This window comes from Curtobacterium sp. MCBD17_028 (assembly GCF_003234875.1).
Taxonomy (GTDB): Bacteria; Actinomycetota; Actinomycetes; order Actinomycetales; family Microbacteriaceae; genus Curtobacterium.
On sequence record NZ_QKTQ01000004.1, the window covers coordinates 283,405 to 326,398 of the forward strand.

Annotated in this window: 36 protein-coding genes; 20 read left to right on the top strand and 16 right to left on the bottom strand. The window is 71.8% G+C overall.

Translation table 11 applies throughout. The features are described 5' to 3' along the window. Positions 1–152 precede the first annotated feature (152 nt). A complete protein-coding gene (locus DEI86_RS07580) occupies positions 153–1,304 on the top strand; it encodes an acyltransferase (RefSeq protein ID WP_181439727.1) in 1,152 nt (383 codons plus the stop codon). Here DEI86_RS07580 and DEI86_RS07585 read toward each other — a convergent pair. Beyond that, complete coding sequence (locus DEI86_RS07585; protein ID WP_111012961.1) at positions 1,280–1,966, bottom strand: response regulator; 687 nt, start codon at positions 1,964–1,966, stop codon at positions 1,280–1,282. The two genes, DEI86_RS07580 and DEI86_RS07585, sit on opposite strands and share 25 nt — an antisense overlap. Beyond that, on the bottom strand, positions 1,963–3,435 hold the full coding sequence (locus DEI86_RS07590; protein ID WP_111049185.1) for an ATP-binding protein: 1,473 nt from the start codon (positions 3,433–3,435) through the stop codon (positions 1,963–1,965). Before DEI86_RS07590 ends, DEI86_RS07585 begins: the two co-directional genes overlap by 4 nt. A 325-nt stretch (positions 3,436–3,760) precedes the next feature. Between DEI86_RS07590 and DEI86_RS07595 the strand changes: the two genes are divergently transcribed. The 7 genes from DEI86_RS07595 (at position 3,761) to DEI86_RS07625 (ending at position 12,656) form a co-directional block, all read left to right on the top strand. Further along, entirely contained in the window at positions 3,761–4,327 is a 567-nt protein-coding gene (locus tag DEI86_RS07595) for a hypothetical protein (protein WP_220038499.1), read from the top strand. A gap of 254 nt (positions 4,328–4,581) precedes the next feature. Then, complete coding sequence (locus DEI86_RS07600) at positions 4,582–4,671, top strand: potassium-transporting ATPase subunit F (RefSeq protein WP_111010581.1); 90 nt, start codon at positions 4,582–4,584, stop codon at positions 4,669–4,671. Next, on the top strand, positions 4,671–6,356 hold the full coding sequence (gene kdpA / locus DEI86_RS07605; protein ID WP_111049187.1) for a potassium-transporting ATPase subunit KdpA: 1,686 nt from the start codon (positions 4,671–4,673) through the stop codon (positions 6,354–6,356). The genes DEI86_RS07600 and kdpA overlap by 1 nt, the downstream gene beginning before the upstream one ends. Further along, positions 6,353–8,494 carry a potassium-transporting ATPase subunit KdpB gene (gene kdpB, locus DEI86_RS07610; RefSeq protein ID WP_111049188.1) on the top strand — a complete coding sequence of 714 codons (2,142 nt, stop codon included), beginning with the start codon at positions 6,353–6,355 and terminating at the stop codon, positions 8,492–8,494. Before kdpA ends, kdpB begins: the two co-directional genes overlap by 4 nt. Positions 8,495–8,519: 25 nt before the next feature. Next, on the top strand, positions 8,520–9,128 hold the full coding sequence (kdpC, locus tag DEI86_RS07615; RefSeq protein WP_111025876.1) for a K(+)-transporting ATPase subunit C: 609 nt from the start codon (positions 8,520–8,522) through the stop codon (positions 9,126–9,128). 11 nt (positions 9,129–9,139) lie between these two features. Beyond that, positions 9,140–11,662, top strand: a complete 2,523-nt coding sequence (locus tag DEI86_RS07620) for an ATP-binding protein (RefSeq protein WP_111049189.1) — start codon at positions 9,140–9,142, stop codon at positions 11,660–11,662. 64 nt (positions 11,663–11,726) lie between these two features. Beyond that, positions 11,727–12,656, top strand: a complete 930-nt coding sequence (locus DEI86_RS07625; protein ID WP_181435135.1) for an aldo/keto reductase family oxidoreductase — start codon at positions 11,727–11,729, stop codon at positions 12,654–12,656. Positions 12,657–12,749: 93 nt separating this feature from the next. Here the strand turns inward: DEI86_RS07625 and DEI86_RS07630 are convergent, their stop codons facing one another. Then, a complete protein-coding gene (locus DEI86_RS07630) occupies positions 12,750–13,613 on the bottom strand; it encodes an oxidoreductase (RefSeq protein WP_111036294.1) in 864 nt (287 codons plus the stop codon). Between the two features lie 113 nt (positions 13,614–13,726). Here DEI86_RS07630 and DEI86_RS07635 point away from each other — a divergent pair, with 113 nt between their 5' ends. Continuing rightward, entirely contained in the window at positions 13,727–13,906 is a 180-nt protein-coding gene (locus tag DEI86_RS07635; protein WP_146244879.1) for a hypothetical protein, read from the top strand. Positions 13,907–13,965: 59 nt separating this feature from the next. Here the strand turns inward: DEI86_RS07635 and DEI86_RS07640 are convergent, their stop codons facing one another. Then, a complete protein-coding gene (locus DEI86_RS07640; RefSeq protein WP_111036297.1) occupies positions 13,966–15,150 on the bottom strand; it encodes a methionine synthase in 1,185 nt (394 codons plus the stop codon). A gap of 147 nt (positions 15,151–15,297) precedes the next feature. Here DEI86_RS07640 and DEI86_RS07645 point away from each other — a divergent pair, with 147 nt between their 5' ends. The 3 genes from DEI86_RS07645 (at position 15,298) to DEI86_RS07655 (ending at position 19,033) form a co-directional block, all read left to right on the top strand. Beyond that, positions 15,298–16,545: a glycoside hydrolase family 76 protein gene (locus tag DEI86_RS07645; RefSeq protein WP_181439729.1), complete on the top strand. Its 1,248-nt coding sequence runs from the start codon at positions 15,298–15,300 to the stop codon at positions 16,543–16,545. A 107-nt stretch (positions 16,546–16,652) separates the two neighbouring features. Next, the gene (locus DEI86_RS07650; RefSeq protein ID WP_181439730.1) at positions 16,653–18,152 is read left to right on the top strand and encodes a glycosyltransferase family 39 protein; all 1,500 of its coding nucleotides are present in this window, start codon (positions 16,653–16,655) and stop codon (positions 18,150–18,152) included. A 113-nt stretch (positions 18,153–18,265) separates the two neighbouring features. Beyond that, positions 18,266–19,033: an SDR family NAD(P)-dependent oxidoreductase gene (locus DEI86_RS07655; RefSeq protein ID WP_111049193.1), complete on the top strand. Its 768-nt coding sequence runs from the start codon at positions 18,266–18,268 to the stop codon at positions 19,031–19,033. Positions 19,034–19,064: 31 nt separating this feature from the next. On the opposite strand, the gene DEI86_RS07660 is transcribed toward DEI86_RS07655, so the two are convergent. Both DEI86_RS07660 and DEI86_RS07665 read right to left on the bottom strand, forming a co-directional pair. Beyond that, positions 19,065–19,553: a universal stress protein gene (locus tag DEI86_RS07660; protein WP_111010571.1), complete on the bottom strand. Its 489-nt coding sequence runs from the start codon at positions 19,551–19,553 to the stop codon at positions 19,065–19,067. 119 nt (positions 19,554–19,672) lie between these two features. Then, complete coding sequence (locus DEI86_RS07665; protein WP_181436072.1) at positions 19,673–19,969, bottom strand: MarR family winged helix-turn-helix transcriptional regulator; 297 nt, start codon at positions 19,967–19,969, stop codon at positions 19,673–19,675. A 323-nt stretch (positions 19,970–20,292) separates the two neighbouring features. Here DEI86_RS07665 and DEI86_RS07675 point away from each other — a divergent pair, with 323 nt between their 5' ends. Next, positions 20,293–21,885 carry a hypothetical protein gene (locus DEI86_RS07675; RefSeq protein ID WP_111049196.1) on the top strand — a complete coding sequence of 531 codons (1,593 nt, stop codon included), beginning with the start codon at positions 20,293–20,295 and terminating at the stop codon, positions 21,883–21,885. Between the two features lie 69 nt (positions 21,886–21,954). On the opposite strand, the gene DEI86_RS07680 is transcribed toward DEI86_RS07675, so the two are convergent. From DEI86_RS07680 to DEI86_RS07710, 7 genes are all read right to left on the bottom strand, one after another. Then, positions 21,955–23,619, bottom strand: coding sequence for a serine/threonine-protein kinase (locus tag DEI86_RS07680; protein ID WP_111049197.1), 1,665 nt, complete (start codon positions 23,617–23,619; stop codon positions 21,955–21,957). An 11-nt stretch (positions 23,620–23,630) separates the two neighbouring features. Then, a complete protein-coding gene (locus DEI86_RS07685; protein WP_111049232.1) occupies positions 23,631–24,395 on the bottom strand; it encodes a hypothetical protein in 765 nt (254 codons plus the stop codon). 107 nt (positions 24,396–24,502) lie between these two features. Continuing rightward, positions 24,503–25,483, bottom strand: coding sequence for an invasin domain 3-containing protein (locus DEI86_RS07690; protein WP_146244880.1), 981 nt, complete (start codon positions 25,481–25,483; stop codon positions 24,503–24,505). A 204-nt stretch (positions 25,484–25,687) separates the two neighbouring features. Next, positions 25,688–27,391 (bottom strand): bifunctional 3'-5' exonuclease/DNA polymerase, encoded by a 1,704-nt coding sequence (locus DEI86_RS07695; protein ID WP_111049199.1) that lies wholly within the window; start codon positions 27,389–27,391, stop codon positions 25,688–25,690. A 50-nt stretch (positions 27,392–27,441) separates the two neighbouring features. After that, a complete protein-coding gene (locus DEI86_RS07700) occupies positions 27,442–28,308 on the bottom strand; it encodes a carbohydrate ABC transporter permease (protein ID WP_220037468.1) in 867 nt (288 codons plus the stop codon). Continuing rightward, a complete protein-coding gene (locus DEI86_RS07705) occupies positions 28,305–29,243 on the bottom strand; it encodes a carbohydrate ABC transporter permease (RefSeq protein ID WP_220037467.1) in 939 nt (312 codons plus the stop codon). The genes DEI86_RS07700 and DEI86_RS07705 overlap by 4 nt, the downstream gene beginning before the upstream one ends. Then, on the bottom strand, positions 29,240–30,505 hold the full coding sequence (locus tag DEI86_RS07710; RefSeq protein ID WP_111012942.1) for an ABC transporter substrate-binding protein: 1,266 nt from the start codon (positions 30,503–30,505) through the stop codon (positions 29,240–29,242). Before DEI86_RS07710 ends, DEI86_RS07705 begins: the two co-directional genes overlap by 4 nt. A gap of 190 nt (positions 30,506–30,695) precedes the next feature. Between DEI86_RS07710 and DEI86_RS07715 the strand changes: the two genes are divergently transcribed. From DEI86_RS07715 to DEI86_RS07740, 6 genes are all read left to right on the top strand, one after another. Further along, the gene (locus tag DEI86_RS07715; RefSeq protein ID WP_111012941.1) at positions 30,696–32,006 is read left to right on the top strand and encodes a Gfo/Idh/MocA family protein; all 1,311 of its coding nucleotides are present in this window, start codon (positions 30,696–30,698) and stop codon (positions 32,004–32,006) included. Positions 32,007–32,028: 22 nt separating this feature from the next. After that, on the top strand, positions 32,029–33,057 hold the full coding sequence (locus DEI86_RS07720; protein ID WP_111012940.1) for a LacI family DNA-binding transcriptional regulator: 1,029 nt from the start codon (positions 32,029–32,031) through the stop codon (positions 33,055–33,057). 97 nt (positions 33,058–33,154) lie between these two features. Next, positions 33,155–34,819, top strand: coding sequence for an ABC transporter substrate-binding protein (locus DEI86_RS07725; RefSeq protein WP_111049200.1), 1,665 nt, complete (start codon positions 33,155–33,157; stop codon positions 34,817–34,819). Continuing rightward, positions 34,816–36,552 carry an ABC transporter ATP-binding protein gene (locus tag DEI86_RS07730; protein ID WP_111049201.1) on the top strand — a complete coding sequence of 579 codons (1,737 nt, stop codon included), beginning with the start codon at positions 34,816–34,818 and terminating at the stop codon, positions 36,550–36,552. Before DEI86_RS07725 ends, DEI86_RS07730 begins: the two co-directional genes overlap by 4 nt. After that, positions 36,549–37,490, top strand: coding sequence for an ABC transporter permease (locus DEI86_RS07735; protein WP_111010563.1), 942 nt, complete (start codon positions 36,549–36,551; stop codon positions 37,488–37,490). Before DEI86_RS07730 ends, DEI86_RS07735 begins: the two co-directional genes overlap by 4 nt. Continuing rightward, entirely contained in the window at positions 37,487–38,485 is a 999-nt protein-coding gene (locus tag DEI86_RS07740) for an ABC transporter permease (RefSeq protein WP_111012936.1), read from the top strand. The genes DEI86_RS07735 and DEI86_RS07740 overlap by 4 nt, the downstream gene beginning before the upstream one ends. Here the strand turns inward: DEI86_RS07740 and DEI86_RS07745 are convergent. Both DEI86_RS07745 and DEI86_RS07750 read right to left on the bottom strand, forming a co-directional pair. Further along, positions 38,430–39,083 (bottom strand): hypothetical protein, encoded by a 654-nt coding sequence (locus DEI86_RS07745; RefSeq protein ID WP_111049202.1) that lies wholly within the window; start codon positions 39,081–39,083, stop codon positions 38,430–38,432. The two genes, DEI86_RS07740 and DEI86_RS07745, sit on opposite strands and share 56 nt — an antisense overlap. A gap of 30 nt (positions 39,084–39,113) precedes the next feature. After that, a complete protein-coding gene (locus tag DEI86_RS07750) occupies positions 39,114–39,329 on the bottom strand; it encodes a hypothetical protein (protein ID WP_111049203.1) in 216 nt (71 codons plus the stop codon). Between the two features lie 294 nt (positions 39,330–39,623). Between DEI86_RS07750 and DEI86_RS07755 the strand changes: the two genes are divergently transcribed. After that, positions 39,624–40,814: an ATP-binding protein gene (locus DEI86_RS07755; RefSeq protein ID WP_258376484.1), complete on the top strand. Its 1,191-nt coding sequence runs from the start codon at positions 39,624–39,626 to the stop codon at positions 40,812–40,814. An 18-nt stretch (positions 40,815–40,832) separates the two neighbouring features. On the opposite strand, the gene DEI86_RS07760 is transcribed toward DEI86_RS07755, so the two are convergent. After that, positions 40,833–42,994: protease pro-enzyme activation domain-containing protein (locus tag DEI86_RS07760; RefSeq protein ID WP_146244881.1), on the bottom strand; the 2,162-nt coding region annotated here is incomplete at its 5' end.

Below are 42,994 nucleotides of genomic sequence, written 5' to 3' on the forward strand. Positions count from 1 at the left end.
ACGGGCGGACGCTCCTGCTGTCCCTCCTCGCGCTGCTGTTACTGCGGGGCGGTGTGCGCGGCGCCTGACCCCGAGGTCGGACCTCTGGCGCGGTGGCTCATCGTCGCGCTCGATGGACGTCCCGCAAAGCTGTCGCGCCTACCGTGCCCCGGGTGTCGGAGCCCGAACTCGCCGCAGCGCAGACAACGCCGCGCTCGCACCTGTACGAGATCGACGTGCTCCGGCTCCTCACGTTCGCGTGCGTCATCGCCGTCCACACCGTCAACTACATCGGCGGGTTCGGCGTCGTCACGGACGCGCTGCTCACCCTGCTCCACTTCACGCGTGGGGCGTTCTTCTGGCTGACCGCGTTCGTGCTCACCTACGGGCAGCTCCGTCGGCCGCGGCCGCTCCGCCGGTTCTGGCCGCGGCGGTTCCTGCTCGTCGGGCTGCCGTACGTCGTCTGGTCGGGCGTGTACGTGTTCCTGAACGCGACGATCTCGGACTCGCTCGGTGACCCGATCGCCCGGCTCGTCGACTGGGGGCAGGCGCTCCTGCGGGGCGACGCGGCGGAGCAGCTGTACTTCCTGCTCGTGACCATGCAGGTGTACCTCGTGATCCCGGCGTTCATCTGGGCCGTGCGGCGGTTCCCCGAGGCCCACCTGCTGTTCCTCTCGGTCGCGTTCCTCGTCCAGGGCGCGGTGTTCTGGGTCGCGCGGTACGAGCCCGCGACCGTCGCCTGGACGCACGGCTCCCTGACGAGTGTGTTCACGAGCTACCTGTTCTTCGTCGTGGGCGGCGTCGTCGCCGGCGCGCATGCCGACGCGGTGCTGCGGTGGGTGCGCAGGCACCGGGTCGTCCTCGCGGTCGCACTCACCGCCACCGCGGTGCTCGCCCTCGCCGTCTACGCGCTGAACCGTCACATCGGCCTCGACCTCAGCGACGCCTCGGACGAGATGCAGCCCGTGCAGCTCGTGTGGAGCACGGTCGCGACACTCGCCCTGCTGAGCGTCGGCGCCTGGTGGGCGGACCACCGCCGCCCGGGTTCGTGGGACGACCGGACGCTCGCGTGGGCGTCGGACCGGTCGTTCGGGATCTTCCTGAGCCATCCGGCGATGATCACGATCCTGCTCGCGCTCGGCATCACGGCACCGTCGAACCCGGCCGCCCTGCGCGTGCCGATCGCGTACGTGCTCGTCGTGATCGGTGCGGTCGTCGCCACCGAGGCATTCCGGTGGACGCCGCTCAGCCTGCCGCTGACGGGGCGGCCGATGGTGCGTCGCGCCCGGGAGGCCCGTGTTCAGCCCGTCGGTGAGAACCGGTAGCCCATCCCCGCCTCGGTGACGAGGTACCGCGGGCTCGCCGGATCCGGCTCGAGCTTCTTCCGCAGCTGCGCCATGTACAGCCGCAGGTACCCGCTGTCACCCCCGTGCGACGGACCCCACACCTCGGTGAGGAGCATCTCACGGGTCATGAGTCGATCCGGGTGCGCCAGGAGGACCTCGAGCAGCCGCCACTCCGTCGGGGTGAGCCGCACGGGGGCGCCGGTGCCTTCGGCCCACGTCACCTGCTTGGCGGCGAGGTCGACCACGAGGTCGCCGATCCGGACGGTCGGGGCCTCCTCGGCCGGGGCCCGTCGACGGCCGAGCGCCCGGAGGCGGGCCAGGAGCTCGTCCATCTGGAACGGCTTCGTCACGTAGTCGTCCGCCCCGGCGTCGAGCGCGTCCACCTTGTCGGCCGAGTCCGTGCGGCCGGACAACACGAGCACGGGCACCTGGGTCCACGCCCGGAGCGCCTCGAGCACCCCGAGACCGTCGAGCCGCGGCATGCCGAGGTCGAGGAGCACGAGGTCCGGCCGCTGCGTGATCACCGCGTCGAGCGCAGCCCGGCCGTCGCGGGCGGTGACGATCTCGTAACCACGGGCGCCGAGCGTGACGGACATGGCTCGGACGAGCTGGGCGTCGTCGTCGGCGATGAGGATCTTCACTGTTGTCCTTCCTGGCCCGCGCCGGCGACCGGCAGGCGGACGACGACCGTGAGCCCGCCACCCGGGGTGTCGTCGACCCGGATGGTCCCACCCATGCCCTCGGTGAACCCGCGGGCGAGCGCGAGTCCGAGTCCGAGTCCGCTCTCGTTGTCCGTGTCCCCGAGCCGCTGGAAGGGCAGGAACACGTCCTCGCGACGCTCGGGCGGGATGCCCGGCCCCGTGTCCGCGACGCGCAGCTCGACGGCGGGGCCGAAGGCACTCGCGGCCACGCGGATCCGTGCCCCCTCCGGCGAGTAGCGCTGCGCGTTCGCGAGCAGGTTCACGACGACCCGCTGCAGGAGCACCGGATCGGCGCGGACGGGCAGGAGATCGGCGGGCAGGTCGAGGTCGACGTCCGTGGGACCGAGTGCGAGCTCGTCGAGCGCCGGGGCGACGACGTCCTCCAGGGCGATCGTCTGCGGCGTCACCGCGAGCACCCCGGCCTGCACGCGGCTCACGTCGAGCAGGTCGGCCAGCAACGCCGCGAGGGACCGCAGGCTCTCGTCGGCGGTCGCGAGCAGTTCCTCCCGGTCGGACTCCGTCAGCGTGACGTCGGCTGCGCGGAGCCCGCCGATCGCGGCCGTGGCCGCGGCCACCGGGCGGCGCACGTCGTGTCCGACCGCGGCGAGCAGGGCGCTCCGGACCCGGTCGGTGGCCGCGATCCGCTCCGCGTCGACGGCGGCCCGGGCGAGCACGCGGTGCTCGAGCGCGGCGTCGATCTGCTGCTCGACGACGGCCAGGAGGCGCCGCTCACCCGGTCCGACCGTGCCACCCCGGATCTCGAGCAGACCGCCGGCCGGGAGGCGCCGGGTCACGTCCGCGTCGCCACGCACGTCACCGGACACCGCGGCCTCGACCCCGTCGGCCAGGACGCGCACGCTCGCGACGCCGAAGGCCTCCCGTGTGCGGTCGACGAGTGCGTCGAGGGCGTCGTCGCCGCGCAGCACCCCGCCGGCGATGCTCGTGAGCAGGGCGGACTCGGCTGCCGCCCGACGCGCAGCCCGGGCGTGCCGGGCCGAACGGTCGACGACCACGCTCACGAGCACCGCGCTGACGACGTAGAGCACGAGGGCGACGAGGTGCGACGGCTGCTGCACCGTGATGCGGTGGACCGGGGCGACGAAGAAGTAGTCGAGCGACAGTCCCGACAGCATCGCGGCGAGCACCGCCGGCCACGCGCCGCCGACGAGTGCGGCGACGAGCACGAGGAGCTGGTACGCCAGCGCCTCGACCGTGATGTCCCCGCGCGCCCCGATCGCGACGAGCAACGCGGTGAGCGACGGTCCGACGACGACCACCAGCGCGACGGCACCGAGCACGCGGGACCGGCTGAGGCTGCCGGTCCGTCCGGTCGCGAACCGAACGGTGCGGCGGAGCACCGAGGAGTCGGTGTGGACCGCGTGATCGGCCTCGGGTCGTCGACGCTCCATGCGCTCATCCTGCCGTGGGGACGCGCCCCGCGCGCCCACCCGGACGATATACTACGTATCAGCGAGGGACACGGGCGACGACGACCTAGAGACGGCAGAAGCTCCGGGTCCGCCGAGGCGGAATACCGGAGCTTCCTTCCGTGGCCCAGGCGACATGCGGCAGAGGTCATCGAGGGCTTTCGAGAGGAACATACCACATTCCATGCGTGATACGGACGATGCCTGGTTCCGAAGCTGGGTGAGTGAACCGAGGCTCGAACCGTACCTCCGAGCCGCCGGCCACGATGCCCGACGCGCTCGTGCGCTGTACGGATGGAACGCACGGTTGGCGTCTGCCTTCCTCCACGACCTCGCGCATCTGGAGGTCGGTCTCCGGAACGCCTTCGACCGCGCGCTCTGCGACGCGGTCCTCGCTGGCGACGACCACTGGACGGACCGCCGGACGCTCCGTCAGCTGTTCCCGGTCCAGGCGCGTCCAGATCGACGCACCGGTGGGATCCGAGACGCCAACGCCATCGCGCGCCGAAGGGTGGCCGAGGCGACCGCACGGGCGCGACCAGCAGACGGAAGCACCGTGCTCCCCGGCAAGATCATCGCCGAGCTGCCGTTCGGATTCTGGGCATTGATGCCCACGGACCGTCTGGAACGGGGAGTCTGGCGACCGTACCTGCACCGTGTGTACGGACCGGGAACCCACCGTGATGACGTGCGCGACGCGCTCGACGCCCTCCGGCGGTTCCGGAACCGGGTCGCCCATCACGAGTGCATCATGCAGGGCGCGGAAACCCACCGCCGTCGGCTCGTCGGGCAGGTGCGCCGGCTGTCCGAGGAGGCCGCGCGCGACCTCGCCGCGCGGAGTGACGTCGCGCGCCTCCTGCGCGAGCGCCCGTGACCGCCGCACCGGGGGCGGGCGTTAGTGGTCCGTACGGCTTCGCTCCGGGGCCGTTAGGGAACCGTGAGGACGCCCGGTCGGACTCCGCGCCGGGCGCACGATCACTTCCGGCATCCGGATCGGGTGCGGCCCCGGCTCCGGCCCCGGCCAGCTGACAACCAGGAGTTGGTCCTCGTGTTCGACGTGTTCGTCGTCCTCGGCACGGTCGCGCTGTTCAGCGTGATCGCGCTCATCGGCAAGGGGGTGGAGCGCCTGTGATCGTCATCACCATCGCCGCGGCCGTGCTCGGCATCGCCGCCATCGGCTACCTCGTGTGGGCGCTCGTGCGCCCGGAGCAGTTCTGATGAGCGCCGGGGAGACCTGGGCGGGCATCGCGTCCGTCGCGGCACTCGTGCTGCTCCTCGTCGTCGTGCACCGCCCACTCGGCGACCACATGGCCCGCCTCTACACGCCCACGAAGCACATGCGTGTGGAGCGCGGCGTGTACCGGCTCATCGGGGTCGACCCCGACGCGGAGCAGTCGTGGCCCGCCTACCTGCGGAGCGTCCTGCTGTTCAGCGTGGTCGGCGTGTTCGCCATCTACACGCTCGAGCGTCTGCAGGCCGTGCTCCCCGCGAGCCTCGGACTGCCCGCGGTCACGCCGAGCCTGGCATTCGACACGGCGGTCTCGTTCGTGACGAACACGAACTGGCAGTCGTACTCCCCCGAGCTCACCCTGGGCTACACGGTCCAGATGGCCGGCCTGGCCGTGCAGAACTTCCTGTCGGCCGCGGTCGGCATGGCGGTCGCCGCGGCGCTCGTCCGCGGATTCGCCCGGCGACGTACCGGGACCCTCGGCAACTTCTGGGTGGACACGGTCCGCACGGTGTGGCGTCTGCTGCTGCCGGTGTCCTTCGTGTTCGCGATCGTCCTCATCGCGGGCGGCGCCGTGCAGAACTTCCTCGACCCGACCACCGTGCACACGCTCGCGGGCGGCACGCAGACGATCGCGGGTGGCCCCGCGGCGTCGCAGGAGGCCATCAAGGAGTTCGGCACGAACGGCGGCGGGTTCTTCAACGCGAACTCCGCCCACCCGTTCGAGAACCCGCAGCCGTGGACGAACCTCCTCGAGGTGTTCCTGCTGCTGGCGATCCCGTTCAGCCTGCCGCGCACGTTCGGCACGATGGTCGGCGACCGCCGCCAGGGGTACGCCATCCTCGCCACGATGGGCGTCATCTTCCTCGTCTCGCTCTCGGCGATGTCGTCACTCGAGCTCGCCGGCGGCGGCACCGCGACCCACCTCGCGGGTGCCGCGATGGAGGGCAAGGAGGTCCGGTTCGGCGTCATCGGGACGACGATCTTCAACACCTCCTCGACCATCACGTCCACCGGCGCCGTGGACGGCATGATCGACAGCCAGACCCCGCTCGGCGGCATGATGGCGATGATCAACATGATGCTCGGCGAGATCGCGCCGGGTGGGACCGGGTCCGGCCTGTACGGCATGCTCGTCCTCGCCGTCATCACGGTGTTCATCGCCGGCCTGCTCGTCGGCCGCACGCCCGAGTACCTCGGCAAGAAGATCCGTGCCCGCGAGATGACGTTCGCGTCCCTGTACGTGCTCGTCACACCGGCCATCGTCCTGCTCGGTGCGGGACTCTCCCTGGTGATCCCCGGCGTCGCGCAGCAGGTCGAGCACACCTCGATCTCCAACCCGGGCAACCACGGGTTCTCCGAGCTGCTCTACGCGTTCACGAGCGCCGCGAACAACAACGGGTCCGCGTTCGGCGGCATCACCGCGAACACGACGTGGATGAACTCGGCCCTCGCGGTCGCGATGGCCCTGGGCCGCTTCGTCCCGATCGTGCTCGTGCTCGCGCTCGCCGGGTCCCTCGCCCAGCAGGACCACGTGCCCGCCACCTCCGGGACGCTGCCGACGCACCGCCCGCTGTTCATCGTCCTGCTCGCCGGTGTCGCCGTGATCGTCACCGCCCTGACCTACTTCCCGGTCCTCGCACTGGGCCCCCTCGCAGAAGGACTCGTCCGATGAGCACCACCGCTCCCGACACCGAGGACACGACCGTGTCCGACCACCCGACCCGGCGGAACGCCGCGTTCGGCCCCCGGCAACTCGCCGCCGGCCTCCCGGGCGCCGTCCGCAAGCTCGACCCCCGCATGATGTGGGGGAACCCCGTCATGTTCATCGTCGAGGTCGGCGCCGCACTGACGACGGTCACCGCGATCGTCGACCCCCTCTCGCACGAGTCGGCAACGGGCGCCGCGGCCGTCCCCGCGTCCTTCACCTGGGCGATCGCGATCTGGCTCTGGCTCACGGTCGTGTTCGCGAACCTCGCCGAGTCCGTGGCCGAGGGGCGCGGCAAGGCGCAGGCCGACGCGCTCCGGAAGACCCGCAGCACGACGACGGCCCGCCGTGTCGTCGCGTACGACCGAGCCGGGGACCCCGCTGCCGACCGGGCACAGACCGAGGAGGTCGCCAGCGTCGACCTGGCCAAGGGCGACGTCGTGCTCGTCGAGGCGAACGACGTGATCCCGGGCGACGGCGACGTCATCGACGGCATCGCCTCGGTCGACGAATCGGCCGTCACGGGCGAGTCCGCCCCCGTCATCCGCGAGTCCGGCGGCGACCGCTCGGCCGTCACGGGCGGCACGCGCGTGCTGTCCGACCGGATCGTCGTGCGGATCACGTCGACGCCGGGCGAGACGTTCATCGACCGGATGATCCGGCTCGTCGAGGGCGCGGCACGGCAGAAGACCCCGAACGAGATCGCGCTCAACATCCTGCTCGCGTCGCTGTCGATCATCTTCGTCATCGTCTGCCTCACGCTCCAGCCACTCGCCGGCCTCGTCGGGTCGACCGTCAGCGTCACGGTGCTCATCGCCCTGCTGGTCTGCCTCATCCCGACCACGATCGGCGCGCTGCTCTCCGCGATCGGCATCGCCGGCATGGACCGGCTGGTCCAGCACAACGTGCTCGCGATGTCGGGCCGCGCGGTCGAGGCCGCCGGCGACATCACCACACTGCTCCTCGACAAGACGGGCACGATCACGTACGGCAACCGCCGGGCCTCCCGGGTCGTCCCGGTCGGCGCGGTGACGGAGGCCGAACTCATGGCCGCCACCGCGCTCTCGTCGGCCGCCGACGGCACGCCGGAGGGCCGCTCGATCGTCGAACTCGCCGCCCAGGCCGGCGCCCCGACGGGCGCCCCCGCGGGCGCAGTCGAGGTCCCCTTCACGGCGCAGACCCGCATGTCCGGTGTCGACCTCCGTGACGGCACGCAGGTCCGGAAGGGCGCCGCGGCCGCGGTGCTCGACTGGGCCGGGACGAGCGACAGCGCCGTGGTCGCCCAGGTCGACGCCACCGTGGCGGAGATCTCGGACCAGGGCGGGACCCCACTCGTCGTCGCGCGCCGGGACGCGGACGGCACCACGGCCCTCCTCGGCGTCGTGCACCTCAAGGACGTCGTCAAGGACGGCATCGCCGAGCGCTTCGCGGACATGCGCGCCATGGGCATCCGCACCGTCATGATCACGGGTGACAACCCGCGCACGGCGGCCGCGATCGCGGCCGAGGCGGGCGTCGACGACTTCCTCGCCGAGGCGACGCCCGAGGACAAGCTGCGGCTCATCAAGCAGGAGCAGGAGGGCGGCAACCTCGTCGCGATGACCGGTGACGGCACGAACGACGCCCCGGCGCTCGCCCAAGCCGACGTCGGCGTCGCGATGAACACGGGCACGACCGCGGCCAAGGAGGCCGGCAACATGGTCGACCTCGACTCGGACCCGACGAAGCTCATCGACGTCGTGCGGATCGGCAAGCAGTTGCTCATCACCCGCGGGGCGCTCACCACGTTCTCGATCGCGAACGACGTCGCGAAGTACTTCGCGATCATCCCCGCGATGTTCCAGGTGGCGTTCCCCGGCCTGGCGGTGCTCAACGTCATGCACCTGCACAGCCCGGCGTCGGCGATCCTCAGCGCGGTCGTGTTCAACGCGCTCGTCATCGTCGCGCTCATCCCCCTGTCGCTCCGCGGCGTCACGTACCGGGCAGCGTCCGCGTCGAGCATCCTCGGCCGGAACCTGCTCGTCTACGGCCTCGGCGGCGTCATCGTGCCGTTCATCGGCATCAAGATCATCGACCTCATCGTCGGTCTCATCCCGGGCTTCTGAGCCCGGCAACGAGGAGTTCCACACCATGGCATCGACACGCACCACACTCCGCACGGCGGGCGTCGCCCTCCGTCTCACCGTCCTCAGCACGATCGTCCTCGGCGTCGGGTACCCGCTCGCCGTCTGGGGCGTCGGGCAGGTCGCGTTCCCGCACCAGGCGAACGGCTCGATGGTCCAGGACTCGTCCGGCCACGTCGTCGGCTCGTCGCTCGTCGGCCAGTCGTTCACGACGCGGAAGGGCGCCACGATCGACCGTTGGTTCCGGTCGCGCCCCTCCGCGGCGGGGGACGGGTACGACGCCAACGCGTCCTCCGGCTCGAACCTCGGCCCGGACAACCCCGACCTCGTCACGGCCGTCCGGGAGCGCCGCGCCGCCATCGCGAAGGCCGACGGCGTGCCCGTCTCCGCCGTGCCGGCCGACGCCGTCACCGCGTCCGGCTCGGGCCTCGATCCCGACATCAGCCCGGCGTCCGCGCTCGAGCAGGTCGACCGCGTCGCCCACGCCCGCGGCCTGTCCACGACGCGGGTCCGGCAGCTCGTCGAGGACCACACCGCCGGACGCCAGCTCGGGTTCCTCGGTGACCCGACGGTGGACGTGCTCGAGCTCAACCTCGCGCTCGCCGACCTGCGCTGAGGACGACGAGCATGCAGCGGGGACGCCTCCGGGTCCTGCTCGGCGCCGCCCCGGGCGTCGGCAAGACCTACACCATGCTCGAGGAGGGCCGCCGCCTCCGCGACGAGGGCCGTGACGTCGTCGTGGCCGTGGTGGAGACCCACGGCCGCGCGGCGACCGCGGCCCTCGTCGCGGGGCTCGAGCTGGTCCCGCGGCGCACGGTCCTGCACCGCGGCGTCCGGCTCGACGACATGGACCTGGAGGCCGTGCTCGCCCGCCGCCCGGACGTCGCGCTCGTCGACGAACTCGCCCACACGAACGCCCCCGGCAGCCCGCACGACAAGCGCTGGCAGGACGTCGAGGCGATCCTCGCCGCCGGGATCGACGTGATCTCGACGGTGAACGTGCAGCACATGCAGTCACTGTCGACCGTCGTGCAGGAGATCACGGGCACGGTGCAGCGCGAGACCGTCCCCGACGCGGTCGTCCGGGCCGCCGACCAGATCGAGGTCGTCGACCTCTCGCCGCAGGCCCTGCGAGACCGGCTCTCCGACGGGGTGGTCTACCCCGCGGCTCGGATCGACGCCGCGCTGTCGAACTACTTCCGGCTCGGGAACCTGACGGCGCTCCGCGAGCTCGCGCTCCTCTGGCTCGCCGACGAGGTCGACGACGCCCTGAAGAAGTACCGCGCCGAGCACGGCATCCAGCACAAGTGGGAGGCCCGGGATCGCGTCCTGGTCGCACTCACCGGCGGTCCCGAGGGCGAGACCCTGCTCCGCCGCGGGGCACGGATCGCCGCCCGATCCGCCGGCGGCGAGCTCGCCGCCGTGCACGTCACCACGAGCGACGGCCTCCGCGAGCGCCATCCGGGTGCGCTCGGTCGCCAGCGGGCACTCGTCGAGCAGCTCGGCGGCACCTACCACCAGGTCGTCGGGGACGACGTTCCGACCACGCTCGTGCGGTTCGCCCGATCCGTCGACGCGACCCAGATCGTGATCGGGGTGAGCCGTCGGTCGCGGGTGCTCGCCGCGCTGACCGGTCCGGGCATCGGCACGACCATCGTGCGCGAGTCCGGTGACATCGACGTCCACATCGTGACGCACAGCGCCGCCGGGGGCCGCCTCGCACTCCCCCGACTGGGCGGCAGTCTGTCGCGCTCCCGGGTCGTGGCCGCGTTCCTCCTGGCCCTCGCGATCGGGCCGCTCCTGACGTTCGTGCTGTCCTCCGTGGGCGACCGCGACGCGATCACGGTCGAGGTGCTCGCCTACCAGATGCTCGTGCTCGTCGTGGCGCTCGTCGGCGGGATGTGGCCGGCAGTGTTCGCCGCGGTGCTGTCGGGGCTGTCCCTCGACTTCTTCTTCGTGCAACCCCTGTACACGGTGACCGTGCAGCGGCCCTGGCACCTCGCGGCCCTCATCCTCTACGTGGCGAGCGCCGTCGCGGTGAGCTGGGTCGTGGACCGGTCCGCGCGACGATCGCGCGCCGCCCGCCGTGCCGCCGCCGAGTCCGCGCTCCTGGTCGGGATCGCCGGCAGCGTCCTGCGCGGGGACGACGCCCTGCAGGCACTCGTCGACCGAGCGCGTGAGGCGTTCGGGTTCGACGGTGTGCTCGTCCGGCAGGGTGAGGACGTCGTCGCCGAGGCCGGCGCCGTGCATGGTGCGCCGAGCGCGACCACGCGCCTCCAGTCCGGCGGCACGGTCGAGTTCCACGGTTCCGCCGACCCAGGCGGACAGCGGTTGCTCCGCGTCGTCGAGCGGCAGATCGACGTGGCGCTCGACCACCGCACCCTGGCGCGGACGGCGGGCGAGGCGGAGCGGATCGCGGCGGCGGACCGGGTGCGCAGCGCCATCCTCGCCGCCGTCGGGCACGACGTGCGTCGGCCGCTGGCCGCCGCGTCGGCCGCGATTCAAGGTCTCCGCGCGCAGGACGTCACCCTGTCGGACCACGACCGGGAGGTCCTCCTCACCACCGCCGACGAGAGCCTGCGGACCCTCGGGTCACTGCTCGCGGACCTGCTCGACGTCTCGCGGGTCCAGGCGGGCGCGCTCGCCGTGGCGACCGCACCGATCGGCGTCGACACCGTCGTCGCTCCGGCGCTCGACGAGCTCGAGCTCGGCCCGGGCGCCGTCGATCTCGACCTGCCCGCCGAACTCCCGCCGGTCCGTGCCGACGCGGTGCTGCTGCAGCGGGTCGTCGTGAACCTGCTCGCGAACGCCGAGCGGTACGCCCCCGCGGGGACCCGCGTCCGCGTGGCGGCCAGTGCGTTCGGCGGCATGGTCGAGCTGCGCATCGCGGACCAGGGCCCGGGCATCCCACCGGAGCGTCGGGACGACGTGTTCATGCCGTTCCAGCGACTCGGGGACACGGACAACGACACGGGGCTCGGCCTCGGACTGGCGCTCGCCCGCGGGTTCATCGAGGCGATGGACGGGTCGGTCGAGGTCGACGACACCCCGGGCGGCGGCCTGACCGTCGTCGTGCGGCTCCCCATCGCGGGACACCTCGGCGTCGGAACCGTCACCACCCACACGCACGGCACGGCGACGAGCACGTGACGGGCCCGCACCGCGCCTCCCGGTCGCTGGCGCGCGAAGCGGGCCGAGGGAGGAAGATCGGAGCGTGAAGACACTGGAGTTGCCACAGACCGACCTGACCGCGTCCGACATCGTGCTCGGACTCATGCGGATCACCGACATGTCCGACGAGGAGATCCGCACCCTCGTCGGCACCGCCCGGGACGCCGGGATCACGATGTTCGACCACGCGGCCGTGTACGGCGGCGCGATGCACCACTGCGAGCGCCGGTTCGGCGAGGCGCTCGGACTCTCGTCCTCCGAGCGGGACGAGATCGTCATCCAGACCAAGGTCGGGATCCGCGACGGGTACTTCGACTTCTCGAAGGAGCACATCCTCGAGTCGGTCGACGGCTCGCTCGAGGCCCTGCACACCGATCACATCGACGTCCTGCTCCTGCACCGGCCCGACGCACTCGTCGAGCCCGACGAGGTCGCCGCGGCGTTCGACGAGCTCCACACGGCCGGCAAGGTCAAGCACTTCGGTGTCTCGAACCACACGCCCGGTCAGGTCGAGCTCCTCAAGCGCTCGGTCCGGCAGCCGCTCGCGTTCAATCAGGTGCAGCTGAGCATCACGCACGCGAACCTCGTCGCGCAGGGCGTCGCCGCGAACATGGCCGGGCTCGAGCAGTCGGTCGACCGTGACAACGGCATCCTCGACTACTCGCGCCTCAACGACATCACCCTGCAGGCGTGGTCGCCGTTCCAGAAGGGGTTCTTCGACGGCGTGTTCCTGGGCGACCGCGAGCAGTACGGGGAGCTCAACGACGTCATCGACGAGCTCGCCGACGCGTACGACTGCACCCCGACCGGCATCGCCGTGGCCTGGATCACCCGCCACCCGGCGCAGATGCAGGTCGTCCTCGGCACGACGAACCCGCAGCGTGTGCGGGACTCGGCCGCCGGGTCGGACGTCCGGCTGTCGCGGCCGGACTGGTACCGGCTGTTCACCGCCGCCGGGCACCTGGTCCCGTAGCGGGGCGCTCGGCGTCGCACCGCGTTCGTCCCGTTGCACCGCGCGATCCCGTGGTGCAACGGGAACCGCGCGGTGCGACGTCCGCGGAGGTCGTCAGCGCCCGATGGTGTCGAGCTCCTCGAGCGCGTCGGCGGGCAACTCGATGCCCGCGCCCTCGACGTTCTCGTGCAGGTGCTGCACCGACTTCGTGCCCGGGATGAGCAGCATCACCGGCGAGCGCTGCAGCAGCCAGGCGAGCGCGATCTGGAGGGGCGACGCACCCAGGCGCGCCGCCACCCGTCCCAGCGTGTCCGACTGGAGCGGGTTGAAGCCGCCGAGCGGGAAGAACGGCGTGAACCCGATGCCGAGCTCCGCGCAGCGGTCGACGAGCGCGTCGTCGTCGCGGTGCGCGAGGTTGTAGTGGTTCTGCACGGTGGCGAACGGGGCGATGCTCCGGGCCTCCTCGAACTGCGCCATCGTCACGTTGCTGATGCCGAGGTGCCGGATGCGGCCCTCCTGCTGGAGTTCGACGAGCGCTTCGTACGGCTCGGCGATCGAGCCCTCCTCGGCACCGAACGCCCCGCCGACGCGGAGGTTCACGACGTCCATGGCCTCGACGCCGAGGTGCTCGAGGTTCTCGTCGATCGCTTCACGCAGGTCCTCGCGGCCGAGCGCCGAGGGCCAGTCGCCGTCGGCCGTCCGCCGCGCGCCGACCTTCGTGACGATGTGCAGTCCCTCGGGGTACGGGTGCAGGGTCTCGCGGATGAGCTCGTTGACCGTGAACGGGCCGTAGTAGTCGCTCGTGTCGATGTGGGTGATGCCGAGCTCGATCACGGCGCGGAGGACCTCCTCGGCGCCCTGGCGATCCTCGGGCGGACCCATCACCCCGGGTCCCGCGAGCTGCATCGCACCATAGCCGAAGCGGGTCACGGTGAGGTCGTCGGCGAGGGTCAGGGTTCCACCGGGGAGCGTCGTCATGCCGTCGATGGAACTCCCGGCGCCTGGGGCGACACCCAACCGCCCCGGTACCCCGTTCCGAACACCCTGTACAGCGACACGCAGCGATCGGCGAGAGGGAAGAGGTGGTCGACGTGGCTCCGACACCGTTCTGGACCGTGGCCTACACCGAGGCCGGCAGCACCGAGGTCGCGGTGGCCGTGCTCGGTGCGTGCGACCGTGAGGACGCCGTGCGGCGTGCGCTCGACGTGCTCGGCGTCGGGGTCACCGTCGTCTGGGTCGAGCCCCGACACGACACCGCCGTCGCGGCCTGACCGCCCCGGCCGAGGGCGTCACCGGCAGGCCCGCGGCCTGACCGCCCCGGTCGGCAGCGTCAGCCGAACAGGCGCCGGGAGGCGATGGCCGCGCCCTCGACGAGCGCGCCGAGCTTGGCCCACGCGACGTCGGTCGCCACGAACTCGTAGCTCGCGAAGGTGGCGAGCCCGCAGTCGGTCCCCGCGATGACGCGTGCCGGGTCGCCCACGGCCTCGGCGGCCTCGACGATCCGGTTCGCCACGACCTGCGGGTGCTCGAGGTAGTTGGTCGTGACGTCGATGACGCCCGGGATCAACAGGGCGTCGTCGGGCAGCGGGTGCTGCCGGAAGGCGGGGAGTTCGTGCTGGTGGGCGGGGTTCCCGAACGGGATGCTGAACGCCCCGACCTCGGCCCGGTAGAGGTGCTCGAGCAGCTCGTCGACGGGGACGTCGTCCTGGTGCGGGCCCTGCCAGTTGCCCCAACAGACGTGGAGTCGCACGCGGTCCTTCGGGATGTTCCGGAGGGCCCGGTTGATCGCCTCGACGTGCAGGTCGACGGCGGCCAGGAACTCGTCGAGCGTCGCGTCGCCGAAGTGGATGACCCGCTCCATGGCGAGGTCCGGAGCGTCGAGCTGCAGCGTGTGCCCGCGTGCCACGATCTCCTCGTACTCGACGCGGAGCTCCTCGGCGAGCGCGAACACGTACTCGCGGTGGTCGCCGTAGTGGGGGTTCGCCTCGTCGAGGAGCAGGGTCGTCGCGACGATGCCCGGGGTCGCGGCGGACACGAACGTGCCCGCGGGGCGTCGCCCGGCCTCGGCGTTCCGCGCCAGCTCCCGTTCGAACGCGTCGAGGTCGGACCGGACCCCGGCACGCTCCTCGTCGTAGTGGAGCAGTCCCTGCGCGAGCGGGGTGTCCCAGACCCGGGCGAACTCGGCGCCCTCGTCGATCTGCCGCGCCTGGAAGGCGGCGTACTCCGGGAACTTGATCGAGTCCAGCGTGGGCTTGCGATGGCCGACTCCGCCGAAGCCGTCGATGCGGTCGCGGATGTAGGTCGAGAACCCGACGCGAGGCACCTCACCGTCGTTGACGACGTCGAGACCCGTGGTGAGCTGCTGTTCGACGGTGTGCGCGAGCACGCGGTCGGTCTCCGCACGGAGCGCGTCGACGTCGATGTCGTGACCCTGATCGCGTGCCACGAGCAACCGGGTGAGCTCGGGGGAACGCGGGAGGCTCCCGGTGTGCGTGGTGAGGATGCGATCGGTCATGCGTCGATCCTGCCGTACGCGCTCCCGCACCGCCGTCGGCTCGGTCACGCCGTGCAACACCAGCGGCCGCACCGATCGTCGCGGGGGCTTGTACATTTCCTACCGCTGAGTATGGTAACGATACCAACTAAGGACGCAGGTGCAGCAATGACGCGCACGAGCCACACGGCACATCGCCCCTCCTCACGTACCACCCGGATCAGCGGAGGCGCACTCGTGGCGGCCGTGGCCGTGGTGGGCGTCGTGCTCTCCGGATCACACACCGCCCACGCCGCGAGCGCAGCCGCACCGGCCCCGGACCCCGTGTGGCAACAACGCGCGAGCGCGACGTACGACGCGATGCAGGACAACCTCTACACGGGCGCGGCAGGTCACGGCCTCTACCGCGAGAACACCGACACGACCACCGGCAACCCGTACTCGTACCTCTGGGAGTACCGGGAGGCCACGCAGGCATCGCTCGACCTCCAGGGGCTCCCCGGTGCGGGCGCGGCCTACACGAACTCGGCCGCCGCCCGCGTCGAGGGGCTGCAGCACTACTACGCCGTCGCCCCGGGCGGTCGGCCCGGGTACGAGTCGTACCTCCCCGCGCCGCTCGGGAGCGGCGGCGACGTGTACTACGACGACAACGACGTCACGGGCCTCTCGGAGATCAGCGAGTACCAGGCCACGGGCAACGCCACCTACCTCGACCGCGCGGAGACCGCGTTCACCATCGCTTCCCGTGGGTGGAACACCGACGCGTCCCTGACGTGCCCCGGCGGCGAGGACTGGATCGACACCCCGACCAACACCGTCCGTGCCGCGAACGTCACCGGTCTGGCCGCGCAGCTCGCCGCACACCTCTACGAGGAGACGAAGCAGGCGTCCTACCTCCAGTGGAGCACGAAGCTCTACAACTGGAACAACCGGTGCCTCCGCCAGTCCCCCGGGCTGTACGAGAACAGCCGCAACGACGGCGGCACCGTCGACACGACGCTCTGGACGTACAACTCGGGCGCGATGATCGCCACCGCGACGATCCTGTACCGCGCGACGGACGACCCGGCGTACCTGAAGCAGGCGGCTCAGGCGGCCCACCGCTCCCTCGCGTACTGGACGGCGGACAACCGCCTCCAGCAGCAGCCGGCCGTCTTCAACGCCTTCTACTTCAAGGACCTGCTCCTGCTCGACTCCGTCCAGCACGACCCCGCCTACCGCTCCGCGGTGGAGCAGTACGCCGATGCCACGTGGCGCGACAACCGCGACGCGGCGACGGGGCTGTTCCACTTCCAGGCGAGCGGCGGCGGGGACGCCGACCCCGCTCGCCCGACCGCGACACTCGACCAGGCGGCGATGGTCCAGATCTTCGCCGCGCTGGGATGGTCGTCCGACCACCTGGCCGACATCAGCTGACCGCGCGAGTCCAGCCTGCCGGGATCGGTTCCGGCACACGCCGAGCCGACCCCCGCTCGGTGTCATGGCGCTCGTCGCTGTCGCCCACCGGAGCTACGATCACCGGGATGAGCACGCCCGCGTCCCGACGGTTCGTCACGGCGGCGTCGACACGCTGGACGGTGCTCGGCGTGGTGTTCCTGTGGGGGGTCTTCCAGTCCACGTGGAACCTGTTCGCGGCGAACCACCAGACCGACGAGCCCGCGTACCAGCAGGCCGCCTGGGGCTACGTCCACGGCGACCTCACCGGGAACCTGCAGCACCCGCCCACCGCGAAGTGGCTGATGGGCCTCGCGGAACTCGCGTTCGGCGACACGGTCGAGGTCGCGCGGATCCCGGTCGTGGTGCTGTCCGTGCTCGCGGGAGTGGTGGTCTTCCTCTGGTTGCGCGAGGACCGCGGTTGGTACACGGGCGTCCTCGGTGCCGGGATGTGGTGGGTCCTCCCGCGCGCGATCGTCGGTGATCCGTCGCGCATCGACCGCCTGGCGCTGCTCGACGGGCCGATGGCCGCGTTCGCGGTCGCCGCGCTGTGGTGCGCCTGGCGATGGGCGGCGGGCCCGCGGTCCGGATGGGACAGCGGCAGGTCAGGCATTGCCGGACACTGGGCGTGGGTCCTCGCGGCGGGGGTCCTCATGGGTCTGTCCGTCACCTCGAAGGAGGCTTCGGCGGTCATGCTGCCGGTGTTCGTGGTCCTGCCGGTCCTGTTCGGGCGCTGGTGGGCGCTGCTCTGGGGCGGACTCGTCTTCGCGGCCGCGTTCGCCGTGACCTTCGTCGCCGTCTACCTGCCGTTCGGAGCCGTGCGCACGGTGGAGTACATGATCACGTTCCAGAGCCATCACGACGACGGCGGCCACAACGTCGTCGTCGCCGGACAGGTCGACCGGTTCCCGCCCTGGTGGGCGAACCTCTGGTTCGAGCGTGCCGGGACCGGAGCGGTCCTCTCGGCCCTCCTCGCCGTGGCCGTGCTGCTCGCGATCCTGCTCCGTCCCGGGCGCCTCGTCCTCGTCCTCGTCCTGACGACCGCGTGCTTCCTCGTGTTCTTCCTCGTCGTGGCCCGGGTCGCGCTGGGCGAGTACTACTTCGCGTGGACGCCGTTCGTGACGCTCCTCGCGGCGATCGGCATCGACCAGGTCGCGCGGTCGGGTCCCGCTCGAGCGGGCCGGATTCTGGCAGCGGTCCTCGTCGCGGGGTTGCTGGCCACCGCCGTCCAGTCCACGGTGACCACGGCCCACATCCGACGCGTCGGGCTCGGTCGCGTGCAGGGTGTGCTCGACGCGCGCGGACGGCCGCACGCCCGGATCCTCTCGTTCGGCTTCGCACCGTCCGCGGTGTCGGGGCTCTTCGGCGACCGCGTGCAGATCGATCCGGGAGCGGGTCCGTTCCAGGCGGTCATCGTGGGCGACGACCCGCGGTACCCCGTCCCCGCCACGGCGACCGCGTTCCTCCACCAGGACGCCGGGCAGTTCCGACGGATCCGGCTCGACACCGCCACGCTGTACCTGCCGAAGGGCGAGGTCGTGCGGGCACCGGACGGCGGACTGGAGGTCGAGCAGGCCCCGTCGCGCTGACGCCCGGCCCGACATGAACTGCCGGGAGGCGCGGGGACAGCGACACCACCGTCCCACCGAGGGAGCACGCTGGGAGCACACCACCCAGCGACTCCCCGAGGAAGAGGAACGCCATGCCCGTCCTGGACCGATTCGAGATGACCGGACGGACCGCCGTCGTCACGGGTTCAACCCGGGGGCTCGGCAGGGCCTTCGCCACGGCCCTCGCGGAGGCCGGGGCGAACGTGGTGGTCGTCGGGCGGGATGGGGACGCCGCCGCGACCGTCGAGGCCGAACTCGGCGCGCTCGGCGCCGACGTCCTGACCGTCCTCGCGGACGTGACCCGCCGCGAGGACGTCGAGCGGCTCCTCGCCGCCGCGGTCGACCGGTTCGGGCGGGTCGACGTCCTCGTCAACAACGCGGGCGCCTGCATCCACAAGCCCGCCCTCGACGTGACCGACGAGGAGTGGCACGAGGTCATGAGCGTCAACGTCGACGGGCTCTGGATCGCGAGCCAGGTCTTCGGGCGGCACATGATCGAGCGGGGTGGTGGATCGATCGTCAACGTCGGATCGATGTCGGGCGCGATCGTCAACCGCCCGCAGTGGCAGCCCGCCTACAACGCCTCGAAGGCGGCCGTCCACCACCTCACGCGGAGCCTCGCTGCCGAGTGGGCGCCGATGCACGTCCGCGTGAACGCCATCGCCCCCGGCTACATGCGGACGGACATGGCACCCGTCGACGCCCCCGAGTTCCACCGCCACTGGATCGAGGACACGCCGCAGCAGCGCGCCGGGGAGCCCGACGAGTTGGGGCCGGCGATGGTGTTCCTGGCGAGCGACGCCTCGAGCTTCGTGACCGGGTCGGTGCTGACGATCGACGGCGGCTACACCGTGTTCTGACCGCCGCCGCGGGGCCCACGGGACCGCGCCGTCAGGCGCGGTGGACGTCCGCCGTCCGCGCGCCTCGGGCACGCCCGCGCGGTCCGTCGTGATGGACGAGCACCGGGCAGGTGGCGTACTCCGCGCACGCCGAGCTGACCGAACCGAGCAGGAGTCCGGCGAAGCCCCCGTGACCACGGCTGCCGACCACGAGCATGACCGCGTCCTCGCTCGCCTCGATGAGCGAGCGCGCCGGGGGGCCGTTCACCACCTTCGTCCGGAACCAGCTCGGCTGGCCGTCCGGGAACACGTCGGCGCAGGCGTCATGGAGGACCGCGCGGACGTCCTCCTCGGGTGACCAATCGGTGAGTACAGCAGCTCCGTAGCCGGCCTGGGGGGTTTGCCAGGTCCCGACCGCGACGAGCTTCGTGTGCAGGGACCGCGCGAGGTCCGCCGCGTAGCGGAACGCCTCCCTGGACTGCGGCGACCCGTCGACGCCGACGACGATGTCACCCGTGTGCTGAAGTTCGTGATCGCTCATGTGACCAGGTTCCGGCCCCGTCGTAGCGCGGACCAGGGACCGTAGTCCCGGATCGATCACCGCGCCAGCAGTGGTAGCCCGCGTACAACGCGTCGAAGGCAGGCGGTCCATCACCGCGGCTACACCGTGTTCTGACCGCCGCGCGCGCCACGAGCGAGACGAGCGTTGGCCTGCCGGGCCGCAGCGGTCATCCGTTCCAGGAACGCGATGACCGTCGCCAGCTCGGGGTCCGGCGTCTCACGGAGCGACCCCGCGATCTGCGCACCCGAGAAGGCGAGGAACGCGCGGGCCTGTTCCCGGGCCTCCCGGACGGGTCGCAGCGTGACGCGTCGACGGTCGCTGCCCTCGCGTGACCCCACGATGTGCCCGGCGGCCTCGAGACGGTTGAGCAGCACGGTCGTCGCGCCGGAGGTCATGCCGATCTCACGACCGAGACGGCCACCGTGGTCATCCGCGGGGACGGGAGCGTCCGTGCGACCTTGCCGTCGGACGGGACCGACGGCGCGACGGCAGAACTCGAGGTCCTGCGCCGCGGTGTACGAGTCGTGGATGCGGCCGCTCGTCGTCGACGCGCCCTAGCGTGGCGGACTGCCCGCTGACCGCCGGGCGCTCCGGACGAGGGACACCCCGTGCAGGCGTCCGGAGCGGGTGACATCCGGGGTGACCTCGACCCCCGGTGACCCCCACAGGGCCCGGGACGAGCGCGAGGTGGGCACGTCCCGCGTGTGACCCTTCCGCGATGAGCAGCACCATGCGGGCGCGGACCCCGCCGGTCGACGACGTCGTGGGCCAGCGTCGGCGGGCGTGGACAGGGACGGGGTCGCCCTGGTCGGACGCCCTCGTGGTGGCCGTCATCGCGACGCTCGTCACCGGAGCCGGCTGCTGGGTGCCGTCCGCGACGTGGGACGAGGGTGCGACGGTGAGCGCGGCGACCCGGTCGTGGTCGGAGCTGTTCGCCCTGGCCCGGACCGTCGATCTCGTGCATCTGGCCTGGTACGCGACGATGCACTGCTGGTTCGACCTCGTCGGGTACTCGCCGCTCGCGCTCCGCGCCGTGTCGGTGCTCTGCGTCGGTGCGACCGCCGGGCTCGTCACGGTGCTCGGTCGGATGCTGCTCGATCGATCGGCCGGCCTGCTCGCGGGTGCGTTCTTCGTGCTCCTCCCGCGGGTCACGCTGTCCGCCACCGACGGACGGTCGGGCGCTGCCTCCGCGTTCGTCTCGGTCCTGCTCACCCTGGTGCTCGTGACGGTGGCCGGTCGCCTCCTGCGCGAGCATGGGGAGGACCCGCTCGGACGACGGCCACGGACGACGCTGCTCTGGACCCTGTACGGCATCATGGCGGTGCTCGCGGTCGTCGTGTTCCTGCACGACGCGCTCATGCTGGTCGTGCACGCGATCGCCGTCGCGGTGTGGGCGACCCGCTCCCCGGACCGCACCGCGAGCCGACGCCTCGCCGTCGGCTTCGTGAGCGCCGCGGGTGGGGCCGCGGTGGTGTGCGTCCCGTTCGTCCGGCTGGCGGCCGCGCAGGTGGGCCAGGTCTCCTGGCTCCATCGCCCCGACCTCGGCACGGTCAAGCAGATCGTCGTCGAACAGTGGTTCTCCGCCGATCCGCCGTTCGCGGTCCTCGGCGTGCTCCTGGTGGGTGTCGGCCTGGCGCGGTGCTGGCGGGAGCGGTCGACGACCGGCCCGCTGCTCGTGGCGTGGCTCCTGGTCCCGACGATCATGCTGCTCGCGGTGTCCGTGGTCTGGACGCCCGTCTACCAGGCTCGGTACCTGGCCTTCTGCAGCCCGGCCGTCGCGCTGCTCGCCGCCGTGGCGATCCGTGGCTGGCGTCCGAGCCGGATCGTCGTGGTCCTCGTGCTCGCGGCGGTCCTCAGTGCGCCGGCGTACGCGCGACAGCGCACCGAGGAGGGCAAGGACACCGACTGGGCGCGTGTGGCCCGGGAATCGAGCGCGGTGCGTGCGGCGCCGACGACCACCGCCGCCCTGTACGGCGACGTCGAGGGGGACGCGGACTCGACCCTCGACGTCATCCCCCTGCTCTACCCGCGTTCGTTCCCCGGCGCGGTCGACTGCAGAGCCGGGCGCTCCGCCGACACGCGCGACACGCTGTTCCCGAGTCGGCGGCCCCTGTCGCAGGCACTCCGGTGCGCCCGAGGGCACCGGACGGTCTGGCTGGTCACCACCCGGGAGGACCGGCCCTGGCGGTCACGGGTCGTCGCCGCCCTGACGTCGGCCGGGTACCGGATCGACGTGCCCGACCGCGGCGGCGCCACGAGCGTGATGCGGTTCCACCGTGACCACGAGCACGCATCTGCTCGTGGTCGATGATCCGACCCGGACCCCACCGGTGGCGTGACGGGCGTCGCATCGTGCAGCTGTGCGCACCGGGGCCGCCAGTCAGCGCTTGCCGTTGCCGGTCGCGTTCCCGTGCCCGTTCCCGTGCCCGTCCGCAGCGTCCTCCACGACGTTGCCGACGCCCTTCCCGGGGTGCTGCTTCACGGTGCCGGCGGCAGTGGTCGGCGTCGCCACGGGCACGGTCGGCTCGGGCTGCGGCACGGTCGTCGTGGTGACGGACGGCTGCGGCGCGGGCTCGGCGGTCTGGGCCGGCTGGGTTGGCTGGGTCGGCTCACTCGGACCGCTGCTCGGGGCCTGGGACGGCAGGGGCGACGTCACCGGCCCGGACGTCATGGTCGTCGCGGTCCCGGTCGGCTCCGGGGTTGCCGGACCCCGTGACCGGACGGCGAGCGCGACGAGGACCCCGATGACGACGAGCGCGGCGACGACCGCGACGACGATCCACGCGGTCCGGCGGCGCCGCGCGCGCTCGGCTCCCGAGCCCGACGGGCCCGGTCCGCCCGGCCCGGCACCACCACCGCCGGATCCCGCGCCACGTCCACCGGATCCTGCGCTGCGTCCGCCGGCCCCGCCGGCCCTGGCGCCGCCTCCACCCCCACCGTCGGCACCAGCCACGCCGCCACCGAGCACGGCGGTCGGGGCGTCGGCCCCGCCGCCCCGGGTGCCGGTGAGCAAGCGCGTCGGCGCGTCTCCCGTGGGCATCGCCCGCGTCGGCGCGTCCATCGCGGCCGTCGGACGGTCCGCGTGCGCAGCGTCCGCGCCCACGGCGCCGACCGCGGCACCGGCCACCCCGGCAGCCGCACCGGCTGCGGCGGCGGCGCGCCCCGGACCTCCCGGTCGATCGAGCAGGGCAGTCGGCGCGGCGGCCGTGTCGACGTCGCGGCCCAGGGCGCGGAGTCGGGCAGCGGCCTCGGCGGCGGTCGGCCGGTCCTCCGGCGCCATCGCGCTCATGGTGTGGAGCAGGGTGCGCCACGCGACGGGCAGCGACGGATCGATCTCGGGGGCCCGGGTCAGTCGCGCGGTGGCGGACTCCATGACGCCGCCCGGGAACGCCTGCCGTCCGGTGAGTGCCTCGAGCAGCAGCAGCCCGAGCGCGTACACGTCCGCCTCGCCGGTGAGCTCCTGGTTCGTCACCTGCTCGGGCGCCAGGTACGCGGCCGTGCCCATGACCATGCCCGTCCCGGTCAGCCGGGCGGCGTCACGGAGCAGGGCGATGCCGAAGTCCGCGAGCTTCACCCGGAGGCCGCCCGGTGCTGTCGCGTCCTCCTCGATCAGGACGTTCGCGGGCTTGACGTCGCGGTGGACGATGCCCTGCGCGTGGACGGCGGCGAGCGCGTCGGCCACCTGCGCGCCGATGTGCGCGACGACGCCTCGCGGGAGCGCACCGTCGCGCATGCGGGTGGCCAGGTCGGTGCCCGGCACCAGTTCCATGACGAGGAACGACTCACCGTCGCCGTCGGCGATCGCCGCGTCGTACAGGGTGACGAGCGAGGGGTGCCGGAGGCTCGCGAGGACGCGGATCTCGGCTTCGGCCCGGCTGCGCTCACCGTGGTCGACAGGCCCGGTGCGGAACACCTTGACGGCGACCTCGCGGCCGAGCTGCTCGTCGACCGCGCGGTACACGGTCGCCATGCCGCCGTGGCCGAGCGTCCCGAGCACCTGGTAGCGGCCGCCGATGGTCCGTGGGGCAGGTCCGTCGTCGCTCATGCTGCCCAACGCTACCGAGGCAGGGGCCGCGTGGTTCCGAGCGGGACGGAAGCGCTGCCGGCCAGGCCCTCGCGTGCGACGGCGTAGGAGGGTTCACGGAGGGCGCGGGTCCACGGGTAGGTCCCACTCCCCGGGAGCGGTCGCAGCATCGGGTCGAACCGCGTGCCGGTGTCCGTGTCCGTCGTGCCGGCGTCGCGGGCGAGCACCAGTCGCGCGAAGGGGTGCCACACGCCGAGGGGTTCCGCGTGCAGGAGCTGGAGGACCCACGAGCCCTCGTCGAGCACGGCTGCGCTGGCGCTCGGATCGGACGGCAGCGTCGGTCCGGGCAGCGCACGTGCGGCGACGAGCACGGGGCCGAGCGCGCCGCGGTACGGCACCAGGGACGTGAAGCGGAGGCCGTCGGCGGTGCGGGCAGGGCGGAGCATCCAGCGATCCGGCAGCCCGAGCCCGGTGGCCGCGAGCAGGAGGTCTGCGGGCCCGCCCGGGGTGGTGGCGCGGACAGCGAGGCCCCAGATGTCGGGCAGCACCGCCGGCAGGCCGATCCCCCGCGACAACCGTGCCTCGACGACCTGGCCATCGGCAGCGCCGTCGTCGATCCACCCGATGCCACTGGGCTCCGCACGTCGGTACCAGTCGACCCGCCCCCGCAGTGCGACGCCGTGCGGGTGGACCGGGCGGCCGCGACGCACCGCTCGGACGGCAACGGTGCCCGCTGCGGCGAGCGCGCCGGCCGCGGCGGCGGCGAACGGTACTCGGCTGGCGTCCTCGGTGTGCATGTGCCCACGATGCCAGCGCTCCCCGCACGCGCCCACAGCGGGGAGCGGGACGCAGTTCCGGCGTGACGGGATCGGATCAGCGTCGTGCAGCTCCGCGGTCGCCGACGTCACATGGTGTAGGTGGCGAAGAGCGGCCCGTACGTCCGGTTGTTCCCGGCGTTCGGGTCGCTGCCCGGCGCCCCGACCGCCGCCGCCTCGACGAGCACCTGTCCGTTGCTGGTGCGCACCGGCAGAAGCCGGTTCGGGATGTGCGCCGAGTGCTCGAGGGTGAAACTCGCCCCCGCGGGGATCGGTGCGTCCACGCGGTACTCGCGCTTGATGCCGTCCGTCCCGCCCGGGAAGGTCGCGGGACCCGTCGGGACGACGTTGCCGGTCGTCAACCCGATCGCGGCACCGTCCGCGCCGACGCCGACCAGTTCGATGGCCGACACGATGGTGGCGCCCCCGATCGAGATCCTGCCGAACGTGTACGTGAGCAGGGACCCCGCGGGCAGTGGCACGCTGCCCGCGTTCCGGATCACGCTGCGGAACGTGTAGGTGCCGTTCACCCGGTACGCGGGTTGCCCGCTGATCGTCATGCCGGGGCCCTGCAGGAACGGCCATGTCGGTCCGCCGGCACTGACCACGGCGATGTCGAAGGCCGGGACCACCGTCCGGGTGGCACTCGCCGGGGCGATGCCGCTCACGGTCGCGGTGAGCGTCACGGTCCCGGCTGCCGTCCCCGCCGTCAGGTCGGTCGCCCGTGCGGTCCCCGAGGCGTCCGTCGTCACCGTGCGCTGCGTCACCCCGGGCGCGCCGAAGAAGGCGGGCCCGGAGACCCGGAGGACGATCGTCTCGCCAGCCACGGGCTTCCCGTCCGCGCCGACGAGCACCGCGCGGCCGTCCGACAGATCACCGCCCGTCGGCCGTTGGTCGGGCTCGTCGAACACCACGTGGAGGCTCGCTCCAGCACTCGCCGCCGTTGCGGGCGTGGTCGCACTCAGCGCGATGGCCGGGATGCTCCATGCCGCTGCACCCACCAGCGTGCGGCGTGCGACCGTCTGCGGGCGCCCGTCGGGGCCCGCCCGCCGCTCGTCGTCGTCGCTCATCCGGTCGTCCACCTCTCGTCGTCGGACTCCGGCCCGTGCCGGAGGTGATCGGAACGGTAGGTGCACAGGGCGCCGAGGACGTCCGGGTCCGCGGTGGATCCCCACGTCGACGGGGATCCACCGGATCTCGGTCACTCGCCGTGTCAGCCGACGTCGGGTGATCGCCGGGGAGCGCCTCACCCTCCCCGACGAGTGTCGCGCCGCCTACTTGGCCGACGCGTAGTCGTCGGCCACCGCGACCTGCAGCGGGAACTCGACGGGGAAGTCCCCGAACAACAGGCGCCCGGCATCGGCGGCCGCGGCCCGGACGTGCTCGACGACACGGTCGGCGTCGCCTTCGGGCGTGTGCACCATGATCTCGTCGTGCAGGAAGAACACCAGGTGCGGGCCGGCGGTGACCGGTCCGGGCCACTCGGCCATCAAGCGCGTGCGGAGTCCGGCGAGCCACGACAGCGCCCACTCGGCGGCGCTCGCCTGCACGACGAAGTTCCGGGTGAACCGACCCCAGCTCCGCGCACGACTCCGCGCCGCCCGTTCGAGTGCCGGTGAACCCTCGGCCGAGAACGCGTGGGCCTGGGCGGCGAGCTGGTCGGGGGACGGCGCCGGCGAGGTCCGCCCGAGCCGCGACGTGACGACCTCGCCCCGCTCACCCGTCCGGGCCGCTGCCTCGACGAGCGCGAGCGCCTTCGGGTACGCCCGCGCCAGCCGGGGCACGAGCCGTCCGCCCTCGCCCTGGGTGGCGCCGTACATCGCGCCGAGCATCGCGCCCTTGGCCTGCTGCCGGGTCTCGACCGCACCCGAGGCGACCACGCCGTCGTACAGGTCGCGGCCCCGCCCGGCCTCCGCCATCGCACGGTCCTGCGCGAGCGCGGCGAGGACACGGGGTTCGAGCTGCGCCGCGTCCGCGACGACGAGTTTCCAGCCGGGGTCGGGGACGACCGCGGCCCGGATCTGCTTCGGCAGCTGCAGGGCTCCGCCGCCGCTGGCCGCCCACCGTCCGGAGACGACACCGCCGACGACGTACTCCGGGTGGAACCGGCCGTCCTCGATCCACTCGTCGAGCCACGTCCAGCCGTTCGCGGTGAGCAACCGGGAGCGCCGCTTGTAGTCGAGCAGCGGTTCGATCGCCGGGTGGTCGTGGCGCGCGAGCTCCCACTTGCGCGTGGACTCGACGACGAGCCCGGCCCGGCGGAGGGAGCGGAGGACGTCCGCGGGCGAGTCGGGGTTGAGCGCGGGGTCGTCGAGCCGTTCCCGCAGCACGGCGGCGAGGTCCTCGAGCCGCTGCGGCCGGACGCCGTACGGCACGCGGGGGCCGAGCACGTCCTCGAGGATCCGCTCGTGCACGTCGACCCGCCACGGCAAGCCCCCGAAGCGCATCTCCGCGGCGACGAGCGCCCCGGCCGACTCGGCCGCGAGCAGCAGTCGGAGCGCGCGCGGATCTCGGGACCCGGCCACGGCCTCCTGTTGCACGCGGAACTCGGCGACGGGATCGGCATCGGACACCGGATCTGCAGCGATCCGTCCGGTGGACGACGGCCCCGACGCGAAGATCGAGTCATCGAACAGGGCGTCCGCGCGCGGTGCGGGGGCGGCCTGCCCCGGGTCGTCCCACGGGCCGTCCGGCGCCGTCGCGAGCGGCGAGCCCGCGGTCGCGACCGCGGTGCGCAGGATCCGGTGACACAGCCGCAGGTCGACGCAGCGCGCGACGCGGCCGCCCGCGGCGAGCACCTGTGGGTACCAGCGGGCCGTGTCGTCCCACACCCACCGCACGCCCGGCGCTTCGTGTGCCGCGATCCAGGCCGGGAGGCCCGCCGCGGCCACGTGCACCGGCGCGCCCTGGGCGGTCCCCGCGTCCGACAGGACGGTCGCGAGCGCGCCGCCGTCGACGCGGTTCAGGACGATGTGCACCCGTCGATCATGCCCGGGACCACCGGCACGACCGTACGCGAGCGGCGCGGTCAGCCCTTCTCGGCGCCGACGAGCCCGCGGACGAAGTACTTCTGGAGGAAGAGGTACGCGATCACGATGGGCACGACGGCGATGAGTGCCGCAGCCGTCGCCGCGGGGAGGTTGCTCGACTGGATCGAGAAGAACGAGGCGATCGCGGGGGCGATCGTCCGCGTGGCAGGTGTGGTGAGGACGTATCCCGAGAGCGCGTACTCGTTCCAGACGCCGACTCCGGTGATGATCCCCACGGTGGCGGTGACGGGTTTCAACATGGGGATGACGACGTAGAACAGGGTCTGGAACAGGTTCGCGCCGTCGATTCGGGCGGCCTCCTCGACGGACAGCGGCAGGGACCGCATGAACGAGCTGTAGAGGAAGATCGCGAGCGGGAGGCTCGTCGTCACCATGACGAGGACGATGCCCCAGTACGTGTTGAGCGCGTGGATGTGGGACAGCAGCGAGTAGAGCGGGACCAGGACGCTGAGCGCCGGGACCATCATCAGCCCCACGTTCACGCTGAGGACCGCGCGGTTCAGGGTGGTCGGGCGACGCGCGAGGGGGTACGCGGCCGCGGCGCCGATCAGGCAGACGAGCACGGTGGAGATCCCGGCGACGACGACGCTGTTCACCATCGCGCGGAGGATGCCGCCCTCAGTGATGGCATGCACGAAGTTCGCGAACGTGAGACCGGTCGTCGGGAACGCCAGCTGCGACGACAGGTCCGTCTTGGCCTTGAACGACGTCGTGAGGGCGACGTAGAAGGGGACCAGTTGCAGCACGACCATCGCGATGACGAACACCGCGATGAGGGAGTTCGGGATCCACGCGAGGATCCTGGTCTCCGCGGCCGGTCCCCGCTGTGCCGACGCGGCGCTCACTGCTGGTCCAACCGTCGGGTGTTGAGCGCAGCGTTCGCGACGACGGTGAGGATCGCGATGATCACGAACAGCGCGACACCCATCGCGGCCGAGTACCCCGCGGCTTGGTTGGCGAAGTACGTCGTGCCGATGAGGGTCGACACGGAACTCGTGGCCGTGCCCGGACCACCGCCGGTCAGGACCTGGATGACGTCGAACAACTTGAGGCCCCCGATCAGGTTGAGGACGATGCTCGTGGCGAACGCGGGCTGGAGCAGGGGCAACGTCACCGACCAGAACCGGTGCCACGCGTTCGCGCCGTCGAGCATCGCCGCCTCGGTGTACTCGGGAGCGATCGACTGCAGCCCGGCGAGGTAGATGATCATCGAGGTGCCCACGAACTGCAGCGAGTTGACGATGACGATGATGACGACGCCGCTCACCGTGGTGCTGAGCCACGCGTGGCGATGACCTCCGAGCGCGATGACGATCTCGTTGAGGGCACCTCGGTCGTACTGGAACAGCAGGTAGTAAAACGTTCCCATGACGATCGGTGAGACCAGCACCGGCAGGTAGATGACCGCCTTGGCGAGCCCCCGTCCCCGCACCGGACGGTCGAGCGCGAGCGCGAGTCCCAGCCCGAGCACCTGCTGGATCGCGGTGCTGCCGATGCCGTAGACGAACGTGGTGACGAGCACGCTCCGGAACGTGCTGTCGGTGAAGAGCCGTTCGTAGTTGCTCCAGCCCACCCAGGAGAACGCGGGCGTGTAGCCGTCCCAGTCGGTGAACGAGAGTCGGATGCCGCTGATGAGCGGGTACACGGTGAACACCGCGAACAGGACGAGCGCCGGCACGTACAGGAGGTTCACCGACGCCCCCCGGAACCGGCGCCGTGTCCGGACCCGCCCCGTCCGGACGCCGATCTCCGGCGCGCCCAAGGCGGTGGATGTGGTCACTGGTCGGCCTTCTTGTAGAGAGTCCTGAAGTCCCCGGCGACCTTCGACGTGCTCGTCCCCGGCGACGCCTGACCGGCAATGACGCTGTCCGCGGTGGTGACCACCGTGTTCCACATCCCGTTCGGCAGGTACACCCGGTCGAAGTACGGCTCGAGGGCGACCTTGCCCGGAGTGACCCAGGCGTCGTAGCTCGACGCGAGCGACCCGAGGTCCGCCTTCGCGTTCGTCAGACCAGGGAGACTCCCGGTGGACTCGGCGAGCTTCGCGTCGTTCTCAGGACGGGCGAGGAACGCGAGGTACTGCTCCGCGTCGGCGAGGTGCGCGCCGTTCTTGGCGGCTCCGAACGCCGTGTTCTCACCGCCGATGAGGTACGACTTGGAGCCGTTCATCGCCGGGACCGGGACGAACTGCAACTTCGCGCCGGGTGCGTACTCGTGCGCCGCACTGATGAGGTAGTTGGAGCTGAGCGCGAAGGCCGCCTTGTCGCTGGCCAGGGCCTGGGCCATGTCATCGCCCGTCGCCGAGGAGTAGTCCGCGTTGATCCAGCCCTTGGTGCGGAACTGCTCGAGGACGTCGAGGATCTTCTGGTACCCGGCGCCGGGGAACCGACCCGCCTCGAACGCCTTGAGCTGCGCTGCGTCGAAGGCTCCGGGAGCGAGCCAGTCGACCGCGTTGCCCGCGGAGCCGTCCTTGGACCCGGCCAGCGTCAGCGGCACGGCACCGCTCGCCTTGACCTTCGCCGCGGCGTCCAGGAACGACGACCAGTCCGTGATGCTGCTCGGGTCCACGCCCGCACGGTGCAGGACCGTCTCGTTGACGATGAGCCCCGAGACGGCGGCGTCCACCGGGAGTGCGAAGAACTCGCCCTTGTCGTTCTTCATCGCCGGAGCGAGGGCCTCGTTGAAGTGCGTCGCCCACGGCTGCTTCTGCAGGGGCGCGAGGAAGCTGCCGTACCGCTGCAGCGACCATCCGTGGGTGGCCCAGAGGTCGGGTGGGTTGTTCGCCGCCAGGCGGACCTTGATCTGGGACTCGTAGTCGTCGCCCCCGGTCTTCAGGTCGACGTGGATGTCGGGGTGCTTCCTCTCGAACGCTGCGGTCTCGGTCTTGAGCACCTTGAGGACGGGGGAATCGGCCGACTGCGCCGTCTGGAACTCCAGCGTGACCGGTCCCGACCCAGCGCCCGAGGCACTGCAGGCGGTGGCGGATGCGCCGACTGCGAGGGTGACCGCGACGAGGGCGGCGATGCGTTGACGTGACTTCATTGTCTTGCCTCCGGGAGGGGAAAGGGGCTTCTGCGCCCGATGGAGCGGCACGTTACACGCGTAAACCGCAACCGGACAAGGGGCAATTCCTGGCGGTAGCGCGGAGTTGACTCGGGTAACTTTTCGCTCGACACTAGCGGGACGCCCCGTTCACGAGGACGGTGTGCAACGACGCACAGAAGGACAGCTCATGACGTTCACCATCGGCATGGTCGGTGCCGGTCAGTTCTCCGCCCACTTCGCGGCCCTGTTCCAGCTCCACCCCGGCATCGACGCCGTCTTCGCCACCGACGTGATCGAGGGGCGCGCGGACCGCCTCGTCGACGAGCTCGGGCTCGCGGGGACCCACCCGGACCTCGACGCGATGCTCGCGGATCCGCACGTCGACGCGGTCGCGATCTTCACACAGCGGTGGACGCACGGCCCGATCGTCGTCAAGGCGCTCCGCGCCGGCAAACACGTGTACTCCGCGGTCCCCATGGCGGTGTCCGAGTCGGAGATCGCCGAGGTGATCGACATCGTCCGCGCAACCGGGTTGACCTACATGATGGGTGAGACCAGCCAGTACAACCCCGCCACCATGTTCGCCCGGCAGCAGCTGGCGGCCGGTGCCTTCGGTCGCGTGTTCTATGCGGAGGGCGACTACCTCCACGACATGGACCTGGGGTTCTACGACGCCTACCGGTACAGCGGTGGAGACGGGTGGAAGGCCACGGCCAGCTACCCACCCATGTGGTACCCCACGCACGCGATCGGTGGGGTCCTCGGCGCCATCCCGCAGCACGCCGTCAGCGTCAGTTGCATCGGCGTGCACGACGACCGCGACGACGGCGTCTTCGACACCGCCGTGAGCATGTTCGACAACGACTTCTCGAACATGACCGCGCTGTTCGAGCTCGACGGGGGAGGATCGATGCGGATCAACGAGTTCCGCCGCGTCGGCTACCCCTCCCCGATCCGCGAGAGCCGGTTCCGCTGGTTCGGTACCGAGGGGAGCTTCGAACAGCTCGCGACGACCTCGATCTGGCAGGACAAGCACGGCGCCGAGGACGTCTCCGACCTCATCGCGTCCGAACCGGCCGTGCGCGAGGGCGACCCGCTGCTGGCGGACATCGCCCCGTCACTCCGGGGTGCATTCAGCTCCGGGCACGCGAAGGTGCACGCGGAGGAGGCCCGCCGACTCCCACGGGAGTTCGACGTCGCGCCGGACGGGCACGAGGGCAGCCACCGGTTCCTGGCGGACGACTTCGTCCGCGCCGTCGAGGGAGGCACGCTTCCGACCGTCAACGCGTGGGTCGCCGCCCGGTACACGCTGCCGGGTCTCGTCGCGTTCCGATCAGCACTCCGCGGTGGGGAGCGTCTGTCGATCCCGGACTTCGGCGACGCTCCCGTGCCGGTCGGGACCGCCCTGCCCGGGACCGCCCTGCCCGGGCCCGCCATGGTCGGGTCAGCGGGGTCCGCGACGGCCGACGGGACGCACGGCGACGCCGACCTAAGCTGAGTGCTGTGCACGGGAGCAGACGGTGACGGGACGGAGGCCGTCGTCGCGCGGTCCCACACGTCGCGACGTCGCGCAGCTCGCCGGGGTGAGCGATGCGGTCGTGAGCTACACGCTGAACGGCGGATCCCCCGTCGCTCCCGCGACCGCGCAACGGGTTCTCGCTGCCGTGGAGCAGCTCGGGTACCAGCCGAACCAGGCTGCCCGTGCATTGCGATCGGGGTCCGCACGGACGCTCGTGTTCCTCGTCCCGAGCGGACCCGACCCGATTTTCGCGAATCCGTTCTTCAGCGAGTACGCCAGCACGCTCGAGGCCGCCGCCCGCGAGCGTGGCTACGCCCTCTACACCACGGCCACATCGTTCGAGCCGGCAGAGGTACTCGCCCGCTTCCGTGAATTCGCGTCGCGACAGTTCGACGGCGTTCTCGTGCTTCCAGGGGAGCCCGCGGTCGACCGGGCGTCGGTCGACCGGGTCGGCCTGCCGTGGGTCGCGCTCAACGTGGCCACACCGGAACGAGGGGTCGGCAGCCTCGGGGTCGACCTCCGCGCCGGCGCGATGGCGACCACGCGCCACCTCCTCGAGCACGGGTACGAGCGCGTGGGCTACGTGGGCGAGGCGAACCCGCACGAGCCCCGGTACATCGGCTGGTTACAGGCGTGCGCCGACGCTGGGGTGGCTGCGGGGCCGTTCGTCCCGGCGGACATCACCCGACCGGGCGGACGCGACGCCGGACGTCGGATCGCGGGGGACGCCGAAGTCCGCGGGAACGCTCGCGCGTTCTTCGTCGCCTCGGACCGCACCGCCGTGGGACTGATGCGAGCGTTCCACGAGCGGGGGGTCGCCGTGCCCGCGGACGTCGCGATCGCGTCCTTCGACGGTTCGTGGGAGGGCGAGTACGCCTGGCCCACCCTCACCTCGTTCCGACAGCCGATCGAGGAGATGGCGCGGAGCGCCGTGCAGCGGGTCCTCGAGGGGGGTGAGGACCCGCGTCACGAACTGTTCGACGGCGAACTCGTGCTCCGGATGTCCTGCGGGTGCGATCTCCCGGGTTGACGCGGACCGTCACATCGCGTCATTCCCGAGTCCCGGGGGAATGCACCGGGTCCAGGCTGGGTTTCAGGAACGTCCGCGAACGCACCGAGGGAACCCCATGCACCACCTGAGAACCGCCACCATCGTCGCCGCCACCGCGGCACTCGCACTCGCACTCACCGGGTACTCCGGCGCCACGGGGACCGCGCCGGCGAGCGCCGCCAGCAGCACGAAGGGCGGGACGCTCCACATCCTGACCACCGCGACGGCGGTGCACCTCGATCCCGCGACGAGCCAGAACCTGTCGACGACGACGCTCGGCCTGGTGGTCCGACGCCTCACCACGTGGGACATCCGGCCAGGGAAGACGGCGAAGGTCGTGCCGGACCTCGCCACGACCACGGGCACGCCGAGCGACGGCGGGAAGACCTGGACCTACCACCTGAAGAAGGGGATCGAGTTCCAGGACGGCACCCCGATCACCAGCCAGGACATCAAGTACGGCGTCGAGCGCTCCTTCGCGCCGACCCTCACCGGTGGCCTGAGCTACCACAAGTCGCTGCTCGTCGGCGGCTCGAGCTACCAGGGTCCGTTCGATGGCAAGCAGCTCGACAGCATCGCGACGCCCGACGACCGCACGATCGTGTTCCACCTCGATGCGGCGTACGGCGACTGGCCGTGGATCGCCTCGATGCCCGCGTTCGCGCCCGTGCCGCAGGGCAAGGGCGACCCGAACACGTACGACGCGAAGCCGGTCGCGTCGGGGCCCTACCAGGTGCAGTCGAACCAGCAGGGCTCCCAGCTGACCCTCGTGCGGAACAAGCACTGGAGCGCCCGGACGGACGCGGTGCGCACCGCGGGCCCCGCGAAGATCGTGTTCGAGGAGAGCCAGGACGAGTCGACCGTGACGCAGAGCCTCATCGCCGACTCGGGTGACGCGAAGGACTCGTTCGCCGCTACCTACCTCGGGGCCGCCGAGCTCAACCAGGTCCGCCAGAATCCGTCCGCCGCGTCGCGCGTCGCCACGTCGAAGGCCGGCCCGATCACGTACCTCGCCATGAACACGCAGCGTGGCGCACTGAAGGACCTCCAGGTGCGCAAGGCCCTGGAGTACGCGACCGACAAGCGCGCCTTCCGGATCGCCGCCGGTGGCGCCCAGGCGGGCACGTACGCGTCGACGCTCATCACACCGGGCATCGCGGGCCGCAAGTCGTACGACCTGTACAAGGCGCCGGCGTCCGGGAACGTGAAGAAGGCGAAGGCGCTGCTCAAGGCGGCGGGCCAGAAGGACCTGCATTTCACGCTCCTGACGCAGAACGACCCGTCGTACCTCGCCCAGGCGCAGGCGCTCCAGCAGGGGCTCAAGCGCGCGGGCATCGCGGTGACGCTCAAGCCCGAGGACGTCGACAGCTTCTACACCGACGCCACGAACGACTCGTCGTACGACCTCGTCCTGTACGGCTGGCAGCCGGACTTCCCGAGCGCGAACGCGAACATCCAGCCGCTGTTCGCCTCGTCCCAGATCGGGAACGGCGGCAACAACGTGTCGCACTACAGCAACAGCGACGTCGACGCCCTCATCACGAAGGCGACGGCGACGGTGAACCGCTCGAAGGCGAACGCGCTGTGGGCCCAGGTCGACCGTCGCATCATGCAGGACGCGCCGATCGTGCCGCTGACCTACGCGAAGCAGTCGTTCCTCCGCGGCTCGGACGTCCAGCACTTCTTCGTGCCGGACTTCCCCGCGTACCCGAACTACCTCAAGGTCACGCTCGCCAAGTGAGCGAGGACCGCACCGCGCCCGTCCTCGACGTCCGGGGGCTCCGTGTCGCCTTCGGCGGCGGCGCCCCCGTCGTCGACGACATCACGTTCGCCCTGCACCCCGGCCGGGTCCTGGCGCTCGTTGGCGAGTCCGGTTCCGGCAAGTCCGTCTCGGCGATGAGCGTCCTCGGGCTCCTGCCGTCGACCGCCGCGGTGTCGGGGAGCATCCGCTTCCGGCGCACGCCCGACGCGGAGCCCGTCGAGCTCGTCGGGGCGGACGCGGACGTCCTCCGCAGTGTGCGCGGTGCGGGCATCGGCACCGTGTTCCAGGAGCCGATGGGGTCGTTCACGCCCGTGCTGTCGATCGGCACGCAGATCGCCGAGGCCGTCCGTGCGCACCGGTCCGGCGCTGACGTCGTCGCCCGGACGGAGGCGCTGCTCACCGCCGCCGGCATCGCCGACCCCGCCCGGGTCCGACGCGCCTACCCCCATGAGCTGTCCGGCGGGCAGCTCCAGCGCGCGATGATCGCGATGGCGCTGGCGGCCGACCCGGTCGCGCTCATCGCCGACGAGCCGACGACCGCACTCGACGTCACCGTGCAGGCCGGGATCCTCGACCTGCTCCGCCGCCTGTGTCGCGAGCGTGACCTCGCCGTGCTCCTCATCACCCACGACATGGGCGTGGTCGCCGACGTGGCGGACGACGTCCTCGTCATGCGGGCCGGGCGGGCGGTCGAGGCGCGGTCGGCCGTCGACCTGTTCGCGGCGCCGCACGCCGCCTACACCCGCGAGCTCCTGGCCGCGGTCCCCGTCCTCGGTGGGCCGAGCCGGGCCTCCCGGCCGGACGCGGAGGCGCGGCCCACCACCGGCACGTCGTCGTCCGGACCGAGATCCACGGCCGGGTCCACGGACCGGGAGGTCGTGGCCCGCCTGACCGACGTCGCCATCACGTACGGCGGACGGCGCGCGACGCCCGCCGTCGCCGATATCGACCTCGCGATCCGCGCGGGCGAGGTCCTCGGGCTCGTCGGCGAGTCCGGCTCGGGCAAGTCGACGATCGGGCGGGCGCTCGCCGGCCTCGTCCCGGTTTCGTCCGGGACCGTCGAGGTCTCCGGCACGGATCTCCGGCGCGCGCGGCGGCGGCGGCTCCGCGCGGTCCGCAGCCGCGTCGGGTACGTGTTCCAGGACCCTGCGTCCTCGCTCAACCCCCGCGCGACGATCGGGTGGAGCATCGCCGAGCCGCTGCGCCTGCACACCGACCTCGGCGAGACCGCCCGCCGGGCCCGGGTCCGCGAGCTGCTCGAGGCCGTGCGGCTCGACCCCGGGTACGCCGACCGGTTCCCGCACCAGCTCTCCGGCGGGCAGCGGCAGCGCGTGGCGGTGGCGCGCGCGCTCGCCCTGCACCCGGTCCTCCTGATCGCCGACGAACCGACGAGCGCGCTCGACGTCACCGTGCAGCGCACCGTGCTCGACCTGCTCGCGACGCTGCAGGCGGAACTCGGGTTCGCGTGCCTGCTCATCAGCCACGACCTGGCCGTCGTCCGGCAGCTCGCCGACGAGGTCGTCGTGCTCCGCCGCGGCCACGTCGTCGAGCGCGGCACGGCGGCCGAGGTCCTCGAGGACCCGCAGGACCCGTACACACGCATGCTGCTCGCCGCCGCCCCCGTCGCGGACCCGGTCCGCCAGGCCGAGCGGCGGTCCACCTGGCGCCGGCTCGTCGCCGCCGGTGGCACGACCGAGGAGGCCCGCGCATGACCGCGAACGTCGTCGACCGCCCCGTCGCCCCCACGCCCGCCGCCACCGGGTTCCGCGCCGTCGCCCGCCGCGTCGGCCGGGACCGCTGGGCACTCGCCAGCGCGATCGTCATCGTCGTGTTCGCGCTCGTCGCGATCGGCGCACCGCTCATCGCCGGGCTCAGCGGACAGGACCCGTACCGGTACCACCTCGGGACGCTCACCGGGTTCGGCGCACCGAAGGGCACGGGCGGCGGGATCAGTGCCGCGCACTGGTTCGGCGTCGAGCCGCTGACCGGCCGCGACCTGTTCGCGATCGTCACCTACGGCGCCCGGACCTCGCTCGGGGTCGGGATCGCCGCGACGATCCTGTCGATGGTGCTCGGCGTGCTCGTCGGCGTCACCACCGGGTTCTTCGGCGGCTGGTACGACCGCGGGATGAGCCGGGTCGTCGACGTCATGTTCGGGTTCCCGTCGCTCGTGTTCATGATCGCGCTGACCGCCATCGTGCCGAACCGGTTCCCCGCCCCCGTGCTCGTCGTGCTCGTCATCGGGTTCTTCGGCTGGCCGGCCGTCGCCCGGGTGATCCGCGGGCAGACACTGTCCCTGCGGCAGCGGAACTTCGTCGTCGCGTCGACCGCGATGGGCGCCGGTTCCTGGCACGTCATCATCCGCCAGCTCCTGCCGAACCTCGCCGCGACGATCACCGTCTACGCGACGATCTCGATCCCGAGCATGATCGGGGCCGAGGCCGCGCTGTCGTTCCTCAGCGTCGGGGTGACGCCCCCGACGCCGTCCTGGGGCCGCACCATCGGCGACGCCGTGGGGTGGGTGCAGACCGACCCCATGTACCTCGTGTTCCCGGGAGCCGCCCTGTTCGTCATCACGCTCGCGTTCAACCTGCTCGGGGACGCCCTCCGCGACGCCCTCGACCCGCGCCGGACGGAGGTGTCGCGATGAGGACCTGGCGCTTCGTGCTGTTCCGCGTCCTCGGCGCGATCGTGGTGTTGTTCGTCGTGGCCGCGGTCACCTACGCGCTGTTCACCCTGCTGCCGACGAACGCCGCCCGCGCGATGTGCGACAAGCCCTGCACGCCCGACCGCCTGGCGCAGGTCAAGGCGTTCATCGGCACCGACCTGCCCTGGTGGCAGCAGTTCCTCGACTACCTGTCGGGCATCTTCGTCGGGCGGCACTTCGGCAGCGGCTCGACCGCCGTGGTCTGCGGCGCACCGTGCTTCGGGTACTCGTTCCAGCTCCACCAGAGTGTCACGACGCTGATCCTGTCCCGCCTGCCGGTCACGGCCTCCATCGCGATCGGCGCCGCCGTGCTGTGGCTCGTCGCGGGTGTCGCCGGCGGCACCGTGTCCGCGCTCCGACGTGGATCGGTGCTCGACCGGGCGGTCATGACGATCGCCGTCGGTGGGGTCTCGGCGCCGGCGTACCTCGTGGGACTGTTGGCGATCCTCCTGTTCGGGTTCGTGCTCCGGATCCTGCCGACCGGCGGCTACGTCGCGTTCACCGACGACCCCGTGCAGTGGTTCCTGCACCTGCTCCTGCCCTGGTGCGTGCTCGCGTTCATCAGCGCCGCGATCTACGCCCGACTGACCCGCGGCGAGATGCTCGAGGTGATGGGCCAGGACCACATCCGCACCGCCCGCGCCAAGGGCCTGAGCGAGTCGCAGGTCGTCGTCCGGCACGGGCTCCGCACCGCGATCCTGCCCGTCGTGACCCTGTTCGGGCTCGACCTCGGCACCCTGCTCGGCGGTGCGGTGATCACCGAGAAGGTGTTCTCGATGCAGGGGCTCGGCGCACTGCTCATCGACGCGGTGCACTCGCTGGACCTCCAGGTCGTCGTCGGGTTCACGCTGTTCGCGGCGTTCCTGGTCGTCACCGCGAACGTCATCGTCGACCTGGTGTACGGGGTCGTGGATCCGCGGGTGCGGACGGGGCGCTGAGGTCGAGCGGCGCGCCCGTCACCCGGGTCCCGGTTCCTCCGCCGTCGGACTTCCCCGAGGCACGGTCCGATCTGAACCAGGTGACCGAGGGCCGACACGGGCAACGCGACCAGATCAGCCGGTCCGCCGTGCGCCGTGACCTCGGCCAACCGTGTCGCTCCGCACCGGTCTCCTCATCGTCGCACCCGCGCACCCGCGCACCCGACCAGAACCAGGCGCTCGTCACGAACACGACGACCGCGAAGAAGAAGCCGAGCGCGTCCGTTCCCCCGTCGTACGTCCGGGCGTCGACGGCATGAAGGGTCCCGACGACGAGGACGACGCCGACCACCGCCAGGAGCATCGCGGCACCCCGGAGCACGAGCGCCCGCGTGTTCGACCGGTCTGAGCGCGCCGCCGGCTGGACGTCGTACCGCGACAACCACCGGCGACTGCGGAGAACGGACTGACCGATGCCCGCCACCGCGCAGATCAGAGCCCCCAGGTCGAAGAGCACCATCGCCCACGGAGTCCTGTTGAACCAGAGCGCGGCACCGACGGCCATGACCAGCCCCAGGAGCGCCACCCAACGGGTCAGTGTCCACAGCAGTCGCCACATGCCGTACCCTCCGTCTCCCGGGCCGTGCCCTCAGTCCTCCGTGTCGACGCCACCCGGTCGCACCGCCGCGGCGTCGGCGACATCGATCCGGGTCATGCCGTCGCCACGGTCCTCGGTGGTGATCCGCGGGGCCGCATCCGCCTCGGTCGACCCCGAAGCCCGGGTGAGCTCGTCGTGGCGCCGCTCCGAGAACGTCATGTCCACGCCGTCGTCGGTCGTCTCGAGGAGATCGCGAGCATCCGTCATACGAGGGACGCTACCCGCCGCCACACGAATTGGATGCGTGAGCAGCACCGATGCCACCAGCTCCAGCTCCATCTCGTGGAGTTGCATGCCGACGTGCAGCCGGGGCGGCCGCCGGCCCTGTCGGCTCGGCTGGCGGGATGTCGCACGAGCTGACCCGCGCCGTCCATCACGAGACCGGGACGACGGTCCATGAGGAACAGGTTGCTCGTTAAATTTAACACCGTCATCTGCCGGACGTGCTAAATTTATCAAGTGCGCTCACCTCTCACGAACCCGTTCCAACCGGGTTCCGACGTGGTTCCAGATGTATGGGCTGGTCGTGTCGAGCAGTTGGCCGATTGGCGGGACGTCGTTCGCCCGCGTCGTCATGCGGGCCTGTACGAGACAGGCCGAACCATCCTCGGTGAACCTGGTACCGGCAAGTCGAGCCTGGTACGCCGGATCGCACGCGATGCCGCAGAGGCCGGCGACTGGGTCACCCCCCAACTGCGCATACCTGCCGGTGCTGATCCGTTGAAGATCGTCGCGTCCGCAGTGCTGCGGCTGGCCGACAAGGCCGGCCTCCTGGCAACGAGTCGGCAACGGGTCCTGGACGTCCTCGCGCGAGTCGAACAGATCGCGGTGTCGGGGTTCTCCGTCGCGGTGCGCGGAGAAGCAGGACCAGAGCCGTTCACCGCACTGTTCGACCTGCTGGTCGAACTCGGGCAGGCCGCCATCGCGCAGAACACCGTGGTGTTGATCCACATCGACGAGGTGCAGAACATCACCGACGAGGCAGCGCTGTCGCAGTTGCTCATCGCTCTCGGTGACGCGCTGTCGCACCAGGTCGAGGTCACGGCTCCGGGCGGTGTCCTCGTCGAGCGACACCTGCCCCTCGCCGTGTACCTGACGGGGCTGCCGGACTTCGAGGACATGGCCGGCGCTCGGAAGGGCGCCACCTTCGCCCGGCGATTCCGCACCATCACGCTTGCCGCCCTCGACGAGGCGGATCTCCTGCAGGCGCTGCAGCCATTCGTGTTCGACGGTTGGGCCACCCCCGACGGGAACGGCGGTCTCGAATCCATCCAGATGAGTTCCGGGGCTGCGAGAGCCGTCGTGGCTCTCTGCTGCGGGGAGCCGTTCCTGTTCCAGCTCGCCGGTCAACGCGCCTGGAATGCAGGGAGCGCCTCGACCATCTCCCAGGAGGAGGTCGTGGCCGGGTGGCGCGGAGCTCAGGGTGAGGCCTCGGCACACGTCGAGCGCATCCTGAACCGGCTGCCGGCTCGTGAACACGAGTTCGTCGACGCGATGGCGGCGCTGCCGCCGGCCGACCGCACGCTGACGAAGATCGCCGCCCAGATGGGCATGACCTCCGCGACGAAGGTGGGGCCGTTCTCGCAGCGACTGGACACGGTCCGCGGGATCATCGACCGGGGCAAGCCCTACTCGTTCCGCAACCGTGCCGTCGAGGCGTACCTGACGACGGACTGGCCGCGCGTCGACTGACCCAGCCCTCCTGGCAACTCAGCCCTTCGTGCCCGTCGACCAGATGCCCGTCGAGCCCTTCTTGAGCACGACGTTGCCGTTGCCCTGCACGACGAGCGTCGTGCCCGACCCGGCCCGGCTGGTGTTCGACGCCCACCGCGCCTTGCCCGAGGTGTCGTAGACCACCAGGTTGCCGTCCGCCTGCAGGCTCATGTACGCGCCGTGGTACTTGCTCGTGTTCGTCGCCCAGCGCGCTCGGCCGCCGATGTACATGACGAGGTTGCCGTCGGCCTGCATGATGAACTGCCGCGTGCCCGAGCCGTCCTGGATGAACTGGCCGCCGGTCAGCGTCACGGGCGCCTTGAGGGTGTCGCGGCCGGACAGCCCCGTGTGCCAGAGCACCGTGCTCCCCCTGGTCAGACGGAGGTCGCCCGTGTTCGTGACCGCCAGGACAGCCCCGCTGCCCTTGCCGCTCGTGCGGGACTGCCACACCGCCTTCTGCGCGGCCGTGTAGATGACCGCGTTGCCGTCGGCCTGCACCGCGAGCGAGGTCCCACCACGGCCGTTCGTCCCGGACGACCAGAGCGCGCGCCCGTTGCCGTACAGCACGAGGTTGCCGTCGGCCTGCATCGTCAGCGTGTACTGCTGGTTCGGCGACGTGATCGAGTGGCCGACGGCGAGGGTCGCGGGCGCGGTCAGCGAGGTGCTGCAGCTGCTCGTCCCGGGCAGCGCGGTCGCCAGGGCCGCCCAGTTCGGGGAACCGAGACCGGTCGCCATGTCGTAGCCGGTGGTCGCGCTGTAGAGCAGGTTGTTGCCGCTCGTGACGTCGCGGAAGTCCCCGCGGTTCCCGTAGAGCGTCGCGTGCACGTCGCCGACGCCGGTGCTGCAGCCGAGGCTCGACAGGGTGGCGGCGAGCTGCCCCGCCATGATCGGCGCCGCCGCGCTCGTCCCACCGCCGAGGACCCAGCCGCCCTCCGCGCCGATGTAGACGCCGGGGCCGGTGTCGGGATCGGCCACCGCGCTGATGTCCGGTACCAGCCGCGTGCTGCCCGGGAGGCCCACACCGCTCTGGTACGTCGGCCGCGCGGTCCGGGTCGAGGACCCACCACCGCTGCCGACCGCGTCGGCCCGGTCGCTCCAGGCGGTCTCGCGCCAGCTCGTGCCGCTCCCCGTGAGGCTGGTCCCGCCGACACCGACGACCGACGGCACGACGGCCGGGAAGTCGACGTCGGGCGTGCTCGAGGTCCCGCCGCCGCAGTCGTATGCGCCGTCGTCACCCGAGGCCGCGAAGGTGGTGGCACCGGCGACGACCGCGCGATCGATGGCGTCCTGGACGGCGCTCTCGAACGACGAGGACAGCGACGACTCGCACATCCCCCACGAGGTGCTCAGCGCGACGATGCCACTGCTCGTGACGTCGGTCGCGACGCGGTCGTACGCGTCGTAGATGCCCTGGGCCGAGTTCGGCGCGACGTAGATGCGCTGGGACGCCTTCGGCGCGGTGGCGAAGAGCATCTCCTGGTCCAGGGCGACCTCGGAGCCGCCACCGTCGACGGACGTGGTGGTGGACGCGCCGTCGACCGCGACCTGCGTGATCGACGGCAACGTGACGCCCACGGCGTTCGCGTAGGTGGTCAGATCGCTCTTCGACCAGCCGGAGAACTGCACCGTGGCGATCGTCGTCCCGGCACCGGTGCTCCCGGAGCGCGTCACGCCGTAGGCGCTGGCCAGGTCGGCCGGGGTCCTGCCGCCGGGGAGTGCGTGGTGCTCGAACACCGGGCGCTGGTCGAGGCCGAGCACGGTCGTCACCGCGCCGGACAGGCCCGACGGCAGGTCCAGCGCCGTCGTCGGGTGCAGGGTGTCCCCCTTGCCCGCGAGGTCGACGCCGAACACGGACTCCGCCTGGGCGACCGTGCCCGAGACCTGGACGTCCCACGTGTCCTGCGCGGTGACGTGGAGGCCCGCCGCACGGAGTGCGTCGACCACGTCGTCCCGGGTGTCCGTGGTCGGGGCGACGTCGGTGAGCGCGTCCTTCCGCTGGGCCTTCGTCATGGTGTCCGCCCGGCGGACCAGGTCGCGGAGTTCACCGCGATCGGACGGCTGCAGCACGACCGTCATGTCGATCGGAGCACCGCTGGGGGCCGGGGCCGTCGCGGTCGCGGAGGGGGCGGTGGTCTTGGCCGAGGGGCTCGTCGACGCGG

Bases quoted from the DNA above. Each gene is read 5' to 3' on its own strand.
- DEI86_RS07590 (WP_111049185.1), bottom strand. From the start codon at position 3,435: ATGGAGCGTCGACGACCCGAGGCCGATCACGCGGTCCACACCGACTCC.
- kdpA (WP_111049187.1), top strand. From the start codon at position 4,671: ATGAGCGCCGGGGAGACCTGGGCGGGCATCGCGTCCGTCGCGGCACTC.
- kdpB (WP_111049188.1), top strand. From the start codon at position 6,353: ATGAGCACCACCGCTCCCGACACCGAGGACACGACCGTGTCCGACCAC.
- kdpC (WP_111025876.1), top strand. From the start codon at position 8,520: ATGGCATCGACACGCACCACACTCCGCACGGCGGGCGTCGCCCTCCGT.
- DEI86_RS07620 (WP_111049189.1), top strand. From the start codon at position 9,140: ATGCAGCGGGGACGCCTCCGGGTCCTGCTCGGCGCCGCCCCGGGCGTC.
- DEI86_RS07630 (WP_111036294.1), bottom strand. From the start codon at position 13,613: ATGACGACGCTCCCCGGTGGAACCCTGACCCTCGCCGACGACCTCACC.
- DEI86_RS07640 (WP_111036297.1), bottom strand. From the start codon at position 15,150: ATGACCGATCGCATCCTCACCACGCACACCGGGAGCCTCCCGCGTTCC.
- DEI86_RS07645 (WP_181439729.1), top strand. From the start codon at position 15,298: ATGACGCGCACGAGCCACACGGCACATCGCCCCTCCTCACGTACCACC.
- DEI86_RS07650 (WP_181439730.1), top strand. From the start codon at position 16,653: ATGAGCACGCCCGCGTCCCGACGGTTCGTCACGGCGGCGTCGACACGC.
- DEI86_RS07655 (WP_111049193.1), top strand. From the start codon at position 18,266: ATGCCCGTCCTGGACCGATTCGAGATGACCGGACGGACCGCCGTCGTC.
- DEI86_RS07660 (WP_111010571.1), bottom strand. From the start codon at position 19,553: ATGAGCGATCACGAACTTCAGCACACGGGTGACATCGTCGTCGGCGTC.
- DEI86_RS07665 (WP_181436072.1), bottom strand. From the start codon at position 19,969: ATGACCTCCGGCGCGACGACCGTGCTGCTCAACCGTCTCGAGGCCGCC.
- DEI86_RS07675 (WP_111049196.1), top strand. From the start codon at position 20,293: ATGAGCAGCACCATGCGGGCGCGGACCCCGCCGGTCGACGACGTCGTG.
- DEI86_RS07680 (WP_111049197.1), bottom strand. From the start codon at position 23,619: ATGAGCGACGACGGACCTGCCCCACGGACCATCGGCGGCCGCTACCAG.
- DEI86_RS07685 (WP_111049232.1), bottom strand. From the start codon at position 24,395: ATGCACACCGAGGACGCCAGCCGAGTACCGTTCGCCGCCGCCGCGGCC.
- DEI86_RS07690 (WP_146244880.1), bottom strand. From the start codon at position 25,483: ATGAGCGACGACGACGAGCGGCGGGCGGGCCCCGACGGGCGCCCGCAG.
- DEI86_RS07710 (WP_111012942.1), bottom strand. From the start codon at position 30,505: ATGAAGTCACGTCAACGCATCGCCGCCCTCGTCGCGGTCACCCTCGCA.
- DEI86_RS07715 (WP_111012941.1), top strand. From the start codon at position 30,696: ATGACGTTCACCATCGGCATGGTCGGTGCCGGTCAGTTCTCCGCCCAC.
- DEI86_RS07725 (WP_111049200.1), top strand. From the start codon at position 33,155: ATGCACCACCTGAGAACCGCCACCATCGTCGCCGCCACCGCGGCACTC.
- DEI86_RS07735 (WP_111010563.1), top strand. From the start codon at position 36,549: ATGACCGCGAACGTCGTCGACCGCCCCGTCGCCCCCACGCCCGCCGCC.
- DEI86_RS07740 (WP_111012936.1), top strand. From the start codon at position 37,487: ATGAGGACCTGGCGCTTCGTGCTGTTCCGCGTCCTCGGCGCGATCGTG.
- DEI86_RS07745 (WP_111049202.1), bottom strand. From the start codon at position 39,083: ATGTGGCGACTGCTGTGGACACTGACCCGTTGGGTGGCGCTCCTGGGG.
- DEI86_RS07750 (WP_111049203.1), bottom strand. From the start codon at position 39,329: ATGACGGATGCTCGCGATCTCCTCGAGACGACCGACGACGGCGTGGAC.